Source organism: Cryobacterium sp. Y11 (assembly GCF_002929535.1).
In the GTDB taxonomy this organism is placed as follows: Bacteria; Actinomycetota; Actinomycetes; order Actinomycetales; family Microbacteriaceae; genus Cryobacterium.
Window position 1 is genome coordinate 115,344 of sequence record NZ_PJJO01000060.1, and the last position, 57,178, is coordinate 172,521.

54 protein-coding genes and 1 pseudogene (2 of these 55 only partly in view) are annotated in these 57,178 nt (G+C 64.6%); 18 read left to right on the forward strand and 37 right to left on the reverse strand.

Annotated elements, in window-relative coordinates:
* Positions 1-443 carry the final stretch of a cell wall metabolism sensor histidine kinase WalK gene (locus tag CXY75_RS15360; RefSeq protein ID WP_104083685.1) on the forward strand. It extends 841 nt beyond the left edge of the window, so the window shows 443 of its 1,284 coding nt (coding positions 842-1,284); its start codon lies off the left edge, out of view; it ends in the stop codon at positions 441-443.
* Positions 440-1,174, forward strand: a complete 735-nt coding sequence (locus CXY75_RS15365) for a response regulator transcription factor (protein WP_104083686.1) — start codon at positions 440-442, stop codon at positions 1,172-1,174. The genes CXY75_RS15360 and CXY75_RS15365 overlap by 4 nt, the downstream gene beginning before the upstream one ends.
* Before the next feature lie 141 nt (positions 1,175-1,315).
* Here the strand turns inward: CXY75_RS15365 and mnhG are convergent, their stop codons facing one another.
* From mnhG to CXY75_RS15395, 6 genes are read right to left on the reverse strand one after another with little or no spacing between them, the layout of a single operon-like run.
* On the reverse strand, positions 1,316-1,660 hold the full coding sequence (mnhG, locus tag CXY75_RS15370) for a monovalent cation/H(+) antiporter subunit G (protein ID WP_104083687.1): 345 nt from the start codon (positions 1,658-1,660) through the stop codon (positions 1,316-1,318).
* Positions 1,657-1,926 carry a monovalent cation/H+ antiporter complex subunit F gene (locus CXY75_RS15375; RefSeq protein WP_369826738.1) on the reverse strand — a complete coding sequence of 90 codons (270 nt, stop codon included), beginning with the start codon at positions 1,924-1,926 and terminating at the stop codon, positions 1,657-1,659. Before CXY75_RS15375 ends, mnhG begins: the two co-directional genes overlap by 4 nt.
* Entirely contained in the window at positions 1,923-2,516 is a 594-nt protein-coding gene (locus CXY75_RS15380; RefSeq protein ID WP_104083689.1) for a Na+/H+ antiporter subunit E, read from the reverse strand. The genes CXY75_RS15375 and CXY75_RS15380 overlap by 4 nt, the downstream gene beginning before the upstream one ends.
* A complete protein-coding gene (locus CXY75_RS15385; RefSeq protein ID WP_104083690.1) occupies positions 2,513-4,120 on the reverse strand; it encodes a Na+/H+ antiporter subunit D in 1,608 nt (535 codons plus the stop codon). Before CXY75_RS15385 ends, CXY75_RS15380 begins: the two co-directional genes overlap by 4 nt.
* Positions 4,117-4,659, reverse strand: a complete 543-nt coding sequence (locus CXY75_RS15390) for a sodium:proton antiporter (protein ID WP_104083691.1) — start codon at positions 4,657-4,659, stop codon at positions 4,117-4,119. The genes CXY75_RS15385 and CXY75_RS15390 overlap by 4 nt, the downstream gene beginning before the upstream one ends.
* Positions 4,656-7,589, reverse strand: a complete 2,934-nt coding sequence (locus CXY75_RS15395; RefSeq protein WP_104083692.1) for a Na+/H+ antiporter subunit A — start codon at positions 7,587-7,589, stop codon at positions 4,656-4,658. The genes CXY75_RS15390 and CXY75_RS15395 overlap by 4 nt, the downstream gene beginning before the upstream one ends.
* Positions 7,590-7,980: 391 nt before the next feature.
* Between CXY75_RS15395 and CXY75_RS15400 the strand changes: the two genes are divergently transcribed.
* Positions 7,981-9,453: an amino acid permease gene (locus CXY75_RS15400; protein WP_233201981.1), complete on the forward strand. Its 1,473-nt coding sequence runs from the start codon at positions 7,981-7,983 to the stop codon at positions 9,451-9,453.
* A 22-nt stretch (positions 9,454-9,475) separates the two neighbouring features.
* Here the strand turns inward: CXY75_RS15400 and CXY75_RS15405 are convergent, their stop codons facing one another.
* Positions 9,476-10,747 (reverse strand): MFS transporter, encoded by a 1,272-nt coding sequence (locus tag CXY75_RS15405; protein ID WP_104083693.1) that lies wholly within the window; start codon positions 10,745-10,747, stop codon positions 9,476-9,478.
* Positions 10,748-10,942: 195 nt separating this feature from the next.
* Between CXY75_RS15405 and purU the strand changes: the two genes are divergently transcribed.
* Both purU and CXY75_RS15415 read left to right on the forward strand, forming a co-directional pair.
* On the forward strand, positions 10,943-11,803 hold the full coding sequence (gene purU, locus CXY75_RS15410) for a formyltetrahydrofolate deformylase (protein ID WP_104083694.1): 861 nt from the start codon (positions 10,943-10,945) through the stop codon (positions 11,801-11,803).
* Between the two features lie 105 nt (positions 11,804-11,908).
* Positions 11,909-12,265, forward strand: a complete 357-nt coding sequence (locus tag CXY75_RS15415; protein ID WP_233201947.1) for a YrdB family protein — start codon at positions 11,909-11,911, stop codon at positions 12,263-12,265.
* Positions 12,266-12,458: 193 nt separating this feature from the next.
* Here CXY75_RS15415 and CXY75_RS15420 read toward each other — a convergent pair whose 3' ends face one another.
* From CXY75_RS15420 to CXY75_RS15430, 3 genes are all read right to left on the reverse strand, one after another.
* On the reverse strand, positions 12,459-13,643 hold the full coding sequence (locus CXY75_RS15420; RefSeq protein WP_233201948.1) for an MFS transporter: 1,185 nt from the start codon (positions 13,641-13,643) through the stop codon (positions 12,459-12,461).
* Between the two features lie 208 nt (positions 13,644-13,851).
* The gene (locus CXY75_RS15425) at positions 13,852-17,565 is read right to left on the reverse strand and encodes a S8 family serine peptidase (RefSeq protein ID WP_233201949.1); all 3,714 of its coding nucleotides are present in this window, start codon (positions 17,563-17,565) and stop codon (positions 13,852-13,854) included.
* 289 nt (positions 17,566-17,854) lie between these two features.
* On the reverse strand, positions 17,855-19,069 hold the full coding sequence (locus CXY75_RS15430) for an NADP-dependent isocitrate dehydrogenase (RefSeq protein WP_104083696.1): 1,215 nt from the start codon (positions 19,067-19,069) through the stop codon (positions 17,855-17,857).
* 160 nt (positions 19,070-19,229) lie between these two features.
* On the opposite strand from CXY75_RS15430, the gene CXY75_RS15435 reads away from it, so the two are divergent.
* A complete protein-coding gene (locus CXY75_RS15435) occupies positions 19,230-19,682 on the forward strand; it encodes a GNAT family N-acetyltransferase (RefSeq protein WP_104083697.1) in 453 nt (150 codons plus the stop codon).
* Between the two features lie 22 nt (positions 19,683-19,704).
* Positions 19,705-20,112 (forward strand): MGMT family protein, encoded by a 408-nt coding sequence (locus CXY75_RS15440; protein WP_104083698.1) that lies wholly within the window; start codon positions 19,705-19,707, stop codon positions 20,110-20,112.
* A 28-nt stretch (positions 20,113-20,140) separates the two neighbouring features.
* Here CXY75_RS15440 and CXY75_RS15445 read toward each other — a convergent pair whose 3' ends face one another.
* Positions 20,141-20,554 carry a hypothetical protein gene (locus tag CXY75_RS15445; RefSeq protein ID WP_146069495.1) on the reverse strand — a complete coding sequence of 138 codons (414 nt, stop codon included), beginning with the start codon at positions 20,552-20,554 and terminating at the stop codon, positions 20,141-20,143.
* 153 nt (positions 20,555-20,707) lie between these two features.
* Here CXY75_RS15445 and CXY75_RS15450 point away from each other — a divergent pair, with 153 nt between their 5' ends.
* Complete coding sequence (locus CXY75_RS15450; RefSeq protein WP_104083700.1) at positions 20,708-21,061, forward strand: cytoplasmic protein; 354 nt, start codon at positions 20,708-20,710, stop codon at positions 21,059-21,061.
* Between the two features lie 430 nt (positions 21,062-21,491).
* Here the strand turns inward: CXY75_RS15450 and CXY75_RS15455 are convergent, their stop codons facing one another.
* The 3 genes from CXY75_RS15455 to CXY75_RS20765 form a co-directional block, all read right to left on the reverse strand.
* Positions 21,492-23,315, reverse strand: coding sequence for an ABC transporter ATP-binding protein (locus CXY75_RS15455; protein WP_104083701.1), 1,824 nt, complete (start codon positions 23,313-23,315; stop codon positions 21,492-21,494).
* Positions 23,312-25,174, reverse strand: coding sequence for an ABC transporter ATP-binding protein (locus tag CXY75_RS15460; protein WP_104083702.1), 1,863 nt, complete (start codon positions 25,172-25,174; stop codon positions 23,312-23,314). Before CXY75_RS15460 ends, CXY75_RS15455 begins: the two co-directional genes overlap by 4 nt.
* A gap of 243 nt (positions 25,175-25,417) precedes the next feature.
* Positions 25,418-25,552 carry a hypothetical protein gene (locus CXY75_RS20765; RefSeq protein WP_255411795.1) on the reverse strand — a complete coding sequence of 45 codons (135 nt, stop codon included), beginning with the start codon at positions 25,550-25,552 and terminating at the stop codon, positions 25,418-25,420.
* Between the two features lie 227 nt (positions 25,553-25,779).
* Between CXY75_RS20765 and CXY75_RS15465 the strand changes: the two genes are divergently transcribed.
* Positions 25,780-26,469, forward strand: coding sequence for a DedA family protein (locus tag CXY75_RS15465; RefSeq protein WP_104083703.1), 690 nt, complete (start codon positions 25,780-25,782; stop codon positions 26,467-26,469).
* 9 nt (positions 26,470-26,478) lie between these two features.
* Here the strand turns inward: CXY75_RS15465 and CXY75_RS15470 are convergent, their stop codons facing one another.
* From CXY75_RS15470 to sucC, 6 genes are all read right to left on the reverse strand, one after another.
* Positions 26,479-27,558, reverse strand: a complete 1,080-nt coding sequence (locus tag CXY75_RS15470; RefSeq protein WP_104083704.1) for a Glu/Leu/Phe/Val dehydrogenase dimerization domain-containing protein — start codon at positions 27,556-27,558, stop codon at positions 26,479-26,481.
* A gap of 136 nt (positions 27,559-27,694) precedes the next feature.
* On the reverse strand, positions 27,695-29,362 hold the full coding sequence (purH, locus tag CXY75_RS15475; RefSeq protein WP_104083705.1) for a bifunctional phosphoribosylaminoimidazolecarboxamide formyltransferase/IMP cyclohydrolase: 1,668 nt from the start codon (positions 29,360-29,362) through the stop codon (positions 27,695-27,697).
* Positions 29,359-29,952 carry a phosphoribosylglycinamide formyltransferase gene (gene purN, locus CXY75_RS15480; RefSeq protein WP_104083706.1) on the reverse strand — a complete coding sequence of 198 codons (594 nt, stop codon included), beginning with the start codon at positions 29,950-29,952 and terminating at the stop codon, positions 29,359-29,361. The genes purH and purN overlap by 4 nt, the downstream gene beginning before the upstream one ends.
* A gap of 10 nt (positions 29,953-29,962) precedes the next feature.
* Positions 29,963-31,198 carry a DUF6350 family protein gene (locus CXY75_RS15485; protein WP_104083707.1) on the reverse strand — a complete coding sequence of 412 codons (1,236 nt, stop codon included), beginning with the start codon at positions 31,196-31,198 and terminating at the stop codon, positions 29,963-29,965.
* A 230-nt stretch (positions 31,199-31,428) separates the two neighbouring features.
* On the reverse strand, positions 31,429-32,316 hold the full coding sequence (gene sucD / locus CXY75_RS15490; protein WP_104083708.1) for a succinate--CoA ligase subunit alpha: 888 nt from the start codon (positions 32,314-32,316) through the stop codon (positions 31,429-31,431).
* 8 nt (positions 32,317-32,324) lie between these two features.
* Complete coding sequence (gene sucC / locus CXY75_RS15495; protein ID WP_104083709.1) at positions 32,325-33,494, reverse strand: ADP-forming succinate--CoA ligase subunit beta; 1,170 nt, start codon at positions 33,492-33,494, stop codon at positions 32,325-32,327.
* A gap of 227 nt (positions 33,495-33,721) precedes the next feature.
* Here sucC and CXY75_RS15500 point away from each other — a divergent pair, with 227 nt between their 5' ends.
* From CXY75_RS15500 to CXY75_RS15510, 3 genes are all read left to right on the forward strand, one after another.
* A complete protein-coding gene (locus tag CXY75_RS15500) occupies positions 33,722-34,432 on the forward strand; it encodes a VIT family protein (protein ID WP_104083710.1) in 711 nt (236 codons plus the stop codon).
* A 24-nt stretch (positions 34,433-34,456) separates the two neighbouring features.
* A complete protein-coding gene (locus tag CXY75_RS15505) occupies positions 34,457-34,867 on the forward strand; it encodes a DUF3054 domain-containing protein (protein ID WP_104083711.1) in 411 nt (136 codons plus the stop codon).
* A 241-nt stretch (positions 34,868-35,108) separates the two neighbouring features.
* Positions 35,109-35,603 (forward strand): hypothetical protein, encoded by a 495-nt coding sequence (locus CXY75_RS15510; RefSeq protein WP_104083712.1) that lies wholly within the window; start codon positions 35,109-35,111, stop codon positions 35,601-35,603.
* A 58-nt stretch (positions 35,604-35,661) separates the two neighbouring features.
* Here the strand turns inward: CXY75_RS15510 and CXY75_RS21105 are convergent.
* Positions 35,662-35,877: pseudogene (locus tag CXY75_RS21105) on the reverse strand (histidine phosphatase family protein); the annotation flags it as partial.
* Positions 35,878-35,979: 102 nt separating this feature from the next.
* On the opposite strand from CXY75_RS21105, the gene CXY75_RS15520 reads away from it, so the two are divergent.
* On the forward strand, positions 35,980-38,868 hold the full coding sequence (locus CXY75_RS15520; RefSeq protein ID WP_146069496.1) for a hypothetical protein: 2,889 nt from the start codon (positions 35,980-35,982) through the stop codon (positions 38,866-38,868).
* A 15-nt stretch (positions 38,869-38,883) separates the two neighbouring features.
* Here CXY75_RS15520 and CXY75_RS15525 read toward each other — a convergent pair whose 3' ends face one another.
* The 6 genes from CXY75_RS15525 to CXY75_RS15545 form a co-directional block, all read right to left on the reverse strand.
* The gene (locus tag CXY75_RS15525; RefSeq protein WP_233201950.1) at positions 38,884-39,723 is read right to left on the reverse strand and encodes an FAD:protein FMN transferase; all 840 of its coding nucleotides are present in this window, start codon (positions 39,721-39,723) and stop codon (positions 38,884-38,886) included.
* Between the two features lie 61 nt (positions 39,724-39,784).
* Positions 39,785-40,222: an FMN-binding protein gene (locus tag CXY75_RS15530; RefSeq protein ID WP_104083715.1), complete on the reverse strand. Its 438-nt coding sequence runs from the start codon at positions 40,220-40,222 to the stop codon at positions 39,785-39,787.
* A complete protein-coding gene (locus tag CXY75_RS15535) occupies positions 40,219-41,619 on the reverse strand; it encodes a ferric reductase-like transmembrane domain-containing protein (RefSeq protein WP_233201951.1) in 1,401 nt (466 codons plus the stop codon). Before CXY75_RS15535 ends, CXY75_RS15530 begins: the two co-directional genes overlap by 4 nt.
* 182 nt (positions 41,620-41,801) lie before the next feature.
* Complete coding sequence (locus CXY75_RS15540; protein WP_104083716.1) at positions 41,802-42,053, reverse strand: hypothetical protein; 252 nt, start codon at positions 42,051-42,053, stop codon at positions 41,802-41,804.
* A gap of 7 nt (positions 42,054-42,060) precedes the next feature.
* Entirely contained in the window at positions 42,061-42,198 is a 138-nt protein-coding gene (locus CXY75_RS19870; RefSeq protein WP_158251222.1) for a hypothetical protein, read from the reverse strand.
* Positions 42,199-42,289: 91 nt separating this feature from the next.
* The gene (locus CXY75_RS15545; protein ID WP_104083717.1) at positions 42,290-44,821 is read right to left on the reverse strand and encodes an ATP-dependent helicase; all 2,532 of its coding nucleotides are present in this window, start codon (positions 44,819-44,821) and stop codon (positions 42,290-42,292) included.
* Between the two features lie 109 nt (positions 44,822-44,930).
* Here CXY75_RS15545 and CXY75_RS20770 point away from each other — a divergent pair, with 109 nt between their 5' ends.
* Complete coding sequence (locus CXY75_RS20770) at positions 44,931-45,065, forward strand: hypothetical protein (protein WP_255411796.1); 135 nt, start codon at positions 44,931-44,933, stop codon at positions 45,063-45,065.
* 289 nt (positions 45,066-45,354) lie between these two features.
* Here the strand turns inward: CXY75_RS20770 and CXY75_RS15550 are convergent, their stop codons facing one another.
* Positions 45,355-46,350 carry a glycerophosphodiester phosphodiesterase family protein gene (locus CXY75_RS15550; RefSeq protein WP_104083920.1) on the reverse strand — a complete coding sequence of 332 codons (996 nt, stop codon included), beginning with the start codon at positions 46,348-46,350 and terminating at the stop codon, positions 45,355-45,357.
* A gap of 220 nt (positions 46,351-46,570) precedes the next feature.
* Between CXY75_RS15550 and CXY75_RS15555 the strand changes: the two genes are divergently transcribed.
* Both CXY75_RS15555 and CXY75_RS20570 read left to right on the forward strand, forming a co-directional pair.
* Positions 46,571-47,389 (forward strand): Bax inhibitor-1/YccA family protein, encoded by an 819-nt coding sequence (locus CXY75_RS15555; protein WP_104083718.1) that lies wholly within the window; start codon positions 46,571-46,573, stop codon positions 47,387-47,389.
* Between the two features lie 92 nt (positions 47,390-47,481).
* Positions 47,482-47,634: a hypothetical protein gene (locus CXY75_RS20570; RefSeq protein ID WP_233201952.1), complete on the forward strand. Its 153-nt coding sequence runs from the start codon at positions 47,482-47,484 to the stop codon at positions 47,632-47,634.
* Positions 47,635-47,956: 322 nt separating this feature from the next.
* Here CXY75_RS20570 and CXY75_RS15565 read toward each other — a convergent pair whose 3' ends face one another.
* The 3 genes from CXY75_RS15565 to CXY75_RS15575 form a co-directional block, all read right to left on the reverse strand.
* A complete protein-coding gene (locus CXY75_RS15565; protein ID WP_104083720.1) occupies positions 47,957-48,916 on the reverse strand; it encodes an alpha/beta hydrolase in 960 nt (319 codons plus the stop codon).
* A 194-nt stretch (positions 48,917-49,110) separates the two neighbouring features.
* Complete coding sequence (locus CXY75_RS15570) at positions 49,111-49,290, reverse strand: hypothetical protein (protein WP_104083721.1); 180 nt, start codon at positions 49,288-49,290, stop codon at positions 49,111-49,113.
* 49 nt (positions 49,291-49,339) lie between these two features.
* Positions 49,340-49,972 (reverse strand): DMT family transporter, encoded by a 633-nt coding sequence (locus CXY75_RS15575; RefSeq protein ID WP_233201953.1) that lies wholly within the window; start codon positions 49,970-49,972, stop codon positions 49,340-49,342.
* 357 nt (positions 49,973-50,329) lie between these two features.
* Here CXY75_RS15575 and CXY75_RS15580 point away from each other — a divergent pair, with 357 nt between their 5' ends.
* The gene (locus CXY75_RS15580) at positions 50,330-50,920 is read left to right on the forward strand and encodes a TetR/AcrR family transcriptional regulator (RefSeq protein WP_104083722.1); all 591 of its coding nucleotides are present in this window, start codon (positions 50,330-50,332) and stop codon (positions 50,918-50,920) included.
* A 170-nt stretch (positions 50,921-51,090) separates the two neighbouring features.
* Here the strand turns inward: CXY75_RS15580 and guaA are convergent, their stop codons facing one another.
* From guaA to CXY75_RS15605, 5 genes are read right to left on the reverse strand one after another with little or no spacing between them, the layout of a single operon-like run.
* The gene (guaA, locus tag CXY75_RS15585; RefSeq protein WP_104083723.1) at positions 51,091-52,710 is read right to left on the reverse strand and encodes a glutamine-hydrolyzing GMP synthase; all 1,620 of its coding nucleotides are present in this window, start codon (positions 52,708-52,710) and stop codon (positions 51,091-51,093) included.
* The gene (locus CXY75_RS15590) at positions 52,707-53,141 is read right to left on the reverse strand and encodes a DUF3817 domain-containing protein (protein WP_104083724.1); all 435 of its coding nucleotides are present in this window, start codon (positions 53,139-53,141) and stop codon (positions 52,707-52,709) included. Before CXY75_RS15590 ends, guaA begins: the two co-directional genes overlap by 4 nt.
* A 9-nt stretch (positions 53,142-53,150) precedes the next feature.
* Positions 53,151-53,930, reverse strand: a complete 780-nt coding sequence (locus tag CXY75_RS15595) for an SURF1 family protein (protein ID WP_104083725.1) — start codon at positions 53,928-53,930, stop codon at positions 53,151-53,153.
* 5 nt (positions 53,931-53,935) lie between these two features.
* Positions 53,936-55,390 (reverse strand): cation:proton antiporter, encoded by a 1,455-nt coding sequence (locus tag CXY75_RS15600; RefSeq protein ID WP_104083726.1) that lies wholly within the window; start codon positions 55,388-55,390, stop codon positions 53,936-53,938.
* A 3-nt stretch (positions 55,391-55,393) separates the two neighbouring features.
* Positions 55,394-55,921 carry a cation:proton antiporter regulatory subunit gene (locus tag CXY75_RS15605; RefSeq protein WP_104083727.1) on the reverse strand — a complete coding sequence of 176 codons (528 nt, stop codon included), beginning with the start codon at positions 55,919-55,921 and terminating at the stop codon, positions 55,394-55,396.
* A 156-nt stretch (positions 55,922-56,077) separates the two neighbouring features.
* Between CXY75_RS15605 and CXY75_RS15610 the strand changes: the two genes are divergently transcribed.
* A complete protein-coding gene (locus CXY75_RS15610; protein WP_146069498.1) occupies positions 56,078-56,623 on the forward strand; it encodes a hypothetical protein in 546 nt (181 codons plus the stop codon).
* A 132-nt stretch (positions 56,624-56,755) separates the two neighbouring features.
* Here the strand turns inward: CXY75_RS15610 and CXY75_RS15615 are convergent, their stop codons facing one another.
* Positions 56,756-57,178: the final stretch of a glycerol-3-phosphate dehydrogenase/oxidase gene (locus CXY75_RS15615; RefSeq protein ID WP_369826739.1), read on the reverse strand. Its footprint extends 1,317 nt past the window's final position; 423 of the gene's 1,740 nt are visible here — the last part of the coding sequence; the start codon falls outside the window, past its right edge; its stop codon occupies positions 56,756-56,758.

Sequence of the window (57,178 nt, forward strand, 5' to 3'; positions counted from 1 at the left end):
CCGCCGCCGATGCGCGGCAGGTCACCATTAACGTCATCGCGGCCGACCAAGCCTGGGCCGAGGTCGACCCGAACCGCATTCGGCAGGTGCTCGACAATCTGCTCACCAACGCCATCAAGTACAACCACGTCGGTGGCACGGTGACCGTGAGCGAAACGCGCACCATTGACACGATAACGATTGCCGTAACTGACAGCGGATGCGGCATCGCCGATGCGGAACGCGAGCAGGTATTCGAGCCGTACTATCGCACCGAGTCGGCGCGGCGCTCGACCCAGATGGGCAGCGGGCTGGGGCTCGGCATCAGTCGCGACATTGCGCGCCGGCACGGCGGCGAGCTGCGCTTAGCACACTCGTCGGCCGCTGGCAGCCGGTTTGAGCTCACGTTGCCACTCGCGGCGGTGCCCGTTCCGGCCAGTGCTGGTGCTGGTGCGCGGATATGACCGAGATTGCTGAACGCGTTGCCGTGGTGATCGAAGATGACGTCGATATTGGCGAGGTGATCGAGGCGATCCTGATCGAAGCCGGTTTCGTTGTGAAAATCGCCGACTCCGGTGCCGCGGGCGTGCAGCTCGTGCGGGAGTTGGATCCGACCCTAACAACCCTCGACGTCAACATGCCCGGCATGGACGGCTTCGAAACCCTCAAACGCATTCGCCTCCTCAGCGCCCACAGCATCATCATGATCTCCGCACGCTTCGATGAGCTCGACGTCGTGCGGGGTCTAAGCGCCGGAGCCGACGATTTCGTGGCCAAGCCGTTTCGCACCGGGGAACTGCGCGCCCGCATCGACGCCGTGCTGCGAAGAGCGCCGCGCGCAGCTGACCCCGAGCCTGTGGTGAGCGGATGGCTACAGCACGATGGCCTGCGCCTGAATCCTGAGCGGCGCCTCGTGGAGGTGGATCGAGCATCCGTTCTGCTCACTCGCAGTGAATTTAACTTGCTCGCGAGCCTGCTTCAGCCCGGCAACAGGGTGCACACCAAGGCCGAGCTCGTTCTGGAGTTGCGCGGGGAGAGCTACACCACGAGCGGTCTCGTGATGGATTCCGACCGCCGCTCCCTCGAGGTGCACGTGGCCAATGTGCGCAAGAAGATCGGGCGCACGAGCGCCGGTGCCGAGCGCATCGAAACCGTGCGCGGCATCGGTTATCGCCTGGCGGCATCGGACGCGTAGCCCGTTCTCGGCACGCCCTCGCGTTGGTCGATGGCGAGCTCGGCCCGGGGCTCGTTGATCGAGGCGCGAGCTGGAGAGCGATCGAAATCGTCGTCGGCCCGTCGCGGCACTCGCTGGTGCGGCACAGATCGTCGCCGCGTGTCAGCGGGCGGCGTGGCGACCCCGCAACTCGTCGACGAGGAGCAGGTCGGGGCGCAGGTGCTCGGTTTCGTAGGCGGCGCGGCCCACCAGGTGCGCGGCCATCGGTGCGGTCAGGGCCTGAAAGACCACGATCGCAACGACGAGCGTGACGGTGCCGACCGAGAGATTGTTGATCGCGACATCCGCTGTCACGGCCATCAGGCCGAAGATTTGCGGCTTGGTCGCCGCGTGTAGTCGCGATAACACGTCGGGAAAGCGGATGAGTCCAATTCCGGCGGCGAGGCACATGGCGGCCCCGGCGAGTACCAGTACGGCAGTCAGCACATCGTGCAGCACGCCGCTCATGCGCTGTCTCGAGCGGGCAGAAATCGGGCGACACTGAGGGAGCCGAGCACCGCGAACAGGGCGAGCACCAGTAGCACCGGCAGCGTATCGGTGTGCCGGTTCAGGGCCATCTCCGCGCCGAGTGCGCAAATGATGGTCGCCACCAGCACGTCGGAAGCGATGACCCGGTCGAGCACGCTCGGGCCAGCCACGATGCGATACACGGCCAGGAGCGCGCCGACCGCAAACATAATCGAGGCCACGACTGCCACAATCTGCAACATCATGAGGTTCCCTTCCCTTGCGATCGGCGAACGCGCCGGTTCGCTGGCAATACCTCTCGCATCTGTTCGACGTCTTCGCGCGAGCCGAATCCGCGCACGATGCGCCGCTCGGTGTTCTGCACTTCTCGCCGAAAGCTCTCGATTTCACCGGCGCTGCGCATGTTGAGTACATGCAAGTACAAAATGGACGATTCCCGGTCGATGTCGACCACGATCGACCCCGGCACAATCGACGTGGCCACGGCGGTCCAGGTGAGAATGAGGTCGCTTCGGGTGCGCAATCGAATCTCCAAAATTGCGTTCGACGTCACCAGCCGGGGCTTGACTGCCAGCCAGGCGACCTCGACCGACGCCCGCACGATGTCCGCGATCAGGCGCACGAGAAACACCACGGTGTGCAGCGGATGCACCCGCCCACTCAGCTGCACCGGCACCAGATAAAACACCACGGTCACCACCAAGCCGACGAGAAAACCAACGAGCAGATTCAGCCAGGAAAATTCACCCCAGAGCAGCATCCACAGCACGATCAGGGCGATCAGCGGCGGAACCTGATTGCCGACGGCTTCGAACCGTTCGCGTCGCGTGGTCACTTCGTGCCCCTTTCGAAGTTGGTGCCTACATTGCTATCTTCGATCGCTCCGGTGCCGTTCGGGAACACGGTGTCAATGTAGGTCGATGGCGAGCTGATGTTGGCAGCGGCGCGGGTGGCCAGGTCGAAGATCGGCCCGGCGAAAACGCTGAGGCTGACGGTCAGCAGGAGCATGGCGCTGGTCGCGCTAACCATGAGCGGTGAGATCGTCTTCTTCTGCACGAGACCCGCGTCTTCTGGATCTTCTGTGAGCGACACCGATATGGACGCGGTGCGGTCGGCCATCTGTTGCTTGGGTCGCCAGAACGCCAGGTTCCACGCCCGGGACAGCGCGTACAGCGTGAGCAGCGACGTGAGTGCACCGACCCCGATCAGCACGTAGCTGATCGGGTCGCCGACGATCGTGCCGGCCTGAAACAGCGCGATCTTGCCCAGGAACCCGGAGAATGGCGGGATTCCACCGAGATTGAGCGCGCCGAGAAAGAACAAAATAGCTACGAACGGCGACGACTTGAGCAGCCCGCCGAGGCGCGACAGCGAGGTGGTGCCGCCGACCCGGTCGATCAGTCCAGCGGTCAGAAACAGGGTCGTTTGCACGGTGATGTGATGCACGACGTAGAAGATGGTCGCGGCGATGGCGAGCGGGGTTCCGATCGCAATACCGAACAGCATGTAGCCGATGTGACTGACCAGGGTAAACGAGAGCAGACGTTTGATATCGGCCTGGGCGAGAGAACCCAAAATACCCGCGAGCATGGTCAGCGCTGCGACGATCATGAGCGGCATCGAGAACTGATTGTCGGGAAAGAACAGGGTCTGGGTGCGCAGGATCGCGTACACGCCGACCTTGGTGAGCAACCCGGCGAACACAGCCGTGACCGGCGCTGGCGCCGTCGGGTAGGAGTCCGGTAGCCAGAACGACATCGGAAAGACGGCGGCCTTCACCCCGAAGGCGATCAGCAGCAACAGACCGAGAATCAGCTGAATATCGGCGGGGAGGTCGGGCATCCGTTCGGCGATGAGGGCGAGGGTGACCGTGCCGGTGGCGCCGTAGATCAGGGCGATCGCGCACAGGAACAGCAGCGATGAGACGAGGCTGACGACGATGTAGGTGATACCCACCCGAATACGCGCGCCGGTGCCGCCGAGGGTCAAGAGCACATAGCTGGCCGAGAGCAGCATCTCGAATCCGACGTACATCGAGAACAGGTCACCGGCGACAAAGGCGTTGAACACTCCGGCCGCCAGCACGAGATAGGTTGGGTGAAAAATCGATACCGGTGTTTCGGTGTGACCGTCAACGATGCCCTGACCGACCGCGAACAGCAGCACCCCGAGCAGCATCAGTGCCGAGATGAGCAGCATGATCGCCGAGAGCCGGTCGACGACGAGCACAATGCCCCACGGAGCCTCCCAGCCGCCGACCTGCACCACGGCCGGGCCGAATCGGTCGACCTGCATGAGCAACACGGCGCTCATCACGGCCGCTGCGGCGAGGCTCAGCACGCTGACCAGCATCTGCAGGCTGCGGCGCCTGCCGAGAATCAGGGCGACCGCGGCACCGAGCAGCGGCAGGCAGACGATGAGGGGAACGAGGGCGGTCATCGCGCACCACCCTCTTCGTGAGCGGATGCGTCGGCACGGCCGACGGCATCAGTTGCCCGTGCAGGTTTAACCGCGCGAGAATATGTGTCTTCATCGCTCGTTGCCCCGTCACCGCGCTCGAACTCGTCGAGGGACTCGGCAATCGCGTCGTCATCGTCGGACGAAGAACGGAAGGTGGCGTCATTGACACTCTCGGTGCTGTGCTCATCGGTAACGGTGTCGCCCTCGTCGCCGAGCTGGGCGAGCCACCAGGAGCGGTAGATCAGCGCGAGCAGCAGTGCCGTGATACCGAAGTTGATCACGATGGCCGTGAGCATGAGCACCTGTGGCATCGGATCAACCATGTCGTCAGCGCTCGTGCCGGTCACTATTGGTGAGCTGCCGGGGCGGCCGCTCATGATGAAGATGAGCAGGTTGGTGGCGTTGCCGACCAGCAGAAAGCCGATCAGTACCCGCGTGAGGCTGCGTTCGAGCATCACATAGACGCCGGCCGCGTACATGACGGCCATCACGATGACGAGGGTGAGGGAGGCGCTCATCGGGTGACTTCCTCGGTGTTTGCCGGGGGTGCCGTGTTGGTCGTGGACGCGGCGACTTCACTCTGTCGGTCGATTTCATTGCCAAGGCCGCGCAAAATGTCGTGGGTGAGGCCGATGACAACGAGATACACCCCGATGTCGAAGATGGTCGAGGTGCCAAACGACAGATCGCCAAGCACGGGCACGGTCGCCGTAAAGTAGGCCGATTCGAGCGGAATGCCATCGAAGAACAGCGAGACGACAGCCATGCCAACGGCCAGAATGACCCCGAGGCCGAGGATCTTGCCGGGGTCGATCGGGGCTGCTTCGCTGAGCTCATAGCGCCCCCCCGCGAGATAGCGGGACACGAGGGCGAGGCCAGCCAGCAACCCGCCGGCGAACCCACCGCCGGGCAAGTTATGGCCGGCAAAGAGCAGGTAGATCGAGACGATCATCGCCGGGTGAAAGAGCAACCGCACGAGCACTTCGATCAGGATCGACCGGTTGCGCGGGTCGTTCTTGCGCCCCGCGAGCAAAAAAACCTGTCGGGTGACGGCGTGGCCCTCGCTCGAGAGCTCGGGCTCGGCGACGATACGGCGTCGGTTTGCGCCCGAGCGCAGGCTGCGCGATTCTTTCAGGCGCGGCACAACCGCATCACGGCCAGACACGAACAGCAGGCTCGCGACGCCGGTCGCGACGACGATGAGCACCGATATCTCGCCCATGGTGTCCCAGGCGCGAATGTCCACGAGCATCACGTTGACAATGTTGTCGCCGTGCCCGCCGTCGACCGACAGGCGCGGCAGAGCGCCGGCGATGCTCGCAAAGTCTCGGGCGCCGAGCGCGATGAAGCCGATCGTGCCCATGACCAGGCCGACCAGGCTGCCGATCAGCAGGCGCCGCTTGCGGCGCACCGGCTTGTTGTGCTGGGCGATATTCGCGGGCAGGCGGCGCAGTACGAGCACGAAGATGACGAGGGTGATTGATTCAACCAAGGCCTGGGTGAGGGCGAGGTCGGGCGCGCCGTGAAAGGCGAACAGGGTAACCAGGCCGTAGCCGGTAACGCCGGCCAGAATGACCGCGGTCATCCGCTGCCCGACGCGGGCCGCCATCACCGCGCAGATTCCCATGATCAGCGCAATGAGCACCTGGCCCGGGTAGTCCCAAAGCACGATCGCGTCGGGCCAGGTACGGTTGACGAACGCCGCGAAGCCGAGGGCGACCACGAACACGCTGAGAATCGTGCCGAGATACTGCGGCAGCCCGCCCTGTTGGGCGAAGTGGGTGACCCGGGCGGCGACGCGGTCGACGGAGCGAATGGCCTTGCCATAGCCGCGGCCAGCATCGATGTAGTCGGGAACCTTCGCTTGCAACTTCGATACTGTGCGGCGCGCGCGAAACAGCAGCGCGCCCAGCACCAGCACGATCGCGCTCAAGTAGAGGGCCGGCTCGAGCCCGTGCCAGAGCGCGAGGTGGTACGGCGGTTCGGTGAGGCTGCCGGCGCCCGGCACGGTATCGGCGTACGGCGCGAGCAGCGCATCGAGCGTGGCGGCAAACAGGCCGAGGCCGATCGTCGCCACGGTGAGCACGCCCGGGGCGAGCAGAGTGTCCCACGGGCTCGCGTGCAGCACGGTGTCTGATCGTTCCTTGCGCGTTCCAAACGCGCCCCAGAAGAAGCGGATGCTGTACGCCACGGTCAGCACGGATCCAACGGCCGTGCCGATCAGCGCCGCATAACCCCAACCGGAGCCGCCGACGCCGGCGTCGAGCAACGAGGTGAACACGGCTTCCTTGGCGACGAAACCAAACAGTGGCGGCAGACCGGCCATCGACGCAACGGCCACGAACGCGATTGCCGCGAGCACCGGGGCGCTGCGTCCGACGCCGCTGAGCTTCCGCCAGTCCCGGGTACCGGCTCGATGGTCGATCACTCCGACGACGAGAAACAGCGTGGCCTTATAGAGTGCGTGCGCGAGCAACAGAGCTGCTCCGGCGAGCGCGGTGTCGCGGGTGTTGAACCCAATGGCGATCATCAGAAAGCCGAGTTGGCTGACCGTGCCGTAGGCGAGCAGCAGTTTGAGGTCGTATTGGCGCAGAGCCCGCCATGCCCCGACCACCATGGTCCAAACGCCGAGGGTGACGAGCACGGGCAGCCAGCCATCGCTGTCGGCGTATCCGGGAGCGAGCCGGGCGACGATGTAGATGCCGGCTTTGACCATGGCGGCGGCGTGCAGGTAGGCGCTGACCGGGGTCGGCGCGGCCATCGCTGCCGGCAGCCAGAAGTGGAACGGTACCAGCGCACTCTTGGAGAGCGCCCCGACCAGAATGAGCAGAACCGCCCAGTTACCCATCGTGCTGGTTACCGGGTTAGCCACAATGTAGGCGAGGCTCGTTGTGCCGGAGGCGACCGAGATCATCACGACACCCACCAACATCACCAGACCGCCGAATGTCGTCACGATCAGGGCTTGCAGGGCGGCGCCGCGGCTCTCGCGTTTATGCGTGTAATGCCCGATCAAGAGGTAGGAGAGCACACTGGTGATCTCCCAGAACATGAACATGATCACCAGGTCGTCCGCGGTGACCAGGCCGTACATGGTGCCGGCGAAGGCGAGCATCAGCGCGGCGAAACGGCCGAGGCTGGGTTCGTCGTCGGTGAAGTAGCGGGCGCAGTAGACCAGGACGAGGGCGCCAACGCCCGTGACGACGAGGGCGAGCAGCCAGGCCAGGGTGTCGACCCGGAAGGACAGGCTGATGCCCAGCTGCGGAATCCACGGGATCGACTGGGTTACGGCGCCGTCAGCTGTAACCGTTGCAGTCTGGGTGAGCGTGTACGCGAACGCACCGGCCGGCAGCAGCGCGATCAGGTAGAAGACGCGAGTTCCGAGGCGCCGGGTCAGCCACGGCGTGAACACCGAGAGAGCGACAAACGCGAGGAGGAACAAAACCATGCGGCCTCCAGGCTTGTCAGGTCGGGGTGTGCAGGTCTAGTCTACCCGCCGACGGGTGCCTCCCGAGGGGTGCCCCCGCCGGGGATGAGGCAATCAGCAGACCGCACCGGAGGCGATGCGGGCGCGCGGAGTAGGGTTACTCTATTCCCCGGCCGACGCCGCATGCCGCGAAAAGCGAGCGTTGCGTGCAGTTTCCGGCCACTTCCCGTGCCACTCGAACCGTTTTCCTGAGAAACTGTTCGCCAGTGGCCGGCCAGCGAAATAGAGAACCGTTTTGAGCCCCATCCGCGGCCAGCAGCCCTCCTCCACGCCCGCACTGAGCACCCCTTCGTCGGAACCGCACGGTCATCACGACCACGCGAACCCGCCTGAGGAAACCCCGTTCGAGCACATCGAAGACGCCCTGAGCGTGCACGAGGATGACGCCCTGCACAAGGGGCTCAAGTCCCGCCACGTGCAGATGATCGCCATCGGCGGCGCGATCGGCACCGGCCTGTTCCTCGGTGCAGGCGGGCGCCTCGCCAGCGCCGGTCCAGCCCTGGTGTTTGTGTATGCGATCTGCGGTTTCTTTGCCTTTCTCATTCTGCGGGCGCTCGGCGAATTGGTGCTGCACCGCCCGAGCTCGGGCTCTTTCGTGTCCTACGCGCGCGAATTCTTCGGCGAGAAGACCGCGTTCGTGACCGGCTGGCTGTACTGGCTGAACTGGGCTATGACGGCCATCGTCGACGTGACAGCCGTCGCCCTGTACATGAACTTCTTTGCGACCTATTGGGCGCCCTTTGGCTCAGTTCCGCAGTGGCTGTATGCCCTGGCCGCGCTCGCCCTCGTGCTATCGCTCAACCTGCTCTCGGTGAAGGTGTTCGGCGAGCTGGAATTTTGGTTCGCGCTCATTAAGGTGCTCGCGATCGTGGCGTTCCTGCTCGTCGGAACCTGGATGGTGATCTTCGGCACGCCGCTTGACGGTGCCACGGTCGGGTTTGCGCTGATCGGTGAAAACGGAGGCTGGCTGCCCAACGGGCTGATCGCATCCGTTTTGGTGGTGCAGGGCGTCGTGTTCGCGTACGCCTCGATCGAGCTGGTCGGCACGACGGCCGGCGAGACGAAGAATCCCGAGAAGGTCATGCCGAAGGCGATCAACACGGTCATCATCCGCATCGCGGTGTTCTATGTCGGATCGATTCTGCTGCTTTCATTGTTATTGCCGTACACGGCATACAAGGCCGGTGAGAGCCCGTTCGTCACCTTTTTTGGCACGATCGGGGTCGACGGTGTCGACGTCATCATGAACCTGGTTGTACTCACCGCGGCATTGTCCTCGCTCAATGCCGGCTTATATTCCACTGGACGCATACTTCGGTCGATGTCGATCGCCGGCTCGGCACCGCGCTTCGCGGGCAAGATCAGCCGCAACGGTGTTCCGTTCGGTGGCATTTTGCTGACCGGGGCGGTGACGCTGCTCGGTGTGGGGCTCAACGCCATCGTGCCTAATGAGGCATTCGAAATCGTGCTCAACATGGCCGCGATCGGCATCGTGAGCGCGTGGGGAATGATCGTGCTGTGTCAGCTGCGGCTGCAGTCCTGGGCGAAGCGCGGCATTGTGGTACGCCCGGTGTTTCGCATGCCGTGGGCGCCATACTCCGGGTACGTGACGCTCATTTTTCTCGTCGGCGTGCTCGTGCTGATGGCGTTTGATTGGCCTGTCGGCACGCTCACGATCAGTTCCCTGGTACTCATTATTCCGGGACTGATGATCGGCTGGTATGCCTGCCGCGGTCGAATTCTCGAAATCGCGGCCGCCCGTGACGGCTTCACCGGCCATCTACCGGTCGTCGCCAACCGTCCGCTCTCCGATCGCAGCCGGTAGCTCGCCGCGGTCACGCGAACGTTCAGGCCCGTTCGCGTCGCTGGGTCATGCGGTCGGTGACGATTACCAGCGCGAGAGCCACGGCCAGCAGCCCGACATAGACGACGGGCACCAGCTCGAGGCCGACGCTGTCAATGAGTAGCGCGCCAAGTAGCGCGCCACCGCCGATTCCAGCGTTGAACGCGGTCGTGTAGAAGGCACTCGCCGTATCGCGGATGCGCGGCGATGCGGCGTGCAGCATCCGAGTCTGCAGAAGCGGGGCGAGCATGCCAAAGGCCATGCCCCAGAGCACAAACGCGACGATCGCGACGGGCAGGGTCGCCGTGAACATCGCGAGCAGCGTCACGCTCAGGGCGCTCACGGCCAGGCCGAGAATCAGACCGAGGCTCGGACGCGGGCCGAAAACCGTGCCGACGAGCAGGAGCCCGACCGCGCCGGCCACGCCGTAGGCGAAGAGCAGCGGGGCAACGAGCTCGATGTTGACTCTGAGACCATCGAGCAGGAATGGCGCAATGTAGGTATAAAAACTGTAGTGGCCGATCATTGTGATGCCGGTGATGATGCAAATGAGCACCACTGCCGGCACGGTCGCGTCGCGTGGCTGCCGGGTTTTGGTCGTGGATTTCGTCGCGGCAGCGGATGCCGCAGCGCCGGTTGAATACCGCGTCACCGGCGGAAGAAACTTCCAGACCAGAATCGCGCCGAGGAGCATCAGCGCCGCCAGCACGACAAAGGAGAGCCGCCAACCGAGCAGATGTCCGCCCGCCGTGCCGAGCGGAACTCCGAAAACAAAAGCGAGCGTGCCGCCAGCGACGGTGATCGAGACGGCGCGACCGATCTGGGCTTTCGGCACGAGGTGCCCGGCATAGGCGCCGACTACCGACCAGAACAAGCCGTGCGCGACGCCGCCGAGCACTCGGGAGGCGACGACGAACTCATAGGTCGGAGCAATGGCGGTGAGAATATTGCTCACCGCGAAGATGACGAGCACGATGATTATCAAGCCGTGCCGGGGAAAGCGGCGGGTCCAAATGGCGACCGGAGCGCTCGTGAGCACGACCGTGAATGCAAACCAGGAGACCAGGAGCCCGATCTGCGACTGCGACACGTCGAGGCTTCTGCTCATCTCGGGCAAGAGGCCGGTCGGCAGCATTTCACTCGTGACCGAGAGAAAGACGGCGGCAGACAGGGTGATCAGCCCGACCCAGGGGAACGGGGGCCCGACCCGGTTAGAGCGGGCGGACGACACGGGGATGGACCCGGTGGGCAAAAAAATACTGGCGGTATTGGTCATGGCTGCATTCGTGCTGAGAGTCGAGGTCGACCGGTAGGACCATGCACACCGAGATCGAGGCCACTCGACTGCGCGCCGACGTGCGCGCCCGGGGCCCACTTGTTCAGTGCGGCCAGCACGTAGTCTACCGAAACCATCTGCCACGGCAAGGTGGGTGGCCGCGGCATCCGCTCTCGCGCCGAGTATTCTAGTCAAATGACTTCTTCGACCCCGCACCATTGGGTAATCACGATCGTCTGCGCCGACCAGCCCGGAATCGTGCACGCCGTCAGCGGCGCGATCGTGCAGGCGCAGGGCAACATCTCGGAGAGCCAACAATTTTCCAGCGACGACACCGGACGCTTCTTTATGCGTCTGCAGGTGCAGTCCCCGGCGACCAGACCCGAGCTGGAGGCGGCGCTCGCCCCGGTAATCGAGCGCTACGCGATGACCTCAGTCATCGATGTTGTCGGCCGCCCGCTGCGCACGCTCGTGCTCGCCTCCTCGGCCGGGCACTGCGTCAATGACCTGCTGTTTCGCCAGCGCGGTGGCCAGCTGCCGGTGCAGATTCCGCTCGTGCTCAGCAATCACGGCACCCTGCGCGACCTGGTCGGGTTCTATGGTGTGCCGTTTGAATCGCTGCCCATAACGGATGCCGCCAGCAAGGCCGCATTCGAAACGCGCGTCATCGAAGCGGTCGATGAGCTCGATATCGAGCTCATCGTGCTCGCCAGATACATGCAGATTCTCTCGCCCGAGCTGTGCGCGCGATTGAACGGGCGCGCGATTAACATTCATCACTCGTTCCTGCCGGGATTCAAGGGAGCCAACCCCTACCGTCAAGCCCACGCTCGCGGCGTGAAACTGATCGGAGCGACCGCGCACTTCGTGACCGGCGACCTCGATGAGGGCCCGATCATCGAGCAAAACGTGGTGCGGGTCGACCACTCACGCACCCCGGCTGAGCTGGTGTCGATCGGGCAAGACGAGGAAAGCCGCACGCTCACGCAGGCGGTCAAGTGGTTCGCCGAGAACCGGGTACTGCTCGACGGAGCCCGCACGATCATCTTCAAGTAGCGGCGCGGGTTCCGGTCCCACCTTACGGTCCGGGCCCATGATCTATCGTGGGACCACCGACCGGGCCCGGACAGTGTCCGCTGCGGGCCTCGGTAAGATTGACGGGTGACAGATACGCGCACCCTGCCGAAAATCGGCCCCAATGACATGCTCCGATTCCTGCTCGAACTCTTCGCGTTCGTCAGCCTCGGCATCTGGGGATTCCTCGCCTGGCCGCTCCCCTGGCCCGGTGTACTGCTCGGCCTCGCCACCCCTGCATTCGCCATTTTGGTCTGGGCGCTGTTTCGCTCCCCCAAGGCTGTGTTCCGGCTCGACCCGTTCGGCAAAGCCTTCATTGAAATCGCCATCTTCGGCTCGGCCGCCATCGCCTGGTGGGACCTCGGCTTTCCGATCATCACCGTGATCTTCGCCATCGTCGCCACGGTAAGCGGCGTCATCTCCGGCCGCAAGGAGCTCCGCTAGGCACTCCGGCGCCGCCCCACGCCCATCACACCTCGTACCGGGGGATAATTCAGGAAACGAGCCGGGTGCGCTCCACGCTGTGCTCGAACCAGCGCTGTGACAACCTACCAGCAGCACGGATTGCCTGAATTAGCCACGGGCACCGGCACCTCGGCGACGGAAGTGGTCGGCCAACAGCGCCCGCATCGGGCTGTTAGGCGGCGACTCGGCGCTCCGACGGCATCCGCAGTGCGTAGACCGCGGCAATGAACAAGAACACTCCCCCCACCGCAAATCCGACCGAGAACGAGAAGGTGTCAACGAGCAGGCCGGCGACGAGCGGACCGACGATCGCACCGGCATCCGAACACATCGAGAACACCGACACCGGGCGTCCGCCCCGCGCACCGGCGGCATCGCCGACCGCCGCGGCCGGCGCGGTCCCCAGAAACGCTGCGGCGACGCCGTACAGGCAGAGCAACGCCCCGAGCACCCAGATGTTTGGCGCAAACGAGATGGCCACGATCGCGATCCCGGCCACACTGGAAGCCCCGATGATGGCCGGTTTGCGTCCGACGGTGTCGACGAATCGGGCAGCCGGACCGAGCGCAAGTGCTTGCGCCACGGCGGCAGCGGCGAGGGCAATTCCGGTCCACGAGCTCGTTCCGCCCAGCACCACGACGACAAACAAAGGAATGAGCGTGGTGCGCACCCCAAGCGACGCCCAGCCCTGCGCGAAGTTGGCTAGACAGGCCGCGCGAAAGCGCTCATCGCGCAGCACATTCCGAAACGGCGTGCGCTCAGCGGATGCGTCGGTGCCGGCGAGCGCGCTGCCCCGCCCTCCGGAGCGCAACATGAGCAGCCCGATCAGGCCAGCCACGGCGAGCGTTCCGGCGTAGAAGAAGAACGGGGCGGTCAACGAGATGGTGGCGAGCAGGCTGCCGATCGCGGGACCAGCCATGCCGCCGATCAGAAAACCGCCCTGGTAGAAGCCGATGGCGCGCGCCCGGCGTCCCGGCTCGGCCGTGCGTAGCAGCAGCGTCATCGCCGACACCGAGAACATGGCGGAGCCGATACCGCCGGCCCCGCGCAGCAGCAACAACTGCAGGTAGCTATCCGCGGTGCCGACCAGGCCGCTGGAGAGCGCGACGATGCCAATGCCAACAGCGAGTACGGTGCGCTCCCCCGCCCAGTCGATCAGCCGACCGCAGGCCGGGCTGAACACGAAGCGCATGAGCGCGAACGCCGAGACCACCGCCCCGACCTCGAGGTTGCCGACGCCGAAGCTCTGCACGTAAACCGGTAGCACCGGAACGACAACGCCGAACCCCACCATCACGAAGAACGCAATGACGCCGAGCACAATCACGTCGCGGTTCAGCCGCGGTTTCAAACTCACGCCAGAAGAATTCGGTCCGGGTTCAGCGGATGCCCAGGGTCGCGCCCGCATCCATCCCGTTAGTCGCATCCCCCCAGCCTAAGCTGCTGCGCCGAGCACGTGGCCCCGCGCAGCCGCGGTGAGTTCCGGGCCCACCTTATGTCCATGGGCCCAGTTTCTAAACTGGGCCCATGGACGGGGCCCGGGCCCCAGCCAAATGACTCCCGGGCTAACGCACGATCAGCAGGGCTCGCGAGGCACTGTTCGCGGCCGAGACCGCGTCGTTGCCCGTATAGTGCCCGACGACCTTATACAGTCCCCGGCCGAGCTTGGGCAGCGTGACACTGCCGTGACCCTTTTTATCGAGCTTCACCGTGAACGTGCGTTTGTCGACGGTGACGGTCGCCGTGTCACCGACCGCGCCCTTGCTCGTGACGGTGACCGATACGGTGACCCGATTCGAGGAGAACACGACCGGACGATTCAGGCTGATCGCGACCTTCGCGGCGAATTTCACCAACACACCGGCCGAGGTCGCCGATGCACTCGGCAGCCCCTCCGCCGAGGCGGTGACCACGACGGTCAGCGTCATTCCGGCGAATGCCGCCGTCGGCTTGAACGTCGACGCGGTCGCACCATTGATGTCGACGCCGTTGCCCTGCCACTGGTAACCGAAGGCGAGACCATCGGTATTCCACTGGCCCGGATCTGCCGTCAACGTTGAGCCGATCTCGGGTATGCCCGACACGCTCGGCGCCACCGTGTTCAGCGGAGCATCACTCCCGGCTGTTGCGGCCACAGCGAGAATCGTCGAGGCCGCACTGTCGCCGTAGTCGATCACACCGAGATACGGCGTGTTCGGCATCAACCCCGCCCAGCTCAGCGTGTACACCACCGGAACGCCCTGCGGTCCCTGAAGAGCCGGCGGCGCTACCGCGAAGCCATTCGTGGGCTCCGACGAAGAGACAGCGTAGGTGTTCACGTCGAACGCGGTAGAACCCGAGAAGACGTCGACAATCACTCGATAGAAGCCAGCCTCAGGGTCGTTGATGTCGACGTGTTCGTCGGCGGAACCGGAGGCCGACTGCCAGCCGGCAATCGGGTCACCGCCCGGACCGTCGAGCAGCAACACGAACAGGTCGAGGTCGGCCGAGTCGTCCACGGCGTTCAGATCGAACCGATCGAGGCGGCCAGCCTGCATTTCCACGTCGTAGGCGAACTGTTCGCCGGCCGTGCCAGCGTCGGTGTGGCCAAACGGGTCGGCGGCGTTGTTCTGGTGAACTCCGTTGGCCAGTCCGCTGAGGTTCAGCGCCACCGGATCCGACCCACCCGGGGTCACGGTCACATCAACCGAACCGTCAAGGCCGGTACCGCTCACCTCGTTGGGGGCAACGACGGTGACCGGTCGAACGGCGATCGGGCTGTGCACCACGTCAAAGAAGTCGCCGGGGTCGCCGGATCCTCCGTTACCAAAGCCCCAGTCCAGGGAGCCGGTGACATAGACGTCCAGCGGGGCATCCGTTCTGGTGAACGTCACCGTGTAGCTCTGTTTCTCGCCGACGGCGGCGAAGGTCATCTCCGCCGGGGAGACGACCGCGCTGATGCCGGGAATCTCGATCGGGATGGCGGTGTATGTGCCCACCCGAACGGCCGTCACCGTACGGGTCACCGTCTCCGGCGCGGTCAGCGCACCGATCGAAATTGACGGCAGGTTCAGGTTGCTCGCGTCGATCGGTTCAACACCGGCATCGAACCCGATCCCCTGTAGGTAGGCCAGCCAGTCGGCCGGACCGCTTTGGTAGATCAAACCGGGAAAGTCGAACGACGACGGGTTGACCTGCCCTGCACCCTGCGCGAACGGATCGCTCACCCGGGCGCCGGCAGCATCGACCGTGTCTTGTGCGGTGGTCATCATGACGGACTTGATCTCGGCCGGTGTTGCCAGCGGCCTGAATCCGAGAATCAGTGCGGCCAGTCCAGCGATGTGCGGGCTGGCCATCGAGGTGCCAGACAAGAACTCGAACGTCGGGTCGGCGCCGGCCGCGTTCGGGCCGTCGGCGAGAATACCAACGCCGGGCGCGGTGATATCGGGCTTGAGAATGTCGCCACCATCGGCGAGCACCGGCCCACGAGAGGAGAATCCGGCCACCTGAGGCACCGTCGTAGGGAATCCGGTGGTGTTGTCCGGGGCGAAAGTGACCGTAGCGTCAGCGGTCGCCGCGTAGGCGAAAATCGGGTCGAAGGCGACAGCGTCAAGGTGAACGGTCGGCACGGAGTGCTCGTCGGTGCTCACGTCGGACGGTGTGCGGTTGACCAGCACCATTCCGCTGCCACCCGCCCGCAGCACCTCCGCCGACTTGGCCACTCGGTCGTAGACGCCGCGCTGGCAGAACACGACCCCGCCGGCGACCTTCGCCGGATCGAGTGAGTTGGGTGCGCACAGCAGCGCGTCAGCCGGGTCAAAGCCGTCAACGGAGACGAGGTCGGCTCGCACCAACGTGCCAGAGAACTGCTCAGCTCCCGGTGTGCGGTCAACGGTGATCGAGGTACCGACGTAGACCGAGCCGTCGCCGAACGTGGCGGTGGCCTCGTAGGTCGGAATGGTGCTCGCCGCTACCGTGGTGATCCACGGTGCCGCGTTATCAAGGGTCGACGGGGTGGGTCCGGCATTGCCAGCGGAGGCTGCCACGAAGATGCCAGCTGCCGCAGCGCCCAGGAACGCCGCGTCGGTGGGCGAAAAGGTGGTTTGGGCCGGGCCGCCCCCGATCGAGTAGTTGAGCACGTCAACGCCGTCGGAAATGGCCTGGTCGATGGCTCCCAGAATGTCGGTATCTGTACAACCGTCGTCGGTCCTGACCGTCGGGTCTGGACCTGACCAGCACACCTTGTACGCGGCGATCTTGGCGGCAGGGGCAACGCCGGAGATCAGTCCGAAATCGACACCGTTGATGGCGGCAGGCACCTCGAAGTTGCCGCCGGCGGTGCTCGCGGTGTGCGAACCGTGTCCGTCGCCGTCACGCGGGGAGACATATTCTCCCGTGGTGGCGTTGCCGATTTGGTCAGCTCCGAACCCGTTCAGAAAGTACCGGGCCCCGATCACCTTGGTGTTGCAATCCGTCGCGGCGAACTGTTCGCCGGCCTGGCAGGTTCCAGTGAAGGTCATGCCATCTGCCTTGTTCATGGTGATCGTGTCACCGTCGAGCCAGGGCTCGTCACCGGATGTGGTACCGAGGTCTTCGCCCGCGAATGACGGGTTTTCCGGCGCGATGCCGGTATCCAGCACCCCGATCACGATGCCCGCGCCGGCCTCGCTCGCACCGCCGAGCTTGGACCACAGTCCAGTTGGTCCGCTCAGCCGCAGAAAGTCGGTCGACGACTCCGCCGTCACGTGCCGCAGGCCGTCTGGTACAACCGACACCACATTCTTTGTCACGGCGAGCGCCGCCGCTTGCTTACCGGTCAGCTGCGCTGCAAATCCGTTCAGTGCCAGCGTGTATGAATAGCTAATCTTCGCATCAACGGATGCCGCCACCTCGCTTTGCACCCGCGCGAGGTACTGCTGGTACGTCTCAGCCTTACGGCTCTGAGCATCCAGCTTGGCTCCGGCATCGGGCATCGTAGCGGCGAAACCGTCAACCCCGCCCTGATACAGCGCGACAGCCTCGTCGCGCAGGGTCACGATGTATCGGCCGGCGGTGAAGTCCATGCGCTGCCCGCCGGGCGAGCTGATGCTGCCGCCTAGGCCGGCCGCGACCGAGGCTACGGAACCGGCCGTCGGGGTCACCGCAACGGCCGGCACCGCTCCGCCGAGAACAGCGGACGCGCCCACCAGGGCCATGGTCACGACGGCGGCGATTGTGGCGCGGCGGCCCGTGCGAAATGTTGGCGCCGGGTTCAGCGCTGAATCCGGCGGCGTCAACGTCCGCCTGAAGAAAGAACTCACGTGGGTGTCCAATCCAATAAGGGTGCAAATAGCCGCCGTACGATCACAACAGCTCGGGTCTCGGGTGCGGGCAGTTCGCTGGTGACCGTAGCGCGCTCGGTAACCCCCGGATAGGGGCATTTTGCCATTTCGCCCGCTGGCGAGAACGCAAAAGTGCCACTGTGACCAGGTCACAGTGGCACTTGTTGCACTGCTGCTCGAGTCAGCGCTGCAGAGAGTCAGGCTCGCCAGCGCCGAAACGAGAGAAGGCCCCGACCGTTTCCGGTCAAGGCCTTCTCTGCTGGCGAAACTACGCCAGGCGCGTCTGCAGGTTCTCTGCGAGCGAGGCGAGGAACTCCTCGGTGGTCTGGTAACCCTGATCGGGGCCGACCAAAAGCGCGAGATCCTTGGTCATCTTGCCGCTTTCGACGGTCTTGATAACGACGTCCTCGAGGGTCAACGCGAACTCTGCCAGGGCCGTGTTGTTGTCGAGCTTGGCACGGTGCGACAGGCCGCGGGTCCAGGCGTAGATCGACGCGATCGGGTTGGTCGAGGTGGGCTTGCCAAGCTGGTGCTGACGGTAGTGACGGGTCACAGTACCGTGGGCGGCCTCAGCTTCGACGATCTTGCCGTCGGGGGTGGAGAGCACGCTTGTCATCAGGCCGAGCGAGCCGAAGCCCTGAGCAACGGTGTCAGATTGAACGTCGCCGTCGTAGTTCTTGCAGGCCCAGAGGTAGCCACCCTCCCACTTCATGGCCGAAGCGACCATGTCGTCGATCAGGCGGTGCTCGTAGGTGAGGCCGGCCGCTTCGTAGGCCGTCTTGAACTCGGCGTCGAAGATATCCTGGAAGATATCTTTGAACCGGCCGTCGTAGGCCTTCAGGATCGTGTTCTTGGTCGAGAGAAAGACGGGAACGTTGCGCTCGAGGCCGTACGCCAGAGTGGCACGGGCGAAGTCGGTGATCGACGAGTCGAGGTTGTACATTCCCATGGCAACACCGTCACCGGGAGCCTCGAAGACCTCGAACGTCGACGGCTTGCTGCCGTCTTCCGGGGTGAAGGTCATGCTGAGCGTGCCCTTGCCCGTGAACCGAAAGTTGGTGGCCTTGTACTGGTCGCCGTAGGCGTGACGGCTGATGATGATCGGCTTGTTCCAGCCCGGCACCAGGCGCGGGATGTTGGAAATGACGATCGGCTCACGAAAGATGGTGCCACCGAGGATGTTGCGGATGGTGCCGTTCGGCGAGAGCCACATCTTCTTCAGGCCGAACTCTTCTACCCGAGCTTCGTCGGGCGTGATGGTCGCACACTTCACGCCAACGCCGTGCTTCTGGATGGCGTGGGCAGCGTCGATCGTGATCTGATCGTTGGTTTCATCGCGCTTCTGAATGGAGAGGTCATAGTACTCGAGGTCAATATCGAGGTACGGGTGAATCAGCGTCTCTTTAATGGCATGCCAGATGATGCGGGTCATCTCGTCGCCATCGAGCTCGACGACCGTTCCCTCAACCTTGATCTTCGACAATGAATTCTCCTCTTTACAGATCGGTGGCCGTCACGGCCACCGTCGAGCTTACTAGAAGCAGTCAACTATCTTGACATCGAGATAAATTCAGCGGATGAATTGCCGGTGTCAAAGCGCCGTTCGACTACCGACGACACCGGGCGCACGTTAGCCTGAGCATATGGGTGAGCTGAAGCTGGAAGAACTATCCGCACGTAACATCGTTGCGGCCAACAATCTGAGCCTAAAGCCGGGCCAGGAGCAGTTCATTGCGCCGGTCTCCTACTCGGTGGCTGCTTCGGTGATTAACCCGGCCACCTCGTGGCAGCGTGTGGTACTTCTCGACGGTGTCGTCGCGGGTTTCATCCACGGCAATTTCGATCCCAACTCTGAGCATGAAGAATTTCGCGCTTGTATCTGGCGCATCAACGTCAACGCGGAAACCCAGGGGCAGGGCGTCGGTAAGTTCGCCGCCGAAGCCCTCGCAGACGAAGCTCGCGAGCGCGGCTTCGACCACGTCAACGTCATTTGGGAGCCCGGCACCGACGGTCCGGAGGCCTTCTTCCACCGCCTCGGCTTCGTCGACGTCGGCGAAACCCAGTACGGCGAAGTCATCGGTTCGCTGAAGCTGTAACCCGGTCAACCGCAACCCGCGCATGACCGAGCCCGACGACTTCGTCTCCCGCGTGCTCGATGTCGTCGATTCCATCCCACCGGGCCGAGTGATGACCTACGGCGCAGTCGCCGCGCAACTCGGCTCTCGCGCCGCCCGCGCCGTCGGCCAAGTTATGACCCGCTACGGTTCCGACGTGGCCTGGTGGCGAGTGATTCGCGCGGGCGGGCATCCGCCGATCGGGCATGAGACGCTGGCGCTGCCACACTACGAGGCCGAGCACACGCCGCTGATAGTGTCACACACGTCAACCACCACAGCGGATGCCGCCTACCGCGTCGACTACGCCGCCGCCCGTTGGTCACCACCTGCAGTCGATGCCGCGCACCTAGCGCAGTCAACGACGCCGCCACCCGCTGGTCACCACCCGCAGCCGATGCCGCGCACCTAGCGCAGTCAACGACGCCGCCACCCGCTGGTCACCACCCGCACAGCTCCCAGTCGACTCGTGCTGAACCGCACTCAACCTTCCCGGTGATCTCCTGGGTTCCGGGGCCGGTCGGCACTCCGAAGTCCCGCCCAACGTCGACGTTGGGTGACATCACGGCATAGGAGTCGACCGTGAACGTCTCTTTCTGCGACGTGAAATAGCCATCGCCCTGTTGCGACGCTGTGGCGACAGCGAGCGCCGTACCGCCCGAAACCAGGCCGGCACCGATGAGGCCGAGCACCGTGACCAGTATGAGCATGATGATCAGTATGAGCATGATGATCAGTATGAGCATGATGATCAGTCCGGGCCGTGCCTCGGGCCGTGCTCCGGACCGTGCGCGGGGCGGGTTCGTGGGCGGTGAATCGGGAGGGGTCAATTCGAGCGGGGTTGGCGGGTTCATGTTGCGCATCGTCTTGCGGCCTCGCTAGACAACTTCATTCCGCGGACGGAAAGTCCGTATCCAGCATCCCCCTCCTCCGCACGTCTGACCAGTGGCCAACGGCCCAAGTATGGCGTGCTGTGCAGACCGTCTGCGCGGTGCTACCGTGCTGGCATGCAGAGCGATCCGGTCGTCACCAACCCGCAGTTCTACCGGGTGATCTTCGAAAACGAGCGCGTACGGGTGCTCGAATACCTCGACCGGCCCGGCGACGAAACGACGCAGCATCGACACCCGGACAGCGTCATGTTCACCCTCACCGCGTTCACCCGGCGGCTATCCACCGGCGGCCGATCCATCGACGTCGACCTGCCAGAGGGCGTCGCGCGGTGGCTTCCCGCGCAAGAGCATTCCGGGGCGAACATCGGCGAGACGGCCACGCACGCCATTTTCGTGGAACTCAAAGAACCCGCCCCGGCCCCACTCGTCCCCGGATCCCCTGGGTATCTCGGTCCCCTCCCCGACTAACCGCGTCTGACTTTCGCGAAGCGTGGGAGCTGCGCCGCTGCGCGGGAGGCCGAACTCCCGCGCAGCGGCGCAGTCCCCGCGTGACGGGTGACGCGGGAGTTCTGGCCTGGCCCGAACTCCCACGTACTGGCGCGGCTCCCGCGTAGCGTGCTCGGCCGCGACCCCCGTCCTACCGAAAGTCCCGCGTACCGGCGCACCTCCCGCGCAGCGTGCCGCAGCCGAACGGATGCCCGCGTCGCGATCTCCCGCGCACGGGCGTAGGTCCCGCGTACCGGCACACCTCCCGCGCAGCCCGACTTCGCAGACCGCCAGCGTTGGACAATGGGGGGCTCGGCAAGCTCGGCCAGCGGAAGTGGCCGCGTTTCGCAGACAGCCAGTGTTGGACTCGGGGGGTCTCGGCTAGCTCGACCAGCGGAAGTGGAAGGTGCGCCTACACCAGGGAGTCGCGCCAGGCGGCGTGCATGGTGGCGAAGCGGCCGGCTCCCGAGATGAGGTCGTTCGGGGTGCCGTCCTCCACGATGCGGCCGTGCTCCATCACGAGCACCCGGTCGGCGATTGCCACCGTCGATAGGCGGTGGGCGATGATCACCGCGGTGCGATCGGCGAGCAACGTCTGCAGCGCCTCTTGCACGAGCCGTTCGCTCGGAATGTCGAGCGACGACGTAGCCTCATCGAGGATGAGTACCGCTGGGTTGGCGAGAAACGCGCGCGCAAACGAGATCAGCTGACGTTGTCCGGCCGACACCCGCCCGCCACGCTTGTTCACGTCAGTGTCATAGCCATTCGGTAGATTCTCGATGAAGGCGTGAGCACCGACGGCGGCCGCGGCGGCGCGAATCTCCAGCGCCGAGGCATCCGGTTTGCCGATGGCGATGTTCTCGGCGACCGAGCCGCTGAACAGATACGCCTCCTGGGTGACCATGACGATCGCGCGCCGTAGGTCTTTGGGGTGCAGGTCGCGCAGGTCGACGTCGTCGAGCCGCACGCAACCATTCGTTGGGTCGTAGAACCGGCTCATCAGCTTGGCGAGCGTCGATTTGCCGGCGCCGGTCGACCCGACCAGGGCGATGGTCTGCCCGGCCGGAATGTCGAGGTCGAAGTGCGGCAGAATCTCCCGATCAGCCTGGTAGGCGAACTGCACGTTCTCGAACCGCACCCGCCCGCGAGCCTCCCAGAGATCAACCGGGGTGACTGGATCGGGCACGCCGGGTCGTTCCTCGAGCACGCCGGAGATCTTCTCGAGCGCCGCCGCTGCCGACTGGTAGGAGTTGTAGAACATCGCCATCTCCTCCATTGGGTCAAAGAACCGGCGGGTATAGAGCAGCGTCGCGAGCAGCGCGCCGATGGCGAGCTGGCCATCGGCCACCCGAAAACCACCCACGAGCAGCACGGCAGCGACCGTGACGTTGCCGATGAGAACGAGCCCCGGGTCGAAGACCCCGAACAGCTGGATGACACGCGCGTTGACCATGCGGTAGCTTTCGACGAGCTTGCCGAACACGCTCTCGTTGTGCTTTTCGGTGCGAAAGGCCTTCACGGCGCGAATGCCGGTCATGGTCTCGACGAACTTCACGATCAGGCTCGCCGAGGCGACCCTGGACTGCCGAAACAGGCTCTGCGAGCGCACCTGAAACCACCGAGTGAGGATGACCAGCGGCAGCAGCGCGCCGAGCAACACGAGTCCGCTGGTTCCGTCGAGCAGCACGAGCGCGATCGCGGTGAATGACATATAGAGGATGCCTTGCACCAGCTGGTTGATGCCGGAGTCCAGCAGCTCCCGAATCGCGTCGAGGTCGCTGGTCTGACGCGAGATGATGCGGCCAGACGTGTAGGACTCGTGAAATTCGAGGCTGAGTTTCTGGGTGTGCAGAAAGACTCGCTTGCGCAGGTCGATCAGCACGGCCTGGCTGATCCGGGCGCTCAGCACGGTGTACCACGCGATCAGCAGCGCGCCCAGAACTCCGGCGACGAGGTAGACCCCGCCGGTTGCGGCCAGTGGTAGCCAGTCTTGCTCCCGCAGCGCCGGCAGCCCGCGGTCGATACCAAAAGCGATCAGCGCCGGGCCAGCCACCTGCGCGGCGGTCGACACGACCACGACGAGCATGGCGAGCACGACTTTGCTGCGCACCGGAAACAGCAGCGAGCCGAGCAGCTGCAGCGATCGCGCCCGAATCTGCTTGCTTTCGGCCTTGGTGAAGTCGTGGCGTTCCTCGCCGTTGACGCCGTTCACGCTTGAATTGGCCGTGACACTCACAGCGATCCCTCCGCTCGAGAAGATTCTCTTCGTTCTTCGTCTTCAAGGCTGGAGATGACGAAGGTGTAGTGCGGGCTGCTGCGCAGCAGCTCCGAGTGGGTGCCGACGGCGGTGATGCGGCCGTCTTCAAGCAGCGCCACCCGGTCGGCGAGCATGACCGTCGACGGTCGATGCGCCACGATCAGCGCGGTCGTGTCGACCAACACCTCGCGCAGTGCGTTCTCCACGAGCGATTCGGTGTTCACGTCGAGGGCTGACAGCGGGTCGTCCAAAATGAGAACGGATGGCCGCGCCGCGACCGCGCGGGCGAGCGCGAGGCGCTGCCGCTGGCCACCCGAGAGGCTCATGCCTTCCTCACCGACGAGGGTGTCGACACCGAGCGGCAGATCGTGCACGAAACCGGCCTGAGCGATCTGCAGTGCTTGCGCGAGCACGGCATCCGCTTCGGGGCTGTCCTGCGCGAATTCGGCGCGCCCGAGCAGAACGTTGTCACGAACGGATGCCGAGAACAGCGTTGCGTCCTCGAATGCCATCGCCAGGTGGCTGCGCAGTTCCTCGCGACTGAACGCCCGCACGTCGACACCATCGAGCGTCACAGCTCCGGCTGTCACGTCATACAGCCGGGTCGTGAGCGCCGTCATGGTTGATTTTCCCGAGCCGGTCAGACCGACCAGCGCCATGGTCTCCCCCGGTTCCAGCACGAGGTCGATGCCATCGAGCAGGTCGGGAAAACGCTCGGGCGAATCCGGGTAGCGAAAATGCACATTGTCGAAGGCGAGTCGGCCGCGCGGCGCGGGCAGGGTGGACGGCGCGAGGGGGTCGGTGATCTCGTTCGGGGTATCGAGAATGTCAAAGAATCGGTCGGTCGCGGTGCGCGAGTCGAAGGTCATTGACAGCAAAAACCCGATCGACTCCACCGGAAACCGCAGCACGGTCGCGGTCGCAAAAAACGCCAGCAACTCGCCACCGCTTAAATCGCCCTGGCTAGTGAGCCACACGCCGGCCACGAGGCAGAGCGCGAACGCGACATCGGGAACAAGCAGCAGCCAGAGCCAGATGCCAGCGATGGCGCGAGCCTTCTCGATCTCGGTGCCGCGCAGGCTTTCCGCTTGCGAGGCAAAGTTCTTCAGCGCAAACGAGCCGCGCCCGAACGCCTTGAGCACGCGAATACCGTGCACGGATTCCTCGACGGCGGTCGCAAGGTCGCCGGCTTGATCTTGGCTGCGGCGGGCGATGACCGAGTACTTCTCCTCAAAGACGTAGCCGTAGATCCAGATCGGGATGGAGCAGACCACGAAGATCACGCCGAGCAGCCAGTGCATCCAGAGCAGAATCGCGACGCCGACGACGATGGTGAGAAAGTTGACCACGAGCAACACAAGCCCGAACGACACCCAGCGTCGAATCAGGTTGAGGTCACTCACGGCACGCGAAAGCAGCTGGCCGCTCGGCCAGCGGTCGTGAAAACTCACCGGCAGGTCTTGCAGCCGGGAATAGAGATGGTTGCGCATGCGCGCTTCGATGTGAGTGCCTGGGGTCAGCACAAACCAGCGGCGCAGGGCGATCATGATCGCCTCGACCACGCCGAGACCAAGCACAATCCAGACGGCCGTCCAGATTTGCGAAGAGCTGTCGCCCCTGCCAATGGAACTGAGCGGGCCGTCGACCAGCCAGGAAAGCACCTGCGGAATGGCGAGGGCGACGAGCCCAGCGAGGAGGGCGGAGACCATGCCAAGGTAAATGCGCGGCATCGCTGGCTTGGCGTAGGGGTAGAGACGCAGCAGGGTGCGAAAGGTGTTGCCGCGGTTTGCAGCATCGTTGACGTGGTGCGGTTGCGCCGGAGGGGCGGTGGTAGTCATGATCCAGTCCTGATAGCGGTGCGGCTGAGCTTGGAGTGCAGGGCGCAGCGGATGACTCTGGTCGCCGGGACCAAACGGTTCCGGTAACGGTGGATGTACTCATGGCGGCGTGCACCCGAGAAGCGGGATGCGACGAACGCGTCAGTGGGCAGTTACGGGCTGCCCCGGCGGCTGTGCTGAGCGGATGCTCACTGGCCGGCCGATCTCTGCTTCGGCACCGAGCCGAGCGGGACGAGGAGGCTGCTAGTCGACAAACGCCACAGCGGTGGCGAGACTGGCGGCAGCGAGGCCGGCGGAGGCACGAAACCGGGGCAACGCACCAAAGCGAGCGCCGTCGTTCGCAACCATTGCGAGCGTGATCGGTGCTGTCTTTGTCATGTCTGCCTCCTGGGCGCCTAAAGTACCGTGTGTCTCATGCCCCCCGGATCAGGCAGCCTTCCAGAATATGGTGAAAGGGGGGTAGAACGCAAGGCATTTCTCGTCTGACAGCATCCGTTTGGCGAAAGTTCTCTCAAAGTTTCCCGAATCCGTCCCGTAGTCTGGGGTCAACGTTTATCGCGCGCACGGGCAACACTCTGCCGTCGCCACCTCGGAAGGACTTCTTCATGCTGCCCACTCTGTTCGGAATCGATTTTCTCGACTCTGAGTGGCTGATCGGCTGGTTTGGATCCTTCGTGCTGCTCGGCGTCGCCGCTGTCGTGTTCATTGAGACCGGACTTCTCGTGCTGTCGTTTCTGCCGGGCGATTCCCTGCTCTTCACCGTAGGGCTGCTCACCGCCACCGGCGTCGTTCCCCTCCCGATCTGGCTCACCTGCATGGTCATCTTCGTTGCCGCCTTTGCCGGCGACCAGCTCGCCTATGTCATTGGGCGAAAAGCGGGCCCAGCGGTGTTCTCGCGGGAGAAAAACCGGTTCTTCAACCCGAAGAATGTCGAGCGCACCAACGCCTTCTTCGTCAAGCACGGCGGCAAGGCCATCATCATGGCCCGCTTTCTGCCGATCTTTCGCGCCTTTGTGCCCGTCGCGGCTGGCGTGGGCAAGATGCGCTACCGCACCTTCGTGACCTATAACGCGATTGGTGCGTTCGCCTGGGGCGTCGGCCTCACCCTGGTCGGGTTCTTCCTCGGCAAGATCGCTTTCGTCGCCGCGTACAGCGAATACTTCATCATCGGCATTATTTTGCTCTCCGGAATCCCTATTCTGACCGAACTGGGCAAGGCCGCACGCACGACGGTCAAGGAACGCCGTACGGCGGCTCGGGTGCTGCCGACTATCCCGGCCGACCTGCGCGAGTAGCGGCGCCCGCTACCGGGCGGCGTCGAGGCGAGCCGCGGCGAGCATCTCGGCCGCCGCGAGCGTCGTGATCTCGTTCGCGCGGGCATCCGCGAAGACCTGCGTCAGCACGTCGCCGATATGGGCGACGCGCTGCGTGATCTGGGCGCGGTCAGCGTTCGGCTCGCTCGCCATGTCGAGGTAGACCACTCCGCCGCCGTTAACGACAAAATCCGGTGCCCAGAGGATGCCGCGCGCGTCTAATTGGGCCGCTCCGGCGTCGGTCGCGAGTTGGTTGTTGGCGGCACCGCAGACGCCGAGCACGTTGAGCTCGGCGATGACGCTGGCGGTCAGCGCGCCGCCGAGACCGCACGGCACGAACAGGTCGGCGTGCACCCGGTGGGCGCCAAGGGCCGACACCCAGCTGGCGCCGAGCTCCTCGGCCAGCGCGCGCTTGTCGGCATTGATATCCGTGACGGTCAGTGTTGCACCGGCCGCGGCGAGGGCGGTCGCGAGGCGCCCGCCAACCTGGCCGAGGCCGGAGATGACGAGGTGGCGGTCACGTACCGCGCGGCTGCCGAACAGCGCCTCGAGGGTGGATTCGATGCTCGCATAGACGCCGGCCGCCGTGGCATCCGCTGGTTCGCCAACGCCGCCGCTCGCGACGGGCAGCCCGCAGACGTGATGTGTGCGCTCGGCGACGATGGCCATCAGTTCGGCGCTCGTCCCGACATCTTCGGCGGTCATATACGCGCCGTTCAAGCTTTCGATGGCGTCGCCGAGGTCGAGCATCGCCAGGCGCTTGTCCGCGTCGGTCAACACCGTGCCGAGCGGTAAGTAGATGACCGACTTGCCGCCGCCGCGGTTCAGGCCGGCGGCCGCGTTCTTGAGCGTCATGGCGGTAGAGAGGCGCAGCGCGTCGGCCACCGCATCGGTCCAGCTCGCGTATTGCCAGAGGCGCGCGCCGCCGAGGGCCTGGCCGAGCCGGGTGGAGTGTACGGCAACCGTGATCATCAGACCGGAGCGCTCCCCGGTCGTGATCAGTACTTTCTCATGGGAAAGCGGGATCTGCGCGAGGGAATCGAGAGCGGCGGCAGGGTGCGTGAGGGTCATGAAAACTCCGTTGTTTCGGGCTTTGTGGGCCAGTGTGACGGTGCAGAGGGTGTGACACCGCCTCGAACAGGATAGCCGGAGTGGGTACGCAAAAAGCACCCCCGATTCACAATCGACGGTGCTTCTCACCTGTGACTCAGTGAAAGAAGTGACGCTCTCCGGTGAAGTACATCGAGACGCCAGCAGCGGTGGCCGCGGCGATGACTTCGGGGTCGCGCACCGATCCACCGGGCTGCACGACGGCCTTGATACCGGCCTCGAGCAGTACTTCGAGCCCGTCAGCGAACGGGAAGAACGCGTCAGAGGCCGCGACCGAGCCCTCGGCCCGCTCGCCGGCGCGGCTCACGGCGAGGTGGCAGGAGTCGACCCGGTTGACCTGGCCCATTCCCACACCAACGGATGCCCCCGCGTGCGCGAGCAGAATAGCGTTCGACTTCACGGAGCGGCACGACTTCCACGCAAATTCGAGGTCGGCGCGAGTGGCGGCATCCACGTCGGGACCGGCCACGAGGGTCCAGCCGGCCGAGCTGAATTCTTCGAAGCTGTCGGTCTCTTGCACGAGCAGGCCGCCAGAGATCTGGTGCAGTTCGAGCGAGGAACGTTCGTAGTCGGCGGGCAATTCAAGCAGACGAATGTTCTTCTTCTTGGTGAGCAACTCAATCGCGGCCGGTTCGAAGCCGGGGGCAACGAGCACCTCGGTAAAGATCGCGCTGACCGTCTCAGCCATGCCGAGCGTGACGACGCGGTTCGCGGCGATCACGCCGCCGAACGCGGAGATCGGGTCGCAGGCGTGCGCGCGCAGGTGGGCCGAGGCGATGGAATCCGGAGCGTTCGGCTTGGCAATGGCGATTCCGCAAGGGTTCGCGTGCTTGACGATGGCGACCGCCGGCTCACTGAAGTCGAAGGCGGCGCGCACAGCAGCATCCGCATCGACGTAGTTGTTGTACGACATTTCTTTGCCGTGCAGCTGCTTGGCCTGGGCGATGCCGCGGCCGCCGTCGCCGACGTAGAGCGCTGCGGCCTGGTGCGAGTTCTCGCCATAACGCAAAATCGCCTCGCGGCTAACCTCGATGCCGAGTCCCTCGGGGAACGGCGACTCGTCCTCGTTTTCTTCTTCGACCGCCTCAAACTCGACGTCCTCTTCAAGCGCTTCCGTGTCGTCTTGCCACTGGTCGTAGACGTTCTCAGTGAACCAGGCCGACACGCTCAGGTCGTAGTCGGCGGTGTGATCGAACGCGAGCGAGGCGAGCTTCTGGCGCAGCTTGAGGGTCGAGCCGCCGGCAGCCACGGCGGCGATGATCTCGCCGTAGTTGGCCGGGTCGACCACGATGGCCACGTTGGCATGATTCTTAGCGGATGCCCGCACCAGCGTCGGTCCACCGATGTCGATCTGCTCGATCACGTCGGCCGCTTCGGCGCCGCTCTCCACGGTTTCAACGAAGGGGTACAGGTTGACGACGACCAGCTGGAAGGCCTTGATGCCGAGCTCGGCCAGTTGCGCTTCGTGCGTTTCGAGGCGCAGGTCGGCCAGGATTCCGGCGTGCACGCCCGGGTGCAGGGTCTTCACGCGGCCGTCGAGGGATTCCGGAAAACCGGTGACTGCCGAGACATCGGTGACGTCTAGGCCTGCGGCGCGGATCGTGGCGGCGGTGGATCCAGTGGAAACGATTTCGACGCCATCCGCTTGTAGCGCGGCGGCGAGCTCGACCAGGCCGGTCTTATCGCTCACGGAAATGAGTGCGCGCTCGATGGTGATCTGGTCCCGGTTACGGTACGAGCTGGGCGCGTTGGTGTGGCCACTCATGCGTTGGAGTACTCCTTGAGGTTCATGTGTCCGTTGGCGATGTCGAGTACGGCCTGAATGAGCAGGCGTCGCTCGACGATCTTGATGCGATTCTGCAGGGAAGTTTCGGTGTCGCCGGGCAGCACGTCAACGCGCTCCTGCACGAGGATGGGGCCCGCGTCGACACCGTTATCGACCACGATAATGCTCGCGCCGGTTTGCACGGCGCCGGCGCTGAGGGCGTCACGCACGGCGTGCGCACCCGGAAACTCGGGCAGATAAGCCGGATGTGTGTTGATCAGGTTCGGCGACAGCGCGGCGACCACGCGCGGCGGTAGCAGGCGCATCATGCCGCTAAGCACGACCAGGTCGGGCTGCCACTGCTGAATCTGGGCGAGCAGTTCGTCGCCCCAGGCGGCGCGGTCTGTAAACGACGAGAACGGCACGGAGAAGGCCGGAACGCCAAATTCAACCCCGAGCTCAAGCCCCTCGGCGTCTCGGTCGGCGCCGATTGCGACGATGCGCGCCGGAAACTCGGCGTCTTCCGACGCCTCGAGCAGGGCTCGCAGATTGGAACCTCCGCCGGAGATTAAGACGACAATAGACAGCACGGTGTTGAGCTTACCGTTTGGCAGGGATACGCATCCGGCCCGCGAGCATGCCGAGGGCCGCCGCAACGCCGATTTCGGCTGCGGCCAGCGCGCCGACCAGTAGCGGATCCGGCCCAACCTCCACGAGGCGCCCGGGGCCCATCGCGCCGGCTGACCACCAGGCGAGCAGGCCGAGCAGCGCACCGGCAACCACGCCCATACCGAGGCCGGTCAGGATGTGCTCGAGCGTGGTGCGCTCGGGCACGCCGGGCCGATCCAGCCGCTGCCGAGTCACGACGGCACACACGAAGCCGATCAGCACCGGAACGAGCAAGCCGAGAAATCCGTAGGCCGGCGTTCCCTGCGGCAGCGCGCCGAAGATGGGCAGGCCGGGCAGGGTGCCAACGACGGTACCTATCGGCGAGACCGTGCTGCCGACGCCCATCGCGATGCCGGGTCCGATAAACCAGGCTGTGGCCCAGATCACGAAGTTGGGGATGAGCGCGAGCTGCGCGAGGGTGATCGTGCCGCCGCCGACGACACCGGCTTGCACCGCCTCGTAGAGCCCGATAATGGTCGCGTAATTGACGGCGATCAGCACGGTAACGGCCACGGCCGACACGATCAGCACCCCGGCGGCGGCAGCGGTTCCGCCGCGCAGTGCGCCGGCGATCACGATGCGCGTGGTCTGCGGCAGCTTTCGATACCACGAACGGATGCGCCGGCTCACCGGATCCAGACGCTTTGCAACTTCCACGGTCTTGCGCCGCCCCAGTTCCGCCCCGGCCACGACGCCAGCCGCATAGATGAGCGTCGGTAGCACGAGCCCCTGCAGCTGGTTGGGCGTCACCGTCTCCGAGACGGCGGACAGGGTCACCAGCGCGGCGAGAACCGCATAGCTGCCAACGGCTACGCCGACGCCGGTCCAGCGATGCGGGGTTTCGGCGGCGCGACGGCCGGTGTGCATGCCCATGAGCACAGAAAGCATGGCGAAGCCGAGCGGCACGACGGTGATCAGAAAAGGGGTGTCTGCGCCAGCCAGGCCGAGCGCGGCGGCAATGTCGGGGCCGAGCTGCACCGTGAGGTCGACGCCGTTGCCGAGCAGCCAAATATCGGCCGCAGCTCGCCAGAACACGAACCACTCAACCGACAAGCCGAAGTGGGCGGCCCACAGTACGGTGAGCGGCACCATGGCGAGGCCAATGCCGATAGCGACAACAAGTAATGCCTCAAGAGCGGCGAGCAGGGCTGTCGTTATGCGATTCATCCGTTGTGAGCCTATATCGCCGCGCCGACATTGCCCGCCAGCACGCGCCCAGGCCCGGGCCTCTGCCGCGCCCAGTCCGTGCGCAACTGCGGAGATATCAGAGCCCCAACGCACACGTGCGCATCGTTTCGCGGCCCAACGGGCATCCGCTCGAAATATCCGCAAGTAGGCACGCCCAACCACGCACAAAGGGCCCGCCGATAATCGGCGGGCCCTTCAACTGGTGCTACTTACAGTGCGGCGAGTGCCTCGCGCAGCAGGGTGGCAGCCTCACTCGGCGTTTTTCCGACCTTGACTCCGGCGGCCTCGAGGGCCTCCTTCTTGCCCTGGGCGGTTCCGGCTCCGTCAGAGACGATGGCGCCGGCGTGGCCCATGGTCTTGCCCTCTGGTGCGGTGAAACCGGCCACGTAGCCGATGACCGGCTTCGTGACGTGCGCCTTGATGTACTCGGCGGCCTTCTCTTCAGCGTCGCCGCCGATTTCGCCGATCATGACGATCGCGAGCGTCTCCGGGTCGTTCTCGAAGGCCTCGAGGGCGTCGATGTGCGTGGTGCCAATGATGGGGTCGCCACCGATACCGATCGCGGTGGAGAAGCCGAGGTCCCGCAGTTCGTACATCATCTGGTAGGTCAGGGTGCCCGACTTGGAGACGAGTCCGACCGGACCCTTGCCGGTGATGTTCGCCGGCGTGATGCCAACGAGAGCTTCACCGGGCGTGATGATGCCGGGGCAGTTCGGACCGATGATGCGGGTCTTGTTGCCCTTTTTGATGGCGTACGCCCAGAACTCGGCCGAGTCCTGAACCGGAACGCCCTCGGTGATGATAACGAGGAGCGGAATCTCGGCGTCGATCGCTTCGATGACGGCGTCCTTGGTGAACACCGGCGGTACGAAGATGATCGAGACGTCGGCGCCGGTCTTCTCGACGGCCTCTTTGACCGTGCCGAAGACGGGCAGCGAAACGTCTCCGTGCACGACGGTGGTGCCGGCCTTGCGGGCGTTGACGCCACCGACGACCTGGGTACCGGCCTTGAGCATGAGGGCGGTGTGCTTGGTGCCCTCACCTCCGGTGATGCCCTGAACGATGACCTTGGAGTCCTTGTTGAGGAAGATTGACATGTTGTCCCTTACTTCGCTGCGTGGGCGAGTTCGGCGGCCTTGGCGGCGCCCTCGTCCATGGTGGCGGCCAGTGTTACGAGCGGGTGGTTCGCCTCAGCGAGGATGCGACGACCCTCCTCGACGTTGTTACCGTCGAGGCGCACCACGAGCGGCTTATTGGCGCTCGAACCGAGCTCGGCGAGCGCGCCAACGATGCCCTTCGCGACGGCGTCACAGGCGGTGATGCCGCCGAAGACGTTGACGAACACGCTCTTGACCTGCGGGTCACCGAGGATGACGTCGAGGCCGGCTGCCATGACCTCAGCGGATGCTCCGCCCCCGATGTCGAGAAAGTTGGCCGGCTTGACGCTGCCGAAGTTCTCGCCGGCGTAGGCAACAACGTCGAGCGTCGACATGACGAGCCCAGCGCCGTTGCCGATGATGCCAACTTCGCCGTCGAGCTTGACGTAGTTGAGGCCGGCAGCCTTGGCCTTGGCCTCGAGCGGGTCAGCTGCAGCAGCATCCTCAAGGAGGGCGTGCTTGGGGTGACGGAAGTCGGCGTTCTCATCGAGCGTGACCTTGCCGTCGAGGGCGATGATGTCGCCCTCTTCGGTCAGTACGAGCGGGTTGACCTCGACCAGGGTCGCGTCTTCACCGGTGAATACGTTGTAGAGCTTGACGAAGACCGGAGCGACCTTGTCGACGAGCTCGGCCGGGAACTTCGCGTCGATGGCGATCTGCTTGGCGACGGCGAGGTCGATGCCCACTGCGGGGTCGATAGCCGTGTACGCGAGCGCTTCGGGCTTTTCGACGGCGAGAATTTCGATCTCGACACCACCCTCGTAGCTGGCCAGCGACAGGTAGGAGCGGTTGGAGCGGTCGAGCAGTACGGAGAAGTAGAACTCTGCCTTGATGCGAGCTCCACCGGCCACCATGACGCGGTGCACGGTGTGGCCCTTGATGTCGAGGCCCAAAATGTCGCGGCCTGCGGCCTCGGCGTCATCCGGGGTCTTGGCTACCTTGACGCCGCCGGCTTTGCCACGGCCGCCAACCTTGACCTGCGCCTTGACGACGACAACGCCGCCGAGCTTCTCGGCCGCTGCACGCACGTCGGCGGGGGTGTCCGCGATGATGCCCGGCAGAACCGGCACACCATATTCCTCAAAGAGGTCTCTCGCTTGGTACTCGTAAAGGTCCACGCTGCTCTTCCAATCCGCGTCTTGGCGATCACACCGCCGGTGAAGATATATGAGGTTATTGGTAACAGCAGTCGTTGCCGCAAAATAGCTCGACATCAAGACATACCGGCCCGTGAAAACTCTATCGCGTGAATTAGGGGTCGAGTCGCACCCCTGGTCACGGCCCATCACGCAAGGCAAGCCACACCTTGCTAGACCAGCTAGCGGCGTAATGCTTACCTATACTCATGACCAATCTGTCTCAAGTGGTGGAACCACACGCTGCTGGCCTCGCCTCACGGCTCAATTGGCTGCGCGCCGGTGTTCTCGGCGCGAACGATGGCATCGTATCCGTCGCTGCACTGGTGGTCGGTGTGGCGGCAGCGACCACGGATTCTCACGTCATCCTTATCGCCGGTGTCGCGAGCCTGCTGGCTGGGGCGATTTCGATGGCCCTCGGCGAATACGTGTCGGTGAGCAGCCAGCGTGACTCCGAACGCGCCCTGATCGCCAAGGAGACCTGGGAACTCGAAAATGAGCCCGAGGAGGAGCTCGCCGAACTGGCCGGCTTCTACGAAGCAAAGGGGCTCTCAGCCCAGACCGCCCAGCAAGTGGCGGTCGAGCTGACCAAGCATGACGCCCTCGCGGCGCACCTCGAAGTTGAGCTGCACATCACCGAACAAGACGTGTCCAATCCCTGGCACGCGGCGTACGCATCCGCTATCGCCTTCACTGTTGGTGCGGCGCTTCCCCTGCTCGCCGTGCTGCTGCCGCCAGCCGAATGGCGCATTGCTGCCACGTTTATGGCGGTGCTGATCGCCCTCGTCATCACCGGCTGGCTCAGCGCCCACCTCGGCAATAGCCCCAAGCCGCGGGCCATCGCACGCATTGTCATCGGCGGCATTCTCGCGCTCGCCGTGACTTATGTCATCGGCGCGCTCATCGGCGGCAGCGTGTAGCTCACCGGCAACTAGGCTAAGAAAATGGCATCACTGCACACCGGATCTGGCCCAATCTCCCGTAAATCGATCATCGTGGCGGGCGCACTCGACGCGTTCCTGGTGCTTGTGTTTGCCGTGAGCGGTCGACTGAACCACGGTGAAACCCTGGCCGGCCTTGGCGTGACCTATTGGCCTTTTCTCGGTGGGCTGATCATCGGCTGGCTGTTGCTGCGCGCCTGGCGACACCCACACAATCTGGTCTGGACCGGTCTCGGCGTCTGGACCGCGACCGTCGCCGGCGGCCTGCTCCTGCGGCTCGCGAGCGGCCAGGGCGTGCAGGTCAGTTTCGTCATTGTCACGATTATTGTGCTCGGTGTCTTCTTGCTCGGCTGGCGCGCAATCGCCGCGCTCGTGCGTCGCGCCTCTCGCAAACGGATGCCCACCCCGGCCTGATCCTAGATTCTCGCCCCGTTCCGCTGCGGGCTCAAGCGTAGAGCTCTGGCCAGAGGTCTGGCTCCGCGTTACTCCGCGGCGGTGTCGTCGGTCAACAGATAAAGTCACCCCACGAACCGGGACGATGCTCGCTACAGATTCCGAATGCTGGCAAAATTAGATACGAGACTCACGCCCTTAAACCCGAGTGAAACCCGAATAAATCTCGCTTTTTTTGTTGGATATGTGGGATAATTTAGGTATGGATATCAATGACGATCCACCTCCGCAACCTCCGAGCGCGAGTCGCGAGACCGACGTTCTCGCAGCAGAGAACGCTGCGGTTGACGCCCGGGTAGTAGTGAATGCTGCGGAGCGTGCCGAGTGGGCAGCTGAGATGGCGGCAGCGGGGATTGTGCCCGGCAAGCCCGCGCACACGCGGCATTCGGCGAGAACGATCCCGATCTCTGGGGTGAAGGCCCTGGACTATGTGGTCGCGGCGTCGCTTCAGGACTGGAAGGCACGTCCCGTTGATGTAGAGCAGGTGCGGCTGCTCGACGTGGTGCGGGAGTGTGACCTCGCCATCAACCGCGCTCACGCCGCGCGTGCGGCGGCGATCAACGACGTCGCCCGGTGGATAGCCAGCACCGCAACCGACACCGATGCTGATACCGCCGATGACACCCCGAAGCGCCCGGTCGATGTCTGGGCCGAGCTCGCCGACCCCAACCACGATTGGGCCAGCACACCGTTCTAGGCCTCGCTGCCGTTGGTTGAACCGGCACGCGAGATCTTGGCCGCTCTGCGACCTACGCTCAGGATGCATCCATCTCGCTGACGCTGGGCTCCCCGTCGTGCCATTCACGTAGCGCCGACATGGGCGTGGGGTCCAGATTTGGGTAGCCGGCCAGCGCCCCCTGCATGGTCCTGCGGGTGAGGTCGCTCATGCACGCCGCCGCGAGCGGCACCGTGCGCATCCACTCACCGAGCGCCGCGACCTGGACCTCGCCGCGTGCGGTCAGTGGCGCGTCGCACCAGCCCTGATCGGCAAGCTGTCAATTTGGCGAGCCTAGACGCTCCCGTGCGCCGGTAGTATTCTCGGCGCATTAGCAGGCCGTCGACAGGTGGTTCCGGTGAAAGCAAATGTACCTCTCGCACTCCGGCCGCACGTCAGAGTGCTCCCAGCGCCGGAAACGCTGGAATTGCGCATCCACGGCATCAAGAACACGACCCCGGCCTCGATGCTCGGCGTCGCTCCCAAGAAGGTTGAGCGCGTCGACGGCGATGACCTCGGCGCGTTCTGGATCGAACAGGAACCCCCGCCGGACCGCCGCGAGCGCCGGGAGGCGTATTCCTGGGGCGGCATGACGCGCTCCGGTGGCGGACCACTCGCGCTCATCGGCACCCTGTTCGTGCACCTCGGCTGGGTACTGATCCTGCCGTTCGGGCTCTGCAACGTTGCCTACTGGACGCGGCGCATCCCCCTGAATCAAGAACCCGGCCGCTGGGATGGGGGTCGCGGTGCACCCGTCCTGCGCTTGTTTGCCCTCGGCCTGACCCTCATTTACGTGACGGCCCTCGCCTCGGTCAGTCTCGATCTGATCGGCGTGCAGTGTTTTCCACTCAGCGACTCGCTTGGCAGAACGGTCTGCAGCCAGCTTCCACCGTTCTTCGACGCATTGAGTGACCTCACGCGCGGCGTCAGACTCGCGCTTCTGTCGCTCGTTCCGCTCGCCATCATGCTACTGCTCTATGCCCTCTCGCACCGGGCCCGCGTGCGCTACGAACCCAATATTGCAAAGCTGGCCAAGCCCGCTGAAGCTGACGAGGAAACGCCCGTCGCCCCCGCCGTCGCCGCGACAGCTATCTTCGAAGCGTCGGCAGCCGCGGCGCGGCCCCCGCTCCTGGCCTCCGCCGAATTCTGGGTCCAGGCCCGCATCGCGGCGACGACCGAGCGGCTGCACTTTTCGGCCGTTGTGTTCTTTCTCGTCACACTCCTCGCGGGCGACCGCCTGTTCGCCGGTAATCTCGAGCTTCGGGGGTATGCTGCTAATCCTTCGCTTCAGAGTGGCCTCCTTGCGCTCCCCGTCGCCATCGCCACGTCACCGATCGCGTTCGCGTGCCTGGTTGTAGCGGCGGCGGGCCTATTGTGGGTCGGAATTCTCATCTGTATTACGTCGGAGACTAACCCCGATCGACTTCTCCGTCGGCGCCGCATCTCCGGCTGGGTTCTCGCGCTCTCCGGTGCGGTCTTTCTCGTCGTCGGCATCTCAAGCGGCTTCGACCCGGACCCGGCAGCGCAGCCCCTCGACCCATTACCCACCCTGCTCGGCTTGGAGGCTGCGCCCACCCTGCTCGTGGGGATTCTGCTCGGCCTGAGCGTGGCGGCCCTGGGCTGGCGCCGCGGCGTACCGATCTGGCTATCGATCGTCATAATGACCGGGGCGCTGGTGTGCCTCGTGTTCGGTCGGGCGGCTAGCGTGAGCGCGACTGCAACTCCAGTAATCTCGGCCATTGCTGCGGATGCCGTTCCCTACTACCTTGGCGCTGCGCTTCTTCTGGCCGTCGAGCTCGTGATCGTGCTGGTCTTTCCGATTGGCGCGGGCCGCGCCAAACGCCACGCGGACTTTGCCTATGAAGGCTGGCGCGGGATGGGCCCCGGTGTGGTCATGCTCCTGGCCCTCGGCGTAGCCATGGCCCTCGCGAGCCTCGTCGTGGTCGGGTTCGCGGCCTTTCTGGCGATGCCCCTAGCTGGCAAACTGCTCAGGGATGACATGTTTCGTGCCGCGCCACCGCCCTCTCCGCTGATCGTGCCTCCGGCCTATGTCGAGTTCGGCGTCGCGCTTCTCGGCATGCTCGTCGTCGCGCTGCTGTTCGCCGCCGTAATCCTGGTACCACTCGTGACCCGGTTGTTTCGCCTGAGCACCCCCGTACTCAAACGTGACGGAGTCACGCCCGATGAACGGGTCAAGTTTTCGCCGCTACCCGGTTACGGCAATGACCGTCCCCCGATTCCGCAGACATTTGACCGGCTTGAACAGCGCATACTCAAGGCGCGCCGAATCGCGGCCCTCGCCCAGCGCGGCGAACCGTTTGTCGGAATTCTGGCCGCTATCGTCGGCGTCGGCCTCGTCGCCACCGTCATTCTGAGAGTCCCGTCGGACTTTACGACAACAGTAGTGACGATCCCCGCACAAAGTATCGCCGTCGGTATGCTGTCTGCGATTGCACTCGCGGCCTTCACCGCCGTCGCGGCGAACGCTCTTACAAATACCGAGCGACCGATGGGCGTGCTCTGGGATGTGATTTGTTTTCTGCCACGCGCCGGGCATCCGTTCGGACCGCCGTGCTATTCGGACCGCGTGGTGCCCGAGCTCAATTCGAGGGTGCGAAAATGGCTCGAGGCCACGGACACTGCGTCGAAGCGGCGCCGGGTCGTGCTCTCGGCACACAGCCTCGGGGCAGTACTCGCGGTATCCACCATATTCGCCAACGTCAGCAGCGGTTCGACCGGTGCCCAGCCGTGCGTAGTCGGGTCAAAGGTGCCGCCACCCCGCATCGGCCTGCTGACTTACGGAACACAGCTGCGCGCCTACTTCGGGCGATTCCTGCCCGAGCTGCTCGGCCCGGAGGTGCTGGGCACGAGGCCATGCCAGGCGCCACGACTGTTCGGTGGGGACCCCTGGCTGCGCCAGGTACTCGACGATGAGCAGGAGCGCGGCCGGCCAGCACCGGACGGTCCTGGCACCCTCCGCGCGATTCTGACCCCCACCACGAGACGTTGCCGACCGGCCCAGCCGCTCTGGATCAACGTGTGGCGGCGTACCGACTATCTCGGGTTTCCAGTGAATAGCTACCGCGGCCGTGCCAACGAAATCGACCGCGGAGCGGGCGAGCTTGAGCCGACTACCTACCTGGTGACCGTTGCCAGCCATGGAAACTATCCGGACACGGCGGAGTACACCGGGGCCGTCCACGATCTGCTCGGCCGGATGATGCCGCCACGACACTGGCCGCATTGATCGACAGGCGGCCTCCTACGCGTTCCGGCGCAGCCCCGGTGTCGCGAGCATCTGTCCGCCGCGCACCACCGTGAGCACTTCGATGGCGAACCGCGCGGTCACCTCGTTCAGCGTCGCTTCGCCACCGGCCACGATGGCCGTCGCGAGCACGTCGGCCGTGACGATGTCCGCGGCGAACACGCTGACTTGGCGAAAGGGCGACATCTCGCCGGTCAGCGGCGTCCAGATATGTTCCCCGCGTTCGGCGCTGCCGGAGGTCGCCACGGCCCGCAACGGATGCCGCAGCGGCACACTGGCCAGCACGCCATCTCGATCGAACGGGTCGACAATTGCCACGACCCATTCGGTCCGGATGCTGGCCACGGCCGGAGCGGCCACACGATGCCCAGTTGGCACTGCGCCGTCGGCGAACTCCCACCCATCAAACCGATCTCCCGGCTCGCCACTGACCAGCACGTCACCGCCCGCGTTGATCGACCAGTTGAGCAGACCCTGAGCGGTCAACGCCTCACCGGCCTCGGCTATCGCGAGCGCCTTGACCACGCCGGAGAGGTCGATCACGCCGTCAGCCCGATGCGGAGTGAACACGCCATTGGTGCGGTCACGCCACTCCAAGGCGAGGGCGTAACAGCCCCGCACGTGCTCACTCGCCTCGGTTAAACGGATGTTCCCGCGCGCAATCCGACTCAGCTCCGAGTCCTCCCGGTATAAACTGAACCGCTCATCCCAGCGTCGGAACACCGGCTCGACCAGCGCACGACCAGCGCGCACGTCGTCACGGTCACCCAACCGGAGGCTCACGATCGTGCCCATCGTGTCGAAGGTCAACGCTGTACGCGATCGCGGTGCCGGCACGAGCACAGCCGAGCCGAGCCGGCGAGCATCCGTTCGTGATCGGCGCCGATGGCTGCCACGCTTAAAACCCCGCCGTGTCGAGTGCTGACTGCAGCGACAGTAGATAGCCCTGGGTCGTGTAGGTGGCGCCGCTGACGTTTTGCACGGTGGACGTCTGCGCTGTGAGCACTTCGGAGCGGAGGATCGGCGCCGCCTGGTTGCTAATGGCGACCGACCGACCGCCACGGTTGGTCAGCTGCAGCGGCGTAACCTCGGTGATCGCGCCGTTGGCGATGGTCACCGACACCTGCATGTTGCCGAATTGGGTCTGCACGACCGCGCCGGTGAACGTGCCGGACTGCGCCGCAGCATCTGCCGCAGCCGTGACGGTCGTCGTGCTGACACTTTTCGACGCGGTCAGGCTGTGCGAGGCGTCGATCGCCTGGGATCCCAGCTGCCACCCGATACCAACGATCGAGACGGAGGCCAGGGTGGCCAGGGCTACCGCGCGTGCTCTCACCAGTCAAACCTTTCGTAGTGGATCTGCCTTGTGGGCACCCCGCCGGAGCGGGCGTCGCGAACGACGGCGTCGGTCCAAGGCCGGGGGCCGCAGATATAGATGTCGCTGCTGTGCAGTTCGGGCACGAGCGTGCCCAGGGTATTCCCGGCCCTGACGGCATCCGCTGGAAGCCAGGTACTTACTCCGGTGGGTCGTTTGCCGGTGATAATGCGTAGCTCGGCGCCCCGAACCCGGCAGAGGTCGGTCAGTTCGTCGACCAGGTAGGTGTCGCCGATGGAGTGCGAGCGGAGCAGCACGGTGGCGTGGCCCGGTGCGAACGAGACGGTTTCAAGCAGGGAGCGAATGGGGGCGACGCCGATGCCGGCGGCGATCAGCACAACCCGCGGCGAGGTGCGGGCGCTCTCGGTGAACAGTCCGTATGGGCCTTCGAAGCTCACCCGGGTACCGCGAGCCAGCTGGGGCAACTTCTGGGAAGCGTCACCCAGGCCGCGAACGGTAATACGAAGGCCCCGCCCGGTCGGCGCGGCGGACAACGAGAACGGATGCGCCTGCCACCACAGTCCGTGCGCCCAAAACCGCCAGACGAAGAACTGCCCAGAGGTAGCGCGGAGCTTGTCGAGCTGCCGCCCGGTCAGCCTGATCGAGACCACCCCTGGCGCGACGGCGTCAACGCCTTCTACGACTAGGCGGTGGCGCAGTGACCGGGCAACCGGCAGCACGAACCGAAACACGATGATGCTACCGGCCACTGCCACGTAGAGTGCCAGCCAGTAGTAGCGGGCGATAGCGCCCTCACTGAGCAGGTTCCCCACGCTCAACTGGTGCGGGATGGCCACCAGCACGGCGAAGTAGGCGAGCAGGTGTACGGCGTGCCAGGCCTCGTAGCGAAATTTGCGCCGCACGACAACAAGCGAGGTGACGACGACACCAATCATGAGCGCGAGGCCGAGAAAGGCGAGCGGCAGGTCAGGCAGACCGGTGAACATGGTCCAGATCTCAGCGAAGACGTTGACGTTTTCGGCGAGCGCGTAGCCCGTGATGAGCAGCGCGGCGTGACCAAGAATGAGGTAGAGCGCAGGCTTGCCGAGCGACTGGTGCACGGCCATGGCCTGGTCGTGTCCGAACGCGCGGTCGATCGGGGGCAGCCGCGCGGCCAGCACGAGCATGACCAGCAAGAGATCGGTGCCGACGAGTCCGGCGATGATTCCCAGCGAGGTGACGGCATCCGCCGGGGTGCCAAACTTAGCAGCTCCCCCATCGGCGAGAAAGATGGCGATAACGATGGCGACCGACGCGATACAGATAATCTGCAGGCTGTCGGCCAGGCGCATCCGCTTCTGGTAGGCCGGGTGACGGGGCGCCGGTACGGTGCGGGTGCTGCGCGTGTCGAGGCTCATGAGTAGAGCATCGGTCGATCTCCCCCCGAACAGCTATCGATAACCTGTGAACGGTCTGTGAGTCGTCAACGTCCGCGTTTCGCGGGGTAAATGGGTGTTGAGGACGGCCTGAAGCGGATGCTCACCGCCCGTTAACGAGTACCCCGGCAGTGCCGGTCGTCGCTCGGCCATCGCCCGCGCGATCACCAGAATGAGCACCGCGACCGGAGGGCAGGGCAGCAGCACCAGCGCGGCCAGAATTCATCGGCGGGAGTTGGGAGCTGCGCGATCACGGCGTAACCGAAAACGAAAAAGATCGGCGTGGCCGGAAACAGCCCCGCCGTGGCTGCGACGAGGATTCCGGCCACGATTACCACGACCAGCCCGGCGGTCAACACGATTAAGGGCGCCTCGATCAGGGCCAACACCAGAGCACAGGCAATAATGGCGATCATCAGGGTGCTAGCGCACGGTAACCGTGCGCAGCCGCACCCGGTAGGGCTCGTTGCGACCGAACAACGCGGTCATCGCACCGAAGGCCGCGTAGGCGGCCCACCCGAGCTGGCCGGTAAGCACCAGAACGGTGAGCGGAAGTGCCACGGCGACGGCGGCCCGGGTGGCGACCTCGAACTAAAAGGAACGCAGCGAGCGCGCACATTGTCGCAAGCTTTCGGGCGGCCCTGCATCCACGTTAGATCTTTTCGATCGGTGCTATCTTGATCAACAGCTTCTTGGCACCAGCACTGTCGAACTGCACGTGCGCGATGCGCTTGGTGCCCTCGCCGGTGACCTGATTGACCCGGCCCTCGCCGAAGTCATGATGGCGGATGCGGTCGCCCGCCACCAACTCGAGGCTGCCATTGTCGCGCACGGTTCCGGTGATCTTGTTCGCCCACTCGGTCTTCGGCTTGCCCGGGGGGAGGCCAGCCTGCTTCGAGCTGTCGCTGTAACTGCTGCGCCCGCCGTAGCCGTCGCTCGAGCCGCCGCTCAGCGAGTTGCCAAAGCTTCCGAAGCCCCCGTCGCGGCGCGCGTTGAGCGCCCGCGGCTGTGTGCCGCCACGCGAGTTGGCCATTCCAGGCGACTGCTTCCAGTCGATCAGCTCGGCCGGAATCTCCTGCAGGTAGCGACTCGGCATCGCCACGTTGATGTTTCCGAACTGAGCGCGGGTCATGGCGAGCGAGAGGTAGAGCCGTTTGCGGGCGCGGGTGATGCCTACGTAGAACAGGCGGCGCTCTTCGGCCGGGCCGCCGGGCTCGTTTGCCGACATCTGGTGCGGCAACAGCCCCTCCTCGACACCGGTGAGAAACACGGCCTCATATTCGAGGCCCTTGGCGGTGTGCAGGGTCATCAGCGATACCGTGCCGGAGGCGTCGTCGAGGTCGTCGGCCGCGGCCACGAGCGACACCTGGGTGAGAAAGTCGACGAGGCCACCGTCGGGGTTCTCCTTGTTGAAATCCTTGGTCTGGGCGACGAGTTCTTCGATGTTCTCGGCGCGCGCCTCATCTTGCGGGTCGCGGCTATTGCGCAGCACGGCGAGCAGGCCGCTTCCGGAGAGCAGAAATTCGAGCACCTCGGAGACGTTTGAGCCCCCGACCGGAATGCCGTCGTCGGTAATCGACGTTGGCACGAGCATGAGGGCGGCAGCATCGAGCAGGTCCGCCAGTTTCAGGATGGCCCCGGTCACCTTCGGCCCGAGGCCGAGCGCTGCACAGCTGCGCATGGCCTGCCGAAAGGTGAGCTCGTTATCGTCGGCGAAACTCGACAGCCCGGTCTCGGTGGCGGGGCCGATGCCGCGCTTGGGCGTGTTCAAAATGCGGCGCAGGGCGAGTTCGTCGACAGGGTTGGCAACGGCAATGAGGTAGGCGAGGGCATCCTTAATCTCGGCCCGCTCGTAAAACTTGGTGCCGCCGACCACTCGGTACGGAGTGGCCGAACGTACCAAAATCTCTTCGAGCGCTCGAGTCTGGGCGTTGGTGCGGTAGAACACCGCCATATCGCGGTAGGCCATGCCGGCAGCGTGCAGCACCTGAATTTCGTCGGAGACAAACTGGGCCTCGTCGTGCCCGGAATAGGCGGTGTAGCCGACGATTTTTTCGCCGTCGCCACCCGCACTCCACAGCTTCTTGTCTGTGCGGTCGAAGTTATGGCCGATCACCGCGTTCGCGGCCGAGAGAATATTTTGTGTCGACCGGTAGTTCTGCTCGAGCAGAATGACCTTGGCGCCCGGGTAGTCTCGCTCGAACCCGCTGATATTGCGGGTGTCTGCCCCGCGAAAGGCATAGATCGACTGGTCTGAGTCGCCCACCACCGTGAGTGACGCCCCGGGGATAGCGCCGCTACCGTCGCGCAGGTTGCGCACGTGCACGCCGTCGTCGTCCATCTCCTGGGCGAGTTCGGCAGTGACCGGCCGGGTGAGCTCGTGCACCAGGGCGTACTGGGCGTGGTTGGTGTCCTGGTATTCGTCGACCAGCAGGTGCCGAAAGCGACGTCGGTAGAGCGCGGCGACCTTGGGGAACGCACGGAACAGGTAGACGGTCTCGCCGATGAGGTCGTCGAAATCGAGGGCGCTCGCGGCGCGCAGCCGGGCGGAGTACTGCCGAAAAATCTCGACGAACATGACCTCTTGCGGGTCGCTCATGTTGGCGTCGCGCGCGTAGGAATCGGCATCGGCGAGCTCGTTCTTCAGCTTGGAGATCTTGGCGCCGGCCGACCCGGGCGTGAATCCGTAGGTGTCGGCGTCGAGAGCCTTGATGATGCGTTTGAGGGTGACCTTGGTATCGGCCGAGTCGTAGATGCTGAACGAGCTCGACAGTCCGATTTTTTCGGCCTCGCGACGCAGAATGCGCACGCACGAGGAGTGAAAGGTGCTGATCCACATTCCGTCTGAGCTCTGACCGAGAATGGCGTGTACCCGCTCGCGCATTTCGGCGGCGGCCTTGTTGGTGAAGGTGATTGCCAGAATCTGGCTCGGCCAGGCATCGCGAGTTTCGAGCAGGCTCGCGACCCGACGGGTGAGCACACTGGTCTTGCCCGAGCCGGCGCCGGCGATGATGAGCAGCGCCTGGCCGCGGAACTCGACGGCCTCTTTCTGCTGCGGGTTGAGCCCGTCGAGCAGCGGGCTTTGTTCGCTGCCGCCGGGGCCCGCGTAGCCGTTCGAATCGAGAATGATCGGCGTGGCCGACCGGCCGGCGGGCGCGGATTCTGCATTAAGAGGTGTGGTCATGTCGGTTTCTAGTGTAGGCGAGGCCCCTGACACGGGTGCGGGTCGGGCTGTGGAGTGTGGCGACCCCCGACCTTTGCTGATCGAGTCAACGGGATGGAAAAATGATCGCATGGCCAACAACTGTGAACCCCGCCGCGCAGACGTTGACGAAATCGAGCTTGTCGGCGGACTAGAAAAGCACCTGCTCGAAGTGGATGCCCCGATCACCTCTCCCACGTCATCCGTTTCGAAACACCATGAGTGAACGCGGTACGCTGCGAGCATGACACGTCCGGAGAACGCTGAGTCCAAAGTAAATTCGAAGGGCACCAGCACTACTTATCTCGGCGCTGCCATCGCTGTAACCGCGTTCTCGGTACTCACCTTTGGGAATGCGTCGGAATGGTTCGACTACGTTTCCGGCGCTGTCTTCCTGTGCCTCGCAGGCACTCTTGGCTACCAGGGGATACAGTCGATTGCCCAACGTCGGCGCTCTGCCGATAAGCAGTCACACCGGTAGTCTCCCGGCATCCAGTCGGGGCCCCGAGTACGACTCAGAGCGCGTCCCGCACGTGCACGGCAAGATCGGGGTGGTCGGCGAACACACCATCGATGCCGGAGTCGAGAATGACGCGAAACTCCGACTGCCAGTGGCCGAAGTCGGCCTTGCGAGTACCGCTACGAAACGTTTTCGCGAGAAACTTGTTCTCCGGGCGCAGGGTCCAGCTGTAGATTTCCAGCCCCGCACCGTGTGCAGCGCCCACCAGAGCGGATGCCCCGATCACCTCACCCGCGTCATCCTTTCGAAGGATCAGGGATTTGGGTACGCTGATGCCCTCGATGCCTTCAGACCCGGCGGCTAGGCGTGCCAGCCCATCGAAGGTGAGGTGGTCGGCATAACTTAGGGCACCGGCACCAGCGTCGGCCGGATGCCCCTCATCTTCGAGCAGAAAGACGCGTTTGCCGCGCACGCCCTTGGCCCGAACCTGGGCGAGCACGCTCGGTTCGAAGCTCTCCACGGTGAGCCGGTCGGTGTTCCAGCCGGCCGCTGAGACCTCGGCGGCGAACAGTTCGGGCAGCGGCAGGTCGAGCCCGGCGAAATAGGTGGCGTGCTTGATCTCGGCGACAATGCCGAGCATACAATCCGTATGCTCGGCCGCGGCATCGACGAGGTCGAACAGGTCGCGCAGCCGCAGAATCGGCTGCTGGTCGTCGAAGGTTGTGTTGCTCTGCCGCAAGGTGGGCAGACGTTCCCTGGCGCGCAGGGTACTCAGTTCAGCCCAGGTGAAGTCCTCGGTGAACCAGCCGGTGACCAGCGTGCCGTCAACGTGTTTCTCGGTGCGGCGAGCGGCGAATTCGGCGCGGGTGGCAACATCCGTTGTGCCCGAAATCTCGTTTTCGTGGCGAATGACGAGCACGCCGTCCCGGGTCGCGACCAGGTCGGGTTCAACGGCGTCGGCACCGAGGGCGAAGGCAAGATTGAAAGCTGAACGGGTGTGCTCGGGCCGGTAGCCGCTTGCGCCGCGGTGGCCAATGACGATCGGTTGCATGGTGTCAGGGTAACCGGACCGCAAGAACGGATGCTGACGACCGGCATCCGCTAGTAGCGAAACGTCGCCAAATGCCGCCCAGAATGCTGCAAATCGGCTGATCCCCAGCACATTCGAAAGTGCTCTCCGATAGGTTTAAACGAGTGCCGCACCAGGCGCTGCGTGTTGGTTCGCCCGCACACCCGAATACACCACCATCTGATTGTGAGTACAGCAACCCATGGCATCCTCCAACCCCGCTTTCTCCCGCAATGAAGCGTTCGGCGCTCGTGGCGCAGTGGCGTCGTCGCAGGCCCTTTCGGACAACGATCTGCAGTCGATGTACAACCGGCCATCCGCTGGCTCGCAAGACACCGAACGCATGACCTATGAAGACACCATCACCAAGACGGGCCTCGGTTTCGCGCTCTTGCTCGTGGCGGCAGCGATCTCCTGGGTCGCTACGCCGGTGCTGCCGTTCCTATTCATTCTTGGCGCGATCGCCGGCTTCGTGCTCGGCCTCGTCAACTCGTTCAAGAAGGAGCCGTCGGCTCCGCTGATCCTCGCCTTCGGCGCGGCGCAGGGCCTGTTCGTCGGTGGCATCTCGAGTGTTTTCGAGGCGCTATACCCGGGCATCGTGACGCAGGCCGTTCTCGCCACACTCGTGGTTGTCGGAGTGACCCTCGCGCTGTTCAAGAGCGGCAAGATTCGCGCCTCGAAGAAGGCCACCAAGGTCTTCTTGATCGCCATGGTCGGCTACGGCATCTTCTCGCTGGTCAACGTCGGCATGATGATCTTCGGTGGTACCGACCAGGCTTTCGGCATGCGCAGTGCGAGCATCAGCATTCTCGGCTTCGACCTAAAGCTCGGCGTCATCATCGGCATTCTCGCCGTGCTCATGGCCGCGTACTCGCTCGTGCTTGACTTCGACTTTATTCAGAAGGGCGTCAACAACCGCCTTCCGCGCAAGTACGGCTGGACCGGCGCCTTCGGCATCATGATGACTGTCGTCTGGCTCTACGTCGAGCTGCTGCGCATCTTCGCCCTCACCCGCGAGTAGCAGCATCCGCTTTCGATCAAGCGCCCGCGTTCTTTCGGAACGCGGGCGCTTTTTCGTACCTTGCGCTCGTCACACTGTGGTTGGCTTTAGTAATGAGTTCCACTGACCTGCACGCGCTTCTCCCCCTCGAAATCGGCGGCTCGAATGCCGTGTTCGGCTACATTGGCGGCGCCATCGTGCTGCTCGGTCTGGCCCTTGTCGTCATCCGCGCTATCCGCAAATACATCAAGGCCCCCAAAGACTGAACAAGCGGATGCCGCGGCCGGCTGTCCACGCAGCCACCGTATGAGCGCGCCCGACGAAGGTGTTCAGCGCCTCGGCGGCACCGAGCGCGCTCCGTTTCGTTGACGACGGCCACGACTTCCGCCGGCTCAACGACCGTCAGGTTGAAGAAGCGCGCCGTCACGATCACGCGGTCGCCTTGCGAAACTGGGCCGGGTGAGTCCGCCGCGAGTCCGCTCGCCGTTTTCACCCGCCACCGGAGCACATCCCGGGTGGCGCGCTACCAGACCGCGTCACCAGTTCTTACGAGCGCCGACGCGTCCAAAGCGGGCCCCGCTGGAGCGCCTACGCGTCGATAAACCTCTGCAACGCCTCATAGCGAGCAGCCCAGATGCGCTTGGAGAGGTCCGCTTCGGGGGCGAAAGTCTCCGAAGCGTGGAACGCTCCCGGGTTGACCCGGAACTCGCACGGCACGCCGGCTTGATTGAGTCGCATTGCAAAGTCGAAGTCCTCATCGCGGAACATATCCACTTGCCCCACATCGATGAACGCCGGCGGCAGGTTGGTGAGATCCGTGGCCCGGGTCGGAGCAGCATATTGGTCAGCCGGCTTACCGCCCAGATAGCATTCCCACGCCTCAAGGTTTCCGGCGCGGTCCCAGATACCTACCTCAGTCACCTCGTGCGCGGAATGTGTCACATTGCGGTCATCAATCATGGGGTAGATCGGCATCATGTACTTGAACTTCGGGCCGGACCGGTCGCGTGCCATCAGGGCCACGGCAATGGCGAGTCCACCGCCAGCGGAGCCGCCATAGATGCCGATATTCTCACTGTCCATGCCCAACTTTGCAGCGTTGGCGAAGACCCATGATGCACCTTGATAACAGTCATCCGGCGCGGCAGGGTATGGATTCTCGGGTGACTTCCGGTAGTCAACGGATGCCACAACGATGCCCAACCTCTCGCAGATCGAGATGCAAGTGGCCTGCTCACCCGCGATGGACCCGAGAATCATGCCCCCACCATGAATGTAAATGAGACCCGGCAGGTTGCCCTGCGCGTTGACCGGCTTGTAGATGCGAACCAGCACGTCGGGTGTTCCATCCTCCCCCGACGCGAAATGATCCTCATGCGTGACGTTGAGATTGACGGGCTGGTTTGCGCCCATGGAAAGCAGCAACTCGGCGACAGTCTCGCGTCGCGTATCTATGTCGGGAATGCCGTTGAAACCGCCAGGCATAAAGGCCAGCAGCCCCTCAAGTGGTTCCCGTGATTGTGGATCGATGTTGTCGCGTTCAGTCACAATGCTCTCCTTTGAGTTTTAGCTCAGGTTAGCGAGGCCCGAGACAGAGGGTCAAGGACGGGAGTCTCGCCGTCCAGCGACACGAAGGTCGGCGACGGCATCGGCAGGCTCGAGCGCGGGGACGTCATTGGCCGACGCGTCGGAGCGACGATATCGTGGGTCGCTCGCGGGCCATCCACGAAGCTCAGGGTTCGTCATCGGGCAGTTTGGGACTGACCCAGGTATTGCCCACGGGAATCAAGCACGTCCTGCCATCCGTCGTAGAATAACCCGTCGCCTTCGACACCGGCTACGCCGCGCAGGTCGAAGGTCATGCGCGTGCCGTCGGCCACCGGCTTCAGGGTGATTGTGAAGCCCAGGGATGTATCGATCATCGTTGTTCGCCTTCTGCCAGACACGCTAATGCCCATTAGCCCTCACGTGTCATGAACTCATGCTGGCAGCACTGCGGGCAGGAGCCGAGGGACCGGGTTCGGCATCCGCTCGTGTCGTGCGCGCCTCGACAACCAGCACGACCGCCACACCGATGCCGCAGAGCGCGAACCCAGCCAGGGTCAAAAACGTTAACGTCTCACCGAGGAACATGGCCCCGGTCAGGGCCGTCGCCGGCGCCACTAGAAACAGCAGGGCGTTGAGGGTCGTGATTCCCACCCGGCGCAGCAACCACCAGTAGAGACCGTAGGCCCCCAGAGTCGGAACGACCGCCGAGAGCACGGTCGCGGTCCAGAACGACAGTGACGCCGGAGGAACGAGCGTGCCCATTGCGGCCGCGATCACGACGAGCGCGACGGAGGTCACAACGACATGCACGGTCAGTGTCACGACCACCGGCATCCTCACCCGGGACCGTCGCTCAACGAAGGTGCCGACGATGAGGCAGGCCATCGCGAGTACGGGCAGAACATAGGCAAGCGGATGCGCCGCCGCGCCGCCAATCTGCGACCGCACGACCAAAACGACCCCCAGGGCACCGAGCGCCAGCCCGGCCCATTGAGCGCCGCGCACGCGCAACCCCAGCAGGGGGCCGACCAGAGTCGCGACCACCAGCGGTTGCACGGCATCGATCAGTGCGGTGGTGCCCGTCGTGATGCCGGCCCCGAGTGCCGCGTAGACGAGTAGGACATAGCCACATTGGGCGAAGACTCCGATGACGGCCTGCTGCCTCAGCTCCGTGCGCGTAACCCCGCGTGCTGCCCCGGATCAGGGTCACGACGAGAAGCACCACGGCCAACGGAGCGAAACGCCAGACCAGAAGGGTCGTGGCTGGTGCGTCTTCGGTCGCGACCACCGCGATGATGAATCCCGAACCCCACGATGCGATGAACACGATTGCGGCCAGCACCGTGACGATTGAACTCGGTACAGCACCCTGTTTACTCACCCCTTGACTATACAGGTCTGTATACTTGACTCATGAACGTTCCCGTCCTCGCCCCACTGACTCCCGCCGCCCGCCGCGTGCTCGACGCCGCGTCGGAGCTGTTCTACGAACGCGGCATCCACGCCGTCGGCGTTGACACGATCGCCGAGGCCGCCGGCGTCACGAAGAAGACCCTCTACGACCGGTTTGGATCAAAGGAAGCCCTGGTCGTGGCCTATCTGCAACACCGCGATGCGCAGTGGCGCGACCTCCTCGACAAATACCTGACTCGGGTACCCGAGCCAGGGCCCGACCGCGTGTTAGCGGTCTTCGACGCGGCCATCTCCTGGTCGGACGAAAACGGCGCGAAGGGCTGCAGCGCCATCAACGCCCGGGCCGAAATCGGCGATGGGCACGACGGGCACCCCGTTTTCCCCGAGATTGCCCGACAAAAGGTGTGGCTGCTCGACCTGTTCACCGAAATCCTGCGGGACGCCAACGATGTCGACCCTGCAACCATGGCGAAGCGGATGATGCTGCTCTACGAGGGCGCGATCGTCACCGTCGGCATGGAAACATACCCGCATCCGTTCGACGTCGCCCGCGACATGGCGCGCTCGCTGCTCACGGCGCCCGCCCGCTGAGCGCTGCGCAGGGCCGCGCCCGATATCGGTAGCCGCTACGCCCATTACCGTAGCGGTCGCCCGTATCGCGCGCGGCCACGGGGCCAACCGGTCACACCACACAAGGGAAGGGCCGGCTCACCAGAGCCTGCCCTTCCTCGCACGCTATTGCCGCTAACGAAGCGGCGGGATCACTCCCACTCAATGGTTCCCGGCGGCTTCGACGTGACGTCGAGCACCACGCGGTTCACCCCGTCGACCTCGTTGGTGATGCGATTAGAGATCTTCGCCAGCAGGTCGTAGGGCAGGCGAGTCCAGTCTGCCGTCATGGCGTCTTCTGACGACACCGGGCGCAGCACGATCGGGTGGCCGTAGGTGCGGCCGTCGCCCTGCACGCCCACCGAACGCACATCGGCGAGCAGCACGACCGGGCACTGCCAGATCTCGCGGTCGAGGCCGGCGGCGGTCAACTCGGCACGCACGATCGCATCCGCTTTGCGCAGCAGGTCGAGGCGTTCCTGGGTGATCGAACCGACGATGCGAATGCCCAGGCCGGGGCCCGGAAACGGCTGGCGCTGCACGATTTCGGCCGGCAGACCGAGCTCGGCACCGATCGCGCGCACCTCGTCCTTGAACAGGGTGCGCAGCGGCTCGACCAGTTCGAACTGCAGATCTTCGGGCAAGCCGCCCACGTTGTGGTGGCTCTTGATGTTCGCGGTGCCGCTGCCGCCGCCAGATTCGACCACGTCGGGGTAGAGGGTGCCCTGCACGAGGAAGCGGATCGGGTCGCCGTCGATTTCCTTGGCCTCTTCGATCAATGCCGCCTGGGCCTGCTCGAAGGTACGAATGAACTCGCGTCCGATGATCTTGCGCTTGGTCTCCGGATCGCTCACACCCTCGAGTGCGGTGAGGAACTGCTCGCGCACGTCGACGGTGACTAAACGAATGCCGGTGGCCTTGACGTAATCCTCTTCGACCTGGCGACGCTCATCTTCGCGCAGCAGCCCGTGGTCGACAAACACGCACACCAGCTGGTCGCCGATGGCCTTGTGCACGAGGGCTGCGGCCACGGCGGAGTCGACTCCGCCGGAGAGCCCGCAGATGACCTTGCCAGTGCCAACCTGGGCGCGAATCTTCGCAACCTGTTCGGCGATGACGTTGCCGCTGTTCCAGTCGGGGTTGATGCCGGCGGCACGGTGCAGAAAATTCTCCAACACGTGCTGACCGTTTTCGGAGTGCTTGACCTCGGGGTGCCACTGCACGCCGTAAAGCCGCTTCTCGTCATTGGCGAACGCTGCCACCGGCGTCGATCCAGTCGAAGCGAGCACGGTGAAGCCCGCCGGCGCGGTGGCGACCGAGTCGCCGTGGCTCATCCACACCGTCTGGCTATCGGGCTGATCGGCCAACAGAACGTTGTCGCCGTTGCTCACGAGTACCGGGGTCGAGCCGTATTCGCGCGCTCCGGTGTGGGCGACGGTACCGCCGAGCGCAGTCGCCATCACCTGAAAGCCATAGCAAATGCCGAGCACCGGCACACCGAGCTCGAAGATCGCCGCATCGAACGCCGGCGCTCCCTCGGCGTAGACGCTCGACGGGCCACCGCTGAGCACGATACCGCGCGGGTTCTTGGCGAGCACCTCCGCTGCGGTGATGGTGTGCGGCACAATCTCCGAATAAACGGATGCCTCCCGCACGCGCCTTGCAATCAGCTGCGCGTACTGTGCACCGAAGTCGACCACGAGAACCGGGCGATCGAGGCCCGAGTCCGCGAGGGGTGCATCCGCCGACGCGGTGTCGAGGGTGTCACTCATGAACGCACCTCGGTAACCTTCTTCGCTTCGAGTTGCTCAAGAGAACGTTTGACGCGGCGGGTCATGGGGCCTTCCAGAAAGAACGAGAGCGTGGGGATGATGCCGCCGAGCGCGATCAGCACGAAGAGCGGGAATGGCCAGCGCATCAGGCTCCACAAGCGGAAATCGGCGAACAGATAAAGCACGTAGAACCAGCCGTGCACGATCAAAATGATCGTGCTGAGGTTGATCGCGGCAACCGTGTCGCGCGGCACGAAAGCGAGAAAGCCCTCAGAGCCGTTCATCTCGAGTTCGTAGCCGAGCACGAACTTGGCGTAGACCTCGCCGCAGAGCAACAGCAAAAAGACACCGGTGATGATGGACGACACCTGGTAGAGCCGAAGCGCACCGGGGAGTCGGGAAATATCGGCGGGCTTGGGATCAAGTGGCATGGGCTGATTCTACGCGCCCGTGCTGGGAGCCTCTGCAGTCACGTCTTCGAGCCCTGCTTCTTCCTGCTCGCGTTCCAGGGCATCCCGTACCAGGCGGTACCAGAGAAAAACGGCGAACCCGGCGAAGACGACCCACTCGATTGCGTAAAAGATGTTTAGCCAGTTCAGCGACTGGTCCACCTCGGGTACCGGGGAATCGATCACGGCGAGGCCGGCGGCAGCCTCACTGTCGACGATGTAACCCGAATACACGGACCCATCGGTGAAATCCGCCCACAGATTGATTAGAGCGGATGGCGCGACCTTGGTCATTTCCATCGAGTCGCCCTCCGGATCGGGCAGCTCCGGGGCCTCGCCGGTGAGAAAGCGTCCGGTCAGGGTGACGGGAGCGTTCTCGGGAACGGCTTGGAGCGAGTCGATCACGGAGCTGGCGGTGGCCTGGTCCGGTGCCCAGCCGCGTGCGACGGCGATGCTGGCGGCGGCATCCGTTTGAAAATGGCTGACCACCCAGAAGCCGTCGACGCCGCCGTTGAACCGGGTGGTGATGAGCTGCTCGTCGCCGGGCACCCAGGAGCCGTCGACGCGCACCATTTGCCCGGTCGCGATCTGTCTGATCGCGCCGTCCGGCTGGGCGACATCGGCCAAGGGCTCGACCTGTTCGGTGCTGCGTTCAACAACCACGCCGGACTCGATAGCGCGCTCGAGCTGCCACTGTCCGAGCAGGGCAAACGCCGCGGCAATGCCGAGCGCCAGCAGTAGTGCAGCCACCCAGCGGGGGCGCAGCATCATTCTGATCACGAATAGTCACCTGTGTGGTTTTCTCGCCCGGGTTTGCGTGCCGGCCTGTCGGCATCATCATCGGGTTCTGGGGAATGCTGACCGAGAGCGAAGTCGGCCATCGAATCTAAGCGTTTCGCTTGTGTAACCGTATCTTCCGCCGCTTGGGAATTGACCGAGTCGCGTTGGGGTACACGGCGGGTGTGCTCGTCGGCATCCGCTACCTGGGCTGCCGTAGCCGCCTCGACCAGCGCAATCTCCTCATCCCGCATCGAGTTGCGCGGCGCACGCGTCGAAACGGATACCGGCACCCTTCGGCGCAGCGCCGCCCCGATCTTCTCGGAATTCGCCGCGAACAGCGGCCCGAGGATCGCCATCGACAACACGTAGAGACCGGCGAATGGTTGCAGCCGCGGGTCGAGTCCGGCCGACACCGACAGGGTCGCCAGAATCAGCGTGAACTCGCCGCGGTTGACGAAGATCGCGGCGGTATTGAGGGCTTCACGTGGCCCCATCTTGTGCAGCCAGGCCAGCAGCGCACCGGAGAGCAGGCTGAGCACGAAGGTCATCGCGATGGCGATGACCACAACGTCGATCACCGAACCGAACTGGGCGATATCTAGGGCGAGGCCGAAGTTGAGAAAGAAGAACGCCGCGAAGATATCGCGCAGAGGTACGGCGACGCGTTCAATCTTGGCGCGGTAGCTACTCGCGCCGAGTACGACGCCGATCAGGAAGGCGCCGATGGCATCCGTTACGCCGATGATCTCGCCGATACCGGCGAAGAGTACAACGAGGCCGAAGAACAATATGGTGAACAGTTCGTCGTCTTTGGTGCGCATCAGGCGCGAAACGACGCGGCCGCCCCAGCGGGCTAGGGAGAACATGGCCACGAGAAAGAGAGACGCGATGGACAGCTGCAGCACAATCGGCCAGATCTCGGTTTTGCCGCTGAGCACAACGGAGACGATGGAGAGGTAGATCGCGATGAAGATGTCGCCGACCACCGTGACGCCGAGGATCATCGGTGTCTCTGTGTTGGCGAGACGTCGCAGTTCGATCAGCAGTTTCGTGATGATGGCACTCGAGGAGGTGCCGGTCATGCCAGCGATCACGAGTGCTTCGCGGGGCCCCCAACCCACGAGCAGGCCGAAGGCGAAGCCGGCGCCCATGTTGATGAGAATCCAGGAACCGCCGGAGATGATCAGGGTCTTGGCGTTGCCAAAGAACTCGTCCTGGTCGAACTCGAGGCCGAGGCTGAACAGCAGCAGAATCAGACCGAACACGGCAATGAGCTCGATATCACCGGCCTGAAAGTCGAGGGGGAAGAAGTCGGTGTGCGGGCTCGCCAGAACACCCACGATCATGTAGATCGGGATGGTCGGGAGCCCGATCAGCTTGCCCAGGCGGCCGAGAACGTAGGCGACGACGAGCAGAATGCCGAGAACGAGGAGGTCTTCGCCCAGGTGCATCGGTTATCCCCCGAGGGGAGCGTCGACGGTCTTCGCCTTCACTTCACCGGTGCGGAAGAACGCGAAGGCCTTGACGACCTTCTCCGGCGAACCTGCGACGACGAGGGTGTCGCCGGGAAAGACCTTGAAGTCGGCGGCGGGGGCGGGGTTGGCGGATTCGCCGCGCACGACGGCCACCACGGTGAGGCCGGCGATCCCGCGGTCGGCCGGGTTGCCGAGGGCCTGGCCGGCAATGTGGTCTTCGTAGTCGACGGTGAACCAGTCGATGCTGAGGCCGGGAATTTGGTCGAGGGCGCTGAGCGATTCGGTGATCTGGGTGCCGCCGAGCAGTTCGGCGAGGGTGTGCGCCTCGTCTTCGTTGAGCCGGAGCGAGACCTTGCTGGCGTCGGGGCCGCCCTCATCATCGGCGAAGGTAATGAGGTCGCTGTGGCCTGAGCGGTGGGCGATGACGCCGACCTTGCCGCCGTCGTCCGTGATGAAGGTGTGCAGCACACCCACACCGGGAAGTTTGACCCGCCGAACGTCAACCATTGTTATAACTCCTGAGGTTTAAGGGCAGTCCTGTTATTCTACCGGAGCCGCTTTTGCCCCGGCCGCGCGCCGCGTCGCATCCGCTCTCGTCACCGCCACCTGGAGCGGTGAGCTGCTGTCGGGTCTGAGTTGTGCACAGATTCTCCGGCGCGCGGCGTGCACCTCCCGACTCTCCACTGGGAACGCCTCGATCTCGACGCACGCTACCTCTTTCACGGTCGCGCTCACGCTGCGGTCAGCGCCGACCCACCCATGTACTCTCCCTACTCTGCGGCGGTGATCTGGGGGTTTTCCCGACCAATAACCTGGCCGACGGATGTCCACATCACCGTCGCGCAAGCATCCGGCGGTCGATCCATACCCGGCATCGTGCGGCACGGTACGGCTGTCGCGATGGCGCGCATTCTGCCGTTTCCGCAGGCCCTCGCCATGATGGACTGGGCAATTCACGTGCCGCGCCTGATGGCAACCGGAGGCAGCGCGGGATCGACGCTGGTTACACGCGATGAGTTACAGGCGGCCGTGGACTCCCTCGCCGGCTCCGGCCGGCGCTATGGCAAGGCCGCGGCGCTTCGCGCTGGAGACTTCGCGTCAACGCAGTCCGATTCAGGTGGGAAAGCGATTAGTCGCGCGTACATGTTCTCGCTCGGATTCGCTGCTTTCGAGTTGCCGGTGCGCATCGGAGTCCCTCGGGCTCGGTAGTGCCCTTCCCCGGCAGGTCCGGCCGTCGCCGCGCCCAGTACCAGTCATCGCGCCAGTTATAGGTGGCGCGGCCACTGGTACCTGACGCGGTGAACTCTGCGGGCGGGAGCGCGGGCGGGTGGGCGGCCTGCGCTAGTTGGTGACCGTGATGTCGGGGGCCTCGAGGCGCGCCCGGTCGGCTGATTCGTCGTCGGGTTGCTCCTGTGAGGCGCGTTCGGCGGCGACGCGGGTCAGGTAAAAGCCGACTTCGCGGTCGATGCGTTCCTGGTCCCAGCCGAGCACGTCTGCCATGAGCGCGGCAGCAACCGGCGCGGACGACACCCCGCGGTCCCAGGCCTCGATGGAGATGCGGGTACGGCGAGCAAGCACATCTTCGAGGTGCAGAGCACCCTCATGCGAGGCCGCGTAAACCACTTCAGCGCCAATGTAGTCGTCGGCTCCCGGCAACGGTTCAGCGAGCATCGGGTTGACGCGAATCAGGTCGAGCAGTTCGTCGGTGAGGGTGCCGTAGCGGTTGAGCAGGTGTTCAACCCGCACGGTGTGCAGCCCGAAGGC

Bases quoted from the DNA above. Each gene is read 5' to 3' on its own strand.
- CXY75_RS15365 (WP_104083686.1), top strand. From the start codon at position 440: ATGACCGAGATTGCTGAACGCGTTGCCGTGGTGATCGAAGATGACGTC.
- mnhG (WP_104083687.1), bottom strand. From the start codon at position 1,660: ATGAGCGGCGTGCTGCACGATGTGCTGACTGCCGTACTGGTACTCGCC.
- CXY75_RS15375 (WP_369826738.1), bottom strand. From the start codon at position 1,926: ATGATGTTGCAGATTGTGGCAGTCGTGGCCTCGATTATGTTTGCGGTC.
- CXY75_RS15385 (WP_104083690.1), bottom strand. From the start codon at position 4,120: ATGACCGCCCTCGTTCCCCTCATCGTCTGCCTGCCGCTGCTCGGTGCC.
- CXY75_RS15390 (WP_104083691.1), bottom strand. From the start codon at position 4,659: ATGAGCGCCTCCCTCACCCTCGTCATCGTGATGGCCGTCATGTACGCG.
- CXY75_RS15395 (WP_104083692.1), bottom strand. From the start codon at position 7,589: ATGGTTTTGTTCCTCCTCGCGTTTGTCGCTCTCTCGGTGTTCACGCCG.
- CXY75_RS15405 (WP_104083693.1), bottom strand. From the start codon at position 10,747: ATGACCAATACCGCCAGTATTTTTTTGCCCACCGGGTCCATCCCCGTG.
- purU (WP_104083694.1), top strand. From the start codon at position 10,943: ATGACTTCTTCGACCCCGCACCATTGGGTAATCACGATCGTCTGCGCC.
- CXY75_RS15435 (WP_104083697.1), top strand. From the start codon at position 19,230: ATGGGTGAGCTGAAGCTGGAAGAACTATCCGCACGTAACATCGTTGCG.
- CXY75_RS15440 (WP_104083698.1), top strand. From the start codon at position 19,705: ATGACCGAGCCCGACGACTTCGTCTCCCGCGTGCTCGATGTCGTCGAT.
- CXY75_RS15445 (WP_146069495.1), bottom strand. From the start codon at position 20,554: ATGAACCCGCCAACCCCGCTCGAATTGACCCCTCCCGATTCACCGCCC.
- CXY75_RS15450 (WP_104083700.1), top strand. From the start codon at position 20,708: ATGCAGAGCGATCCGGTCGTCACCAACCCGCAGTTCTACCGGGTGATC.
- CXY75_RS15460 (WP_104083702.1), bottom strand. From the start codon at position 25,174: ATGACTACCACCGCCCCTCCGGCGCAACCGCACCACGTCAACGATGCT.
- CXY75_RS20765 (WP_255411795.1), bottom strand. From the start codon at position 25,552: ATGACAAAGACAGCACCGATCACGCTCGCAATGGTTGCGAACGACGGC.
- CXY75_RS15465 (WP_104083703.1), top strand. From the start codon at position 25,780: ATGCTGCCCACTCTGTTCGGAATCGATTTTCTCGACTCTGAGTGGCTG.
- CXY75_RS15470 (WP_104083704.1), bottom strand. From the start codon at position 27,558: ATGACCCTCACGCACCCTGCCGCCGCTCTCGATTCCCTCGCGCAGATC.
- purH (WP_104083705.1), bottom strand. From the start codon at position 29,362: ATGAGTGGCCACACCAACGCGCCCAGCTCGTACCGTAACCGGGACCAG.
- CXY75_RS15485 (WP_104083707.1), bottom strand. From the start codon at position 31,198: ATGAATCGCATAACGACAGCCCTGCTCGCCGCTCTTGAGGCATTACTT.
- sucD (WP_104083708.1), bottom strand. From the start codon at position 32,316: ATGTCAATCTTCCTCAACAAGGACTCCAAGGTCATCGTTCAGGGCATC.
- CXY75_RS15500 (WP_104083710.1), top strand. From the start codon at position 33,722: ATGACCAATCTGTCTCAAGTGGTGGAACCACACGCTGCTGGCCTCGCC.
- CXY75_RS15505 (WP_104083711.1), top strand. From the start codon at position 34,457: ATGGCATCACTGCACACCGGATCTGGCCCAATCTCCCGTAAATCGATC.
- CXY75_RS15510 (WP_104083712.1), top strand. From the start codon at position 35,109: ATGGATATCAATGACGATCCACCTCCGCAACCTCCGAGCGCGAGTCGC.
- CXY75_RS15535 (WP_233201951.1), bottom strand. From the start codon at position 41,619: ATGAGCCTCGACACGCGCAGCACCCGCACCGTACCGGCGCCCCGTCAC.
- CXY75_RS15540 (WP_104083716.1), bottom strand. From the start codon at position 42,053: ATGATCGCCATTATTGCCTGTGCTCTGGTGTTGGCCCTGATCGAGGCG.
- CXY75_RS15545 (WP_104083717.1), bottom strand. From the start codon at position 44,821: ATGACCACACCTCTTAATGCAGAATCCGCGCCCGCCGGCCGGTCGGCC.
- CXY75_RS20770 (WP_255411796.1), top strand. From the start codon at position 44,931: ATGGCCAACAACTGTGAACCCCGCCGCGCAGACGTTGACGAAATCGAG.
- CXY75_RS15550 (WP_104083920.1), bottom strand. From the start codon at position 46,350: ATGCAACCGATCGTCATTGGCCACCGCGGCGCAAGCGGCTACCGGCCC.
- CXY75_RS15555 (WP_104083718.1), top strand. From the start codon at position 46,571: ATGGCATCCTCCAACCCCGCTTTCTCCCGCAATGAAGCGTTCGGCGCT.
- CXY75_RS20570 (WP_233201952.1), top strand. From the start codon at position 47,482: ATGAGTTCCACTGACCTGCACGCGCTTCTCCCCCTCGAAATCGGCGGC.
- CXY75_RS15570 (WP_104083721.1), bottom strand. From the start codon at position 49,290: ATGATCGATACATCCCTGGGCTTCACAATCACCCTGAAGCCGGTGGCC.
- CXY75_RS15580 (WP_104083722.1), top strand. From the start codon at position 50,330: ATGAACGTTCCCGTCCTCGCCCCACTGACTCCCGCCGCCCGCCGCGTG.
- guaA (WP_104083723.1), bottom strand. From the start codon at position 52,710: ATGAGTGACACCCTCGACACCGCGTCGGCGGATGCACCCCTCGCGGAC.
- CXY75_RS15590 (WP_104083724.1), bottom strand. From the start codon at position 53,141: ATGCCACTTGATCCCAAGCCCGCCGATATTTCCCGACTCCCCGGTGCG.
- CXY75_RS15595 (WP_104083725.1), bottom strand. From the start codon at position 53,930: ATGATGCTGCGCCCCCGCTGGGTGGCTGCACTACTGCTGGCGCTCGGC.
- CXY75_RS15600 (WP_104083726.1), bottom strand. From the start codon at position 55,390: ATGCACCTGGGCGAAGACCTCCTCGTTCTCGGCATTCTGCTCGTCGTC.
- CXY75_RS15605 (WP_104083727.1), bottom strand. From the start codon at position 55,921: ATGGTTGACGTTCGGCGGGTCAAACTTCCCGGTGTGGGTGTGCTGCAC.